Raw genomic sequence first — 52,428 nt, 5'->3', positions numbered from 1 at the left:
GATTCAGTGGTTTTATTTTTTTATGATCAACTTCTGTCAGAAACTCATGCTCCGCAACGCCGCATCGGTCCTTTGCACCCGCAAAGAATGGGCAGAAACATAATAGTTGTTTGGTCAAAAATCTTAGTTTCGTTGCACTCACTTTTCCGCGACCGCATCTTTACTGGTATGTTTCAGCATAATGTCAATGATTTCACGATCTGTTTCCCGCATCCCTTTTTTAGCCAGAATACCGACGTTATGAATCGTGTTGTCCACCCCCTTCGTAACGATCCCGTCACCACCGAAAAACTGCTGGTCATTCCTGTACATATGATAACCGAGAATGCCGGCATCGACTGCCGAGGCAATTTTAGCAGCGCAGGATGGTTTCGCACCGTCACAGATAATGCCAGACGTGATCGCTAAAGCGTTGACGATGGTGTGGGCAATATCCTCATACTCTCCGCCCTGCAGATAAGCAATCCCCGCACCCGCCCCGCAGCCGGCACTGACCACGCCGCAGTATGCAGAGAGCCGTCCGATGCCCGTCTTCTGGTAAATGGTAACCAAGTTAGACAGAACCAGGGCTCGGTAAAGTTTATCACGGGACACGCGCAGTTCCTTAGCATATTCAATCACAGGAAGAGAAGCGGTCATCCCCTGATTTCCGCTTCCTGAGACGATCACGACCGGCTTTTCACAACCGCCCATTCGCGCATCGGATCCGGCTGCGGCCACTGCCCGAGCGCGTGTCCTGACATCATTGCCATAGGCACGCAGCAGCACTTTTCCTATATTGGCGCCCCAGTCGTGGGTCAGCCCCTCTTCGGAGACGGCGGTATTACAGGCGACCTGCCTTTCAATCATTTCTGAAATATCGTCAAGGCGCACACTGTTTGCAAAATCGAGAATGTCTCGAACATTGAGACAGCCCCGATCCGTCAGCTCACTGCCTTGATCCGAATCGCTGACCGATTCATACAGAACATTTTCGTTTCGAGCCACGCGGACAATATTAGTATGGTAATGTTCAATGACAACCGTTGCTTCATCGTTCCCCTTCTGAACAGTCACCGCAATATAGAAGACAATCTCATTTTCAACAGGAACAACAGTGATCGGATGCCCATCGATGTATCCCTGTATGGATGCCTTCGCTTGTTCTTCAATGCCGGACAGCACTTCCAGTTTTTTCGATGCGTCCCCTGCAACAATACCGGCCGCGGCTGCGGCTTCAATGCCTTTCAAACCATTTGTATTGGGAACAACGACACTTTTTACATTCTTGATGATATTTCCGCTCGCCGCAATAACGCAGCTTTCCGGCTCCACCCCCAGCACCTCGCGAGCCTTCGCCGCCGCATAAGCAACAGAAATTGGCTCAGTGCAGCCAGTAGCGGGGACTAATTCTTCTTTTAAAATGTTCACGTAATTTTGATAGATTTGATCTTCTGCATTCATTCGAAACATAAGCCTCCTGAAAAGAACAGTGATTCACAAGCTACGCAGCATTTATTTTTCTTTTTATTCATATGCTTCGAACCGTGTGGCATTTTGTTCAATTACATACATTTTTACGCCGTATGGATACTTTTTCAAGAGACAAATATGTCAAACGGTTGACAAAATGATGTGAAAATACCTTCTAAAGAACCGGCAATCTGCTTTGACCCGATTAAAAAATGAAACATCCCTCCCTAAAAGGAGGGATGTTTCATTTCATTGAGAACTACCTTTATGCTGTCACAAATACGCCAACGATGACAAAAAATAATATAATTAAAGCATAGATGGATATACTGATGATACTTGTCACTAAACCAGTGATGGCCAAGCCTCTGCCCTGCTGCCCATATTGCTCAATCTCATTCATTGCTTTTATGGAAAAAATAATGCCTAAAATCCCTAAAATAAATCCTGCGTAGGGAATGATTATTGCCGTAATCCCCAAGACCATTCCTGCAATAGCTTTGCCGTTCACTTGGTTTTGCTGCGATTCCACTAATCGTCACCTGCTCAATTTAATCTGGTGCACGGTACGTGATGTGATCATTAATTAAATTATAACGAAACGCATCGTCACTGTAACTATTTATTTTTTCTAGTATTATTATACTATACGGCTTAATCCATCTTCGCTATATCTTTCACAGGCTTGTCACAAATTGGTTTTTTCCCGCCACAATACAATATATAGTACTTTTCATGCGATTTTTAGAGTTTTATTCCCCATATCTTGATTGAAACATTTCAAGCGATCCCCTATTATAGATTGAGTACTTGTTCAAAAGGGGGCACTCATGATGCTAGAGACAAAACAAAAACAGGCAACCAACCAACTGGCAATCAGCGTACTGAAGCGTGATGGCCGCATTATAGATTTTAACACCGAGAAGATCACAACGGCTCTGCTAAAAGCAGCGAAACATGTTCTCGGCGAATTAGATCCGTTGACCTATCAATTAATCAACGAGATTACAGATGATGTCGTCGCTGAAATCGAATCACGTTTCCACAAAGACGTTAAAATTTACGAGATTCAGAATATCGTCGAACAGACGCTGCTGACGCATCACCAGTATGACATTGCCCAGGAATACATTAATTATCGGACGCAGCGTGATTTTTCGCGCAATCAGGCAACCGATATCAACTTCACGATTCGCAAATTGCTGCATAAAGACAAAACCATTGTGAACGAAAATGCGAATAAGGACAGCCAAGTATTTAACACGCAAAGAGATTTGACGGCAGGTACTGTCGCCAAGGCGATTGGATTGAAGATGCTGCCGCCGAAGGTAGCGAATGCTCAACTAAAAGGCGAGATTCACTGGCATGATTTAGATTATCAACCCTATAGTCCGATGACCAATTGCTGCTTGATCGACTTTAATGAAATGCTCAATCACGGTTTTAAAATTGGTAATGCCGATGTCGAACCGCCACACTCGATCCAGACAGCAACAGCCCAAATGGCGCAAATCATCGCCAACGTTGCCTCCAGCCAATACGGCGGATGCTCTGCCGACCGCGTGGACGAGCTTCTCGCTCCTTTCGCGAAAAAAAATTATGACAAGCACTTGGCTGATGCCAAAGAGTGGGTCGAGGGTGAAGAGCGTCAGCAAGCTTTTGCTCGTAAGAAAACAAAAAAAGACATCTATGACGCCATGCAAGCGTTGGAGTATGAAATTAATACGCTGTACTCCTCTCAGGGACAGACTCCTTTTACGACTTTAGGATTCGGACTGGGGACGAATTGGATTGAACGCGCCATTCAAAAAGCGATTCTGCGCATTCGCATTGACGGTTTAGGAAAAGAGCACCGCACCGCAATTTTTCCTAAACTGGTGTTCAGCTTAAAACGAGGGCTCAACCTTAATCCTGAAGATTCCAATTACGATATTAAGCAGCTCGCCATAGAATGTGCAACCAAACGGATGTATCCGGATGTGCTGATGTATGACAAACTGATTGAGTTGACGGGAAGCTTTAAAGCACCGATGGGCTGCCGTTCCTTCCTTCAAGGCTGGTGGGATGAAAATGGCAGGGAAGTCAACTCCGGACGCATGAATCTGGGCGTTGTCACCGTTAATTTGCCCCGCATTGCCATGGAATCAAAGGGAAACAAGGAAACCTTCTGGAAAATTCTCGAGGAACGACTGCAGATCTGCAAAGAAGCTTTGGTCTTTAAAGTGGAGCGTGCCAAGCAGGCAACACCGGAAAATGCGCCGATCCTTTACCAGTACGGAGCTTTCGGTAAACGATTAAAGCGAACAGACTCCGTCGATGAGCTATTCAAAAATTCCCGGGCCACCGTATCACTTGGTTACATCGGACTTTATGAAGTAGGCACTGTTTTTTACGGCAGCGCATGGGAAACCAATCCGGAAGCGAAGGATTTCGCGGTCAGCGTCGTAAAAGAGCTTTGGGAGCACTGCCAGAACTGGGAAGATGAGTATGGCTATCATTTCAGCGTGTACAGTACGCCAAGCGAGAGTCTGACAGACAAGTTCTGCCGTAAAGATACCGAAAAGTTCGGCAAGGTAAAGGATATTACCGATAAAGAGTACTATACAAACAGTTTTCACTATGATGTTCGAAAAGCACCGACACCGTTTGAAAAATTAGATTTTGAAAAAGATTTTCCGCCTTACTGCGCCGGCGGGTTCATTCATTACTGCGAGTATCCGAATCTGAAACAAAATCCGAAGGCGCTTGAGGCCGTTTGGGATTATGCTTATGATCGTGTTGGTTATTTAGGCACCAATACACCAATCGATCAATGCTTTAAATGCGGGTTCAAGGGTGAATTCAAACCGACGGAACGCGGTTTTGAGTGTCCGGAATGCGGCAACAACGATCCACAAACTTGCGACGTTGTGAAACGCACATGCGGCTACTTAGGAAATCCGCAGCAGCGTCCGATGATTCACGGCCGCCACGTCGAAATCGCATCGCGGGTGAAACATATAGCGTTTGGCAATGACAGCAACACAATCGCTCGACAATAAAGGATGGAGTCTGATGGTCAAAAATACAGAAAGAACAAGACCGCGAAATCCGAATCCGAAGACATGGCTGGCCGAAAAATTAAGTCAGAACTATATTGCCAGCTATAAACCGTTCAATTTTGTCGATGGCGAAGGCGTGCGCTGCAGTCTCTATGTCAGCGGCTGTCCCTTTGACTGTCCCGGATGCTACAATAAAGCAGCTCAGAATTTCCGCTACGGCCAGCCGTACACCAAGGATTTAGAAGATCGGATTGTTGAGGATATCGGTCAACCCTACGTTCAGGGACTGACACTTCTCGGCGGAGAACCATTTTTAAACACGGGAGTATGTCTCTCTCTGGTGAATCGAGTTCGCCGCGAATATGGCCGTACCAAAGACATTTGGTCTTGGACCGGCTATACGTGGGACGAGCTGCAGCGGGACTCGGACGACAAACGCGAACTTCTTTCAAAAATCGACATTTTGGTTGACGGCCGCTTCGAACTTTCTCAGAAAGATTTGACCTTGCAATTTCGCGGCAGCGCCAACCAGCGCATCATTGATGTTCAAAAAACGCTGAAAAGCGGACAAGTCGTAATCTGGGATCGGCTTGTAAAATAAATAGTCTACTTCCAAGCGGTCCGTACCCTTCAGAAGGTACGGACTGCTTCGTTATTTTCTCTATTCTTCAACAGGAACCATAAAATCAGATTCGGATACTCCATACTTCGCACACACTTTTTTCTTGTAGTCTTCAAAGGACAAGTAAAAATTTTCAGGTGGATTGCCGCCTAAAACGGTAAATATTCCGTCTCTACTATAAGAAACTAAGTAGCTGTTATTCCGGTCGATCGTATCATCGAATAACGCCTTATGCTCTTCTAAAAGATCATGCCTCATTCAGCAGCATACTTTTATGACTTCCGTCTTTATTAACCAGAACAAAGACACCGTTCCCATCATACTTTTCTTCCTGATCGTCAATACTCTTTGTCTCTCGTTCAATGATTTTGCTGTAATTATAACCGCAACGCAGGCAATAGATATATCGCTCGTCCGCTTTGTAATAATTAAATTTAATCGCAGAACGTCCGCAGCAAAGGTATTTTCACATAAATTAGTAAAGCCAAGGTAAGCTCACTCCTTTGTTCATTTGGAATTTAAATAGACGATGAAAAAAGATGAACATCTGAGCATTAAGAAAATGATTGAAAAATGAATGGCAAGCATAGAAGATTAATTAAAGCGGGAAAATCAGGTTCGGAAAAACAATAAAAATGGGTCATCTGGAGATATTCGTTGTTTCCATTATAGATCGTATGTTCTCATCCGTCTACTTCTTGATTTATATAAATCTGAGTATCAAATCAAACAAAACAGCAGCGACAAAATAATTCATGGGATGGTAAACTAGAAAATAGGACAAGTTGATAGCAAGCGAGGCGGAATTACAGGTGAATATACGAGATCTCAATTATTTTAAACAGCTGTTTCGAGAAAAAAATTTCACAAAGGTCGCTCAGTTGTTTAAAGTCAGTCAGCCCACCATCACGGCAGCCGTTCAGCGACTTGAAAAAGAGCTGGATGTGCAGCTGATCATTCGTGATCAATCGCATAAAGAGTTGATTTTTACAGAAAGCGGCAGACAATTCGAAAAGCATGTCACTCAAATCTTGCGGGAACTTAGAGCGGCTCAATTGGAAATCACGGCAATCAAACAAGAACGTGTTCGCTTGGGACTTCCCCCCATTATCGGCAGTTCATTTTTTCCTGCTCTCTCAGCAAAACTTTCAGAAAAGAATTGGCTTTCTCATCTAGATACTTGCGAAGATGGCTCAAAGTCACTTTTAAACCAATTAAAAAATGGGAAACTGGATTTAGCTCTTTTAAGCTCTACCCAGCCTATTAAAGACGCACAACTCACCGTCCATTTACTGGCAAGAAAAGAATTTAAAATAATTGTCAGTTCAAGCCATCCCTTAGCGCAAGCAGGCTCAGTTGCGTTTCAAGATCTGAAGAACGAATCCTTTATCCAACTCAATGAACGGTTCGTGCATTCGATTGCCTTCCGCCAGTTCAGCGAGCAGGCACAAATCAAACCGGCTATCATCTATCAAACGAATGATGTGCAAATTATTAAGGGCATGGTTTCCAGTGGTGTCGGTATCAGTCTGCTCAGTGAAACTGCGCTTCTGCCTCAGGACCCGGTCGCCGTATTAACGTTAAAAAATCAGCCGCAGCCTGAATTTTTAATCCAGCTTGTTTATCGCTCCAACCACCTCCTGACTTCATTGCAGCAGCAAATCATACATCTGCTTACTCAGGGAAACTTTTAATCGGTTTAAAGTTGCAGGAAGCTGGGTCTTGTTTTAATTCACATTTAACTTGTAGTATTAATTCAATTTTTTTCCGGAAAATCACCAAGTGAAACAAATCATGAAAGTTCTCTTCCTATTTTGACAGTATAAATAAACTACTGTATCTTTAAATTATGACGAAACTGGAGGTGAGCGCAATTTGAACACCGCAAATGAAGGCGGCGAAAGTCATCAAATCACTAATCATGTGACTCCGGAAGACGAAGACCCTCCTGAGGCGAGTGACCATAAGAACTTTTTTCCTCAAACAGAGGCTTCTTTCGTTCGTACACCATTATATTCCCTACGCGAGTAAACAGGTTTGCTTAGTACATTCTAGGTTAAAGCTGTCTTTTTGTCGTTGGTCAAAAATGGACGAAGAAAGAAGGAATCATCTTATGGAAAAAATGAAAAAAACGCTCCAAACTGAGCAATTCTTTATGATGGGTGAGAAAGAAATAAAGAAATATTTTAAAACCGAACCATTTCCCAATGGTCTGGATGACAAAGAAGTACAAGAACGGCTAAATAAATACGGTCCAAACCGTTTACGAGCAGAACAAACACCTAAATGGAAATTATTTGCCCGTCAATTCAACAATATGATCATTTATATTTTGATCGTCGCTGCCTTACTCACGTTGTACATGGGCCATTACTCAGACGCAGTCATTATCGGATTAGTCGTCGTGATTAATGCCTACATCGGCTATTATCAAGAAGCAAACGCCTCGGATTCGCTGGAAAAAATCAAAAGTATGTTATCCGTTAACGCCACAGCGATACGCGAAGGGCACAGAATCGATATTCCTGCCGAAGAACTTGTACCCGGGGATCTTGTTTATTTAGAAGCCGGAGACCATGTGCCTGCGGATTTGCGAATCATCGACAGTGACAATTTACGAGTCGAAGAGTCTTCGTTAACGGGGGAGGCCGACTCTGTTCACAAAAGAGCAATCGAGATTTCCAATCAAGCGACCCCACTGGCTGAACGATTAAATATGGCTTACGCCTCAACAGCTGTAACCAATGGAAGCGGGACAGGAATCGTTGTCGCAACGGCAGAACAAACAGAAATTGGAAAAATATCAGAAGAAGTAAACAAGGTAGCCGCCTCCAAAACACCGTTGATGCGGGAAATTGATCGACTAGGCAAGAACCTGTCTCTAGTAATCATCTTTGTCGCAGTCGGATTGTTTTTCTTCGGAATGTGGCTGGACATCTATTCGCTATCGGTACTCGCACTGGCAATCGTTACGATGATTGTCGGCTCAATCCCTGAAGGACTTCCGGCCACAACGTCAGTGATTTTAGCAATGGGTGTCAGCGATATGTCCAAGAAAAAAAACACCATAGTAAAAAGCCTACCGGCTGTCGAAACATTAGGAGCCGTAGATATTATCGCTACAGATAAAACAGGCACACTGACCAAAAATGAAATGACTGTCCAAGATATTTTCACGCGCAATCATGACTACACCGTTACGGGAACCGGCTATGCCCCTTACGGAAAGCTTTTAAAAGCGGGACAAAATGCGGATATGGCCCAAGATCAGGATCTCTTTTGGCTGCTGACGTCCGGATATGAGGCAAACGACACCGAGTTGTTTGAAGAAGAAGGACGCTGGACGATAAACGGCGAACCGACAGACGGTTCGTTTCTGACGCTGTATCATAAAGCTTTCGGAAAAAAGCAGATTTCGGCGTTTCATGAAATCGACAGAATTCCTTTTGATTCAGATTACCGTTACATCGCCAAGTTGGCTCAAGCTGAAAATGGCAAGCGATATATCTTCGTCAAGGGATCTCCGGACAAACTTTTTCAAATGGCAGAACAAAGGAACCCTGAATTCTCAGCAATATGGTGGCAGAACCGAATTGATAAATTAACCAAACAGGGAAAACGCGTTGTGGCTGTCGGCTACAAAGAAGTGCCGGGAAACCAGCGCACAGTAAATCATGAAGATTTGTTCGACGGAATTGAATTTCTTGGCATGGCAGGTATTATTGATCCGCCACGCACAGAAGTTATCGAGGCATTGAAACAAATGCGCCGCTCCGGAGTTCAAGTAAAAATGATTACCGGAGATCACCCGATGACAGCCAAGGCGATTGGACAGCAGCTTGGACTAGCTGATGAGATCAAAACAATTACCGGACCTGAATTGGATAAACTCTCTAAAGAAGACTTAGCAAAAACAGTCCCTGATTATCAGGTCTTTGCCCGGACAACTCCGGAAAACAAACTGGACATTGTCCAAGCCTTTCAGGCAAACAATAAGGTAACCGCAATGACCGGTGACGGGGTCAACGACGCGCCGGCCCTAAAGAAAGCTGAAATTGGCGTGGCAATGGGCATTAAAGGGACAGATGTCGCAAAGGACTCAGCCGATATGATTCTGGCTGATGATAATTTCGCCACAATGTCCGTAGCCATAAAAGAAGGACGGAGAATTTATGAGAATATCAAGAAGAGTATTCTGTTTTTATTACCGACTTCTTTTGCGGAAGGCCTGATTATCGCTTTTACGATTATCGCGCAGAGAGAAATGCCGCTCCAGGCTACACAGTTACTGTGGATCAACATGGTCTCTGCCATCACAATCCAGTTTGCCTTCATCTTTGAACCGGCTGAAGACGGGATTATGCGGCGCCCGCCGAGGAAGACGGGGTCCGGACTCATGGACCGGCACGATATCTTTCAAATGACCTATGTTTCTGTGCTGATGGCAGTGATCAGCATGTGGTCTTATGATTGGCTCTTGATTCAAGGAGCCGATCAAATGACAGCAAGTACAATGATGATCAATATTATTATTTTCAGCAAGATTTTTTACCTGTTTAACATTCGCACTTCCTCATTGGCGCTATCAAAAGACTTTTTCAGTAATAAAAAAGCCTTTTTGATCATTGGCATTATGATTGTCTTGCAAATGATTTTGATCTACGTGCCTTTTATGCAGACAGCCTTTCAAACAGAGCCTTTGACATTGCTCGAATGGGGAATTGCCGCTGTTGCGGGTATCGCCATCCTGCTCATCGCTGAATTGGACAAATGGATTCGCCTTCGCTTGTGGCAAAGAAGCGAAGCGCTTAACCCTTAATTCATCGCTGAAGGGAATTATCTTAGCTATAAGCTTCGAGAAACCTTGATATGAGCAGTACAGAAATTAACAAAACAAAGGGCAAACAGCTCTAATCATAAAATGTGCCATGAACTTTTTAAGGTTCATGGCACATTTCGTATAGATGCAGCCGCAGAACATGCGGATTGTCCGCAATTGACCGATAAATCCAGGGAACCGACCGATATTTTTTCAAAAGAGACCGATAAAACAGATCACATAAAAATACATCTTGTCTTTAATTCACATTTAACTTATAGTATTAATTATATTTAATCTATCAGCTTAGATAATTACTTACAACGGAGGGAAGTGTAGTGAAAAGAGTTTATTTGACGGGACTAATTGTTTTGATCATTTTTGCTCTGGCTGGTTGCAGCAGCAATTCCGGCACATTAAGCGAAAAAGAAATCACGGTTGGCGTAACCGGCGGACCGCATCAGCAAATCATGGAACAGGTTTCCAAGCTTGCTAAGAAAGATGGACTGACCATCCACCTGAAAGTTTTTAATGATTACAACCAGCCAAATACGGCACTGGACAACGGGAATCTGGATGCCAGCAGTTATCAAACGTTGCCCTTTTTAAAGGCACAAATTAAGGACAGGGGTTATAAAATTACCGATGTTTTCAAAACGGTCGCATTGCCAATGGGTATTTACTCAAATAAGATTAAAAACTTAAAGGATCTGAAAAAGGGCGATAAAATTGCGATACCGAATGATCCGTCCAGCCAGCCACGCAGCCTGACCTTGCTGGAGAAAGCGGGTGTAATTAAAATGAAGAAAGGGACACAAAGAACCGGCTCAACCCGCGATATTGTCAGCAATCCGAAGCATCTTGAATTTATATCTATGGATCCTGCCCAGATTACCTCTCATCTCGATGAAGTAACCGCGGCAGCAATTAATTCCAATTTTGCCATGGGTGCCGATTTGACCATTCTAAACGACTCTGTCTATCATGAATCGCTCACACATAACAGTTATCCAAACTATTTTGTCGTTCGTACAAAAAATAAAAATGACAAGGTCATTAAACAAATAAAGAGCTATTATCATTCAGCGCACATCAAAGCGTACATCAATAAAACATTTCATGGCTCTGTAGTGCCTGCCTGGTAAAAGAATCCTAATTATAGAAAAACGATCCGGTTATTTTCTTTGTAAAAGAGATATCCGAATCGTTTTATTTTGTTTTAAAAGCAATCTGTTTGGCTCGTCCAAAACGGCGGGAACAGGAGAAACGATAATACTAGGACAAGTGACACCTATCCTGTTCTCTTTTTTGTTCATTGACGGATACTCATGTATTTCTCAACAAAGCGAAAAATCGTTGAAAAATACAGATCCGGATCAACAAGAGAAGCAGCAGCATGTGTCGCCCCTTTTACAAGCAGCAGCTCTTTATCCCCTGCGGCTGCTTCATAGACTTTATGCACCATACTCGTTGGAACAAACGTGTCCTTATCGCCATGAATAAATAAAATCGGTATCTTTGCTTTTTTTAATTGTTCAACGGCCGACGCTTCAAAAATGCCATAACCGGCACGAGACCGCGTGACTCGATCGGCAAAGTGAAGGATGGGGAATGAAGGGAGTCGAAATAGATTATGTAATTCATAAGCGAATTCATCCGCCACCGACGTATAGCCGCAATCCTCAATAACGCAAACTACATGTTCGGGAAGCTTCTCGCCCGCCGTCATCATCGCAGTCGCAGCTCCCATCGAAACACCGAAAATGACAATCTGTGCCTGCGGATCCCATTTAATGATCTCTTGAATCCAGCCGACCACATCGAACCGATCATTCCAGCCCATGCCGATATATTCACCCTCGCTCTGCCCCGCTCCACGCAAATCAGGAACAAGTGCGTTAAAACCATGATCCGCAAAAACAGATGCATAATAGAACATAAAAGAAGCTTCATTCATATATCCGTGCAAAAGAACGATCCAACGATGGCCTTCCGGATGCGCATTAAACCGACAGGCATGGAGCTTCAGACCATCGGATGCGTTAAAAGAAACATCGACCGGCGGACACTCCCGGAGAAAACGTTCTTTCACAGCCTTCCGTTCATCAATCCGAGCTTTTATTGCGGGAGAGAGATGTTCCTTCGATACTGCCGGATCAAGATTTTTTCGATGAGGCGAATCCTCCCGCGCAATCGCCAGACGGTAGAAATAAGAACCAATCATACTTTCCGTGACTTTGAATACGGCGGCAGCTGCCGTCAAAATTCCGGATACTAAAAGAATCTTTGTTTTCAACCGCCCCCGATTATTCTTTCCTTTATCTTTTTGATCCCCTTGATTGCTTATTAATCGCATAGATTACCACCCTCTTCTTATTATCCTGCTCTATTATTAGAATAAACGATCGTGACATAAACCGAAACTAATAAAAAAGCGGCTGAAAAGTAAAAGTGATAATTAATTGAGAAAAAGATTTTGTTAAACTTTTATTGCTGATCTCGTTCCATTTACTGCATTGGAACGTGAAATCGCACTTTCACACCTAAGTTCTCCCTATGTTTGGTGATCTAAGATCCTTCGTACATTCCGTCTCGGGAAGCGCAATTGTTTGGCTTGACGAAAAATTGCGTTTAAGTGTTATGAGAGATCTATTTGACCACCGAATTTTTTCCTAGGCGGTAGGGCTACTGAAACAACCGAATTACTTATTGGAACGGTTAAAAAAGCATTAGCTCCACACACTGATTCCATTCTCGTACACACAGATCTGGAAAGCGCGTATTCATCGTGTAAGTATAGAAATTACTTGACTAGCCACGGGTTAATCCATAGCATCCTGGATTCCCGATAAATTATACCAAGGCAGGCGGCTCAACCCCAAGAGCCTGATAAAGGCTCATCTGTCTCTTGGTCAGCTCGCCAATATGCTTGTGACCCCCGGGTTGCTTGTATTGCTCACCTACGTCCAGTTCATCCAAAAGTTCCTGAATGGTGTACTGCTTGAATAGCTGATGATCGCCCATTGCCTTTTTTATGTAGGAAAGATAGAACAGCGCAATGAATTGGACAAAAAGTTTGCCTTCCAAGTTTTCTTCGGAGGAAACGGAAGTCCGGCGAAGATTCAACCGTTCCTTTAAATTTCCGAAGGCTTTCTCGATCAGATCCTTGGTCTGATAGATCTCCAGCGCCTCGATGGGATCTTTGATCCCATTAGAAATGAGGGCGAAGTAGCCAAAATCCTTTTCTGCTTGGGCAATGGCCTTTTCTTTGGGTGTCAGGGAAAGCCCCCGGACAGGCGTTTCCTTCCATGCATAGTAACGTTCATAAAGCTTTTCATGTTCCGGTTTTCTCTTGCCCAATTGAAGCTCTTCCTCTAGATGATCCAGCAGTTTATTGAAGGCTATCTTATCGTCAGTTGCCTTTTGATCATTATAGTAGAGATGGAGATACAGTCTTTTTTTATCGGTTATGATCTCCCCGGTTCGTTTCTTGACTTCTGAATAGTCCCAGTCCGTCAGAAAGGATTCATAGTAGAGATTGCAGCAGGATCATTTGATCCGATAAAAGAGAACTGTTTTCGGGTACCTTATAGGTATGCAAGACATGGATAACGGCATTCTTTTTTAAACGGGAAGCAAAGAACATCCCCTCTTCTGAAAAGCGATCAAAGGCCCGATAGTCCACGTATCCTCGATCAAAGACATACATGGCTTCTTTCTCGTCAACAAGTACATCGAGTTGCGAGCGGTCATTGACTTGAGCGGATGTCAGGACTGCTTTTTCCGGAAACACTTGCCCTTTTCCCATAAAGACAAGACGAAGGTGCAGTTTGACACCGGCTTTGGTTTTACGAAAGTGAGCCCATGGATAGCGCTGAGCATTCAAGGGTATCGTCGTCGAATCCACAACCCTAAGCTGCTCATCAATTTTAGGCACCTGTTTGCCTTTAATCTTGGCGACCAGATCAAGAAAGATCATCATCAACAGTTGCGGGTCAACGGAGTTATTTTTTCTTGAAAGTTGTGAGGCACTGATCGACGAAAGACCCGCTGCTTTCTGAAGTTCTTCACTCAAGACGCAGTCCGAAATCGAATGCAGACTGTCTTCTTTCTGGAGATGAGCATACAGAAAAAGGGTCATATAAGCCTTTGTCATCAGCTTTTTCACGTACTTGTCGCTGCCGGTTTGTCCGAGGGTTTCGTCAAGCTGTTTAAAATTAATCTGATTTAGCCATTGCGAAAATGAAGAGAGATGTGTATTCTTATCCACATGTCGATCCTTTTCTTTGAATTTGGATCGAATCACCGATCCTTCCATTGTAAAGAATTTTTTTGTTGGCTAACCACCTTAAATTTGATTATTCCTAGTATTTTGAATCATCAGTTTTAATTACTGCAACGCTAGTCCTTGGTGGGTATACATTTAGAATAAGGAGCCTTCTCCTTTTCGTCCAGTCAAGGGAATAAAAAGAGCCTGATTCGTAAAGAAAGAGCTGCACGCCGCCCTATTTTCATACCCCAAGTCAAATTTATTCCCCCGAGAAACATTTTACACATAGGAGGCATGACTTGCCTGTTTATTTACTCAACATCCAGCCACCATCCTCATAAAAAAAGATGATCTCTGTTCAAAGCAGAAATCATCTTCTCAATACATAAGTCTTTTTTTAATTGTCTTTGACAAAGGATACAGTCCAAAAACAGACTTTTTTGTCACTTCATAAACAGCCTTTCCCATTTTGACCCTGCAAAGTGTATCCCGACAATACAATCACCAGTGTCAGGAGAAACTCTTACTCATCTGATTGATCCAGCCCTCCTGTTTCGGCACAACGTAATCGGGTGAGAATTGCACATATAGTAGCGCACCAGCTAGACCGAGAACAAGCAGCACCGACACTATTGTCACGATTTTCTTCATTGCTCTCCCTCCCGCTCACCGGCCGTAATGAATCTTTGGTAGGTAGGACTGGTCGCCAACAATTCTTGGTGGGTACCTTCTGCTTCGACCTGGCCATCAGTTAGGACAATAATATGATCCGCAGTCGCCACTCCATCCGGATCGTGAGTAACCTGAATGATTGTCCGTTCATTTTTGGAGCCGTCAAGTGATCGGATGATCGCATTCGACGTTTCCTGGTCGACGGCAGACGTGGACTCATCGAGCAGGACAAATTCCGGATTGACTACAAGAGCCCGTGCCAAGGTTATGCGCTGCGCCTCGCCCCCTGAGAGATTGGTGCCAGCTTCATTCAATTCGGTGTCAAAGGAACTGGTGAGACTCGTGACGAATTCAGTGGCATGAGCGCTGTCCGACGCACGCTGCAGGCTCGCCTCGTCAATCGTTTCGACGCCATAGCCAATGTTGTCCCGCACGGTTCCAGCAAAGATATACGGGTATTGGGGAACATAGCCGAAGTGGGCACGATAGTCCTTAAGGGAGAATTCGTCAATCTCTGTGACCTTATCCGCTCGTTTGAGGGTGATCGAACCTTCGGAAGGGTCATAGAGGCGAAGCAACAGCTTGAGTAGCGTTGACTTGCCCGAACCATTGCCTCCGATAATAGCCGTGCGTTTCCCACTGGGAATAGTGCACGAGACATCATGCAGAGCGGAACGGCCATCGCTGTATGTGAACGATACGCCGCTCAGGACAATGTCACTGATTTGAATGTCCTTGGCTAAGCCACTGTCCAATTGTTCCGTTTCGAGCTGAAGTATAGCGTTGGAATGCTTCAGATTACCCTGCGCGCCCTTGATCGCCTCATATTGAACGACCATCTGCAGCAACTGTGTATTAACGTTGCCCGTATAGGTGGAGAACGTGTTAATACCCGTCTTCTCCAACTGTCCTTTACGGACCATCCCGCTGCCGATCAGAGCGATGAATATAGAAGCCACTGTGTTGTACAGTGTGTTTAGTGGGACGATAATTGCATAAATGAATCCCATGAACAATCCCGCTTTATATTTAACGTCGATAGCCACGTTCCCCTGAACCACCTCGTCTTGTTCGGCAACCTGCGACTTGACATACACGACGTTCGGCAGATGTTCGGAAAAAAATTCGGTCGTGACCTTGGTACCGTTGTAGTAGCGCTTTGAAGCGGCGAAGAACAGACGGCCTCCAAAGAAAAAGAGAAACACGACGAACGGAATCAGCAACAGCAGAAAAGTAGTCAACGTCTTATTGTACTGATATAGGACGATGAACGCCTTGATGAAGGCATAGAGGGCGGAACACAGTGTGATCAGCGAGGTTATGGCATAGCCCGCCTGTGTAACTGAGGTCGTCACACCTGCTACATATGACGACGGCCCCTTCCGATCAATGGTGTTGATCGGAAGATGCAGAATCTTGTTCCAGAGAAGATTTCTGGCGCGTAGTGTCGTTCGTTGGTCGGCATATTGACTCGTCATTCCTTGTGCCAGCATAATGATCGAGTTAAGAACCGTTAACAGCACATACCCGATAATGGTGGAATTGTACAGCTCGCCGTTGTTAACCCTGACGGTGTACGCGGATATTCTCACGGTCAGGTCTCCGTAAAGGAAACCAATCAGGGCACTAACGATATACAACCACCACGGAATGCGCAGGTGGGTATATAAAGACAGGAATTCCTTCCATACCCCCAATTTTTTATCACTAGAAATTCCGCCTTTTCCTGTGGTGGATGGGATTGTTTGTGGAACGCTCATGATTTTTCCTCCTCTTCTCCAATCAATCGACGATATCGTTCGCTTCGCGCAAACAATTCTTTCGGCGTACCAGAATCAATCAGGTTTCCACCCTCAATAAGAAGAAGCCGATTGGCATGAGCAATCGTTTGGCGGTCGTGTCCTACCACAATAACCGCTGCACGTGCGGCAATCTTCCGGATACTCTCCCATACTACAGTCTTTCGATCAGCGTCCAGTTGGGAGAAAGATTCATCAAGTATAAGGTATCTGGGTTTTTTAAGAATCGCACGAGCCAGCACGAGAATTTGTCGTTCACCACCCGACAGACCCGAGCCATTCTCACCTAGCTCGTAGTCGAGCTGTCCGGGAAGAGCACGGACAAAATCATATGCACCGGCTAGTCTGAGCGCATCGTTAAGTTCATCTTCAGGTACTGATTCGCGTCGCACCCCGTACAGAAAGTTCTGACGTAACGTACCCGCAAAGAACACGCTATTCTGCGGTATGTAAACCACCGCTTCGCGATAACCCGCTACTGCGTAGTCAGCGACATCAATCCCGCCTACCGTGATTCGCCCGGAATCTGGTGTTTGGAGCCTGTCGATCAAGTTGAGTAAAGTGGTTTTCCCACTTCCCGATGGACCGGCTATGGCAGTGATACCAGATGCCGAGATTGACGCACGGAATTTTGAGAGCACTTGATGTTCACCATAGAAGAATGACACATCCTCGAAAACGATATTCCCATGCAAACTGTCAGACGCAATGCCATCGGTACGCTCCTCCGTCTGCGCCACAATGTGGGAAACACGGTTGACCGAACCCTGTGCAGCTTTGAACGAACTCCAATACCCGGCGGAGAATACGCCGACAATGTTGGCTGAGAAGGCGAAAAATGCAATCCACTCCTGCAATGATATAACACCTGATGACAGGAAATGCCTCCCCACTAACGCTATGACGATGAACTCAATGGCTGTTGTAATAGCGAACACCGGTCCGCTTAGCTGTCCTATCCAGCTGTTGCGAATGCTATATCGGTAAAGCTCCGCAATCCTGCGTTGACTGCGTTTCGCCTCATGTTCCTCACGTCCATATGCCTTAACGACCTCTGCGTGACCAACGGTTTCAGACAGGTTTCGGGTGAATTCTGCATTCTTAGTGTTGACGGTGTCCGCAATGCCATAGTTCAGCTTACCGAGGACAACGGAAATGACAATGAACAGTGGAAAGAGTGCGATCAGTGACCAAACGAGACGCCCATCATAACTGCTGATCTGAGTCAGTACCGCCCACAACGAGTAGATCTGGATCGCGACCTCAAGAAAGACGAAGATGATCAACTGACTGATCTGCTCAGCATCAGATACAATTCTCGATATGAGTTCTTTCGGTTTGTTGCGCTCGAAAAAGGATAAAGGCAGGCTAATTACTTTCCGCCACACCATTCGTTTCATATTTCGGTCAATTCTAGCAATGCATACCCAGCTGATGAATGTGGACACGGCGCTAAGTCCTGCGTTCGCCAGTGTATACAGTACAAATGGCACAATGATCGACGCGAAATTGACATCACCGGAAAACATCTTCGCGGTATATTGCGTTACGTCGATATAAAACTTGACAAGCACGATCCTAATAATAATGTAAACTGCCAACCACACGAACGGCAGCTTAGTTTTACGAATCATACCAAAAAAGCGACGGTATATGCCCTTGTCACTCTTTAAAAAACCATCATACAATCGGGATAAACCCGAATTCGGACGTTGGACCCTATCCCCCATATCTGTTTCCCCCCTCATTTTGAACTAAAACAGTAAAATAGCTGTGTTTTTTTGTCATTAAAAAGATTGGACCTCAACTGATAAATCGGTATCGCACGCACACCAGTTGCCATATCCAGGTTTTCCTTTCCACCACAAATTCGCATTATTCCAAGCCCAAGTTTTCTTTCTTCGTCCATGCCCATCTCTCCCTTGATCATAATTTTTAATTAAATAAAAGTTCGGTTGGAAAAAAATTACAATAAAAAGACCGTTTTCCACAGAGTTAAAAGGAAAACAGCCTTTTTGCCGAATCATTTCTTATCTGCCAGAATTTAATCTGCTGGAATTAACACCATGCATGACATAGAAAAACATCATGCTGGTTGTCGGGTTTCACAGGGCCAGTCCCTCCGCCACTCTTGATAAGATTTATTTAATTGTGATAAGTTTAAATGCGTTAAAGTGTTTTGTCAATACTTATATACAAGTAATCTTCTTTGTTTAATGCCTTTTGTAAATTTTCCAACGGAGGCCCACTTGTCATTGGCTTTTCCTAGAACATGACAACGGAGCACGTTCTGATTTTAAGTCGTTGGGGAAGACAATAAATGAATCACTTCTGTGTGATCAACCAACTGATCGCATAATGCGATCTTGCGGTAAACAGCTGGAGCACTTGATTTCATTTTAACAAAGCAGGACAACAGGCGGAGTTTGCAGTTATCAAGGCATAAGAATATTCGTCATCACTGGTGATTGCCCGATTTTTTGAAAACCGTCTCCACGGAACTTACTCAATTTCTACCTTGATCGAATGTCTGAGAAAAGCATCCTGAAGTCACCTTCAGGGAAATTCTTACTGTACTCGCCGACATTCGCAAACATTTAACATCGATTACAGTAAGAAATGCCTGCTGCTCAAAGAAATCAATTAAATTTTTTTTAGGTGAAACAGGGCTGAATACACAACAACTTTGTGACAAATTGCAACAGACATAAACTGCTTATCCATAAGGGTTTATGGCTGTTTTTCAGTCCATTTAGCTGCAAAAGTCAGGGAAAGTGCAATTGTTTGGCTTGATGAATCATTTCACCTATAATGATTTATAAAACGTAATTATTGCGATTTATAAATCATTGAGGTGATCACTAAATGCAGAATATCGTCATTGTCGGCGCGGGGGCAGCAGGCATCGGTCTCGGCGTACTGCTTCAAAAGGCGGGCATAAAACATTTCTCCATTTTAGAAAAAGATAAAATCGGCTCCTCTTTTCGTCAGTGGCCGAAAGAAATGCGTATGGACACACCATCGTTTCCAAGGCAGGGCTTTGGTGCTCTGGATCTGAATGCCCTATCGCTTTTTAGTGCCGCCCATCATGTTTGGCTGTTTCTGCCTTACATCGTACTTCTTATGCTCGGTGGCGTGCTTCACACACGTATTTGGCATAAACATAAAGCCGCCGCTCTTTCCGAGGCTCCGTTCATTCGCCGCTCCTTTCTGCAGACGCCAACATGGAGAGATCCCTTGTTTCGTTTGCGAAGCGTTATTCGGCAGTTTCTGCTGCATGCGATGCCTATTTTTAGGATCATTTGTTTACTTGCCTCATTTCTGGACATTTTCAATCTGATTCATTATGTGGCTCATCTATTTTATCCATTATTAGCGCTTCTTAATCTACCAACCGAAGCCGGCATCGGCATCGCTTTCTCAATGATTCGCAAAGACGGCATGCTGATTTTCAATGAAGGCAGCGGTACCTTGCTGGCACAGCTTTCGATTGGTCAGCTGTTTCTCTTAGTCTTCCTCGCCTCGACGGTCAGCGCCTGTGCCGTCACCATATGGACCGTAGGGCGTGAACTGGGAATCAAGGAGGCGGCAAAGCTGATCAGTCGGCAGCTGATTACCTCGATCATTTGCTCGACTGCGCTGTTCCTGGCACTGTTTCAATTGCCGCGTTTGTTCTGAGGAGATCAATTCCTATTCATTTAAGGGAGGCTTTTTAGCATGACACGCGTACCTGTAACTATTTTCTCCGGTTTTCTTGGATCAGGTAAAACAACCCTGCTGCTGCATTTGCTTCAGCATAGATCGCCCAATAAACGTATCGGTCTCATTATCAATGACATGGCCGAGGTCAATATTGATGAAAAAACCATTCGCCGCAGCCCATTCTTTACGGCTGATGACCGACTGATCGCGCTGACAGGCGGAAGCATAAGTACGGATTTGGTCAGCGCCCTGCAGCGTGCGGTCTATGAACTCGCGTCATCGAAAAAGGTAGACTTGATTCTTATCGAAACCTCGGGTATTTCACGACCGCAACTTGTCGTCAAGAAGCTTGTGCGTGGAAAAAATCAGAATGGAAAAATGATTCGTGATGTTGCCCGCGTAGACACGACGATCACCGTTGTTGACGCCGCGCGGCTAGCAAGCCTGCTCACTCCTGAACAAGGAACATTCGATGCCGCTTACGTGGACACCAATCAATTGATCATGAATCAAATCGATTTTTGCAATGTGCTGATCATTAATAAAACGGATCAGTTATCTGCCGATTCGCTCGCCTATCTTCAAAACGCCGCCCAAGCACTCCAGCCGGAAGCGCATCTGATTATGACCACATTTGGCCGCGTCGCGCCGGAAGCACTGATCAACACACATCGATTCGATGAGCGGCAAACGATTCCAGATGCCGATGATACAGAAGAACTCAGCGTCCTTCAGCAAAACGAAGCAGCACAGATCGGCATTCGTTCTTTTGTCTACCGCAGGCGGCATCCGTTCCACCCGCTCCGTCTCGATGCCTGGCTTGACCAATGGCCAAAAGAGATTATCCGCTGCAAGGGAGTCATGTGGCTGGCGACACAGCCGACAACGGTCTTCAAAGTTTCTCAATCCGGCCGCGCCATGGATATCGTTCCAGTCGGTTACTGGATCGCTATGCTAAAGCCTGATGAAATTCAGAAAATGTTCCAAATTCGCAAGGGACTGAGCGACATCTGGGATCCGCGATTCGGCGACCGAATGATTGAGCTCGTTTTTATCGGAAAAGGAATGGATCGCGACAAAATCATTAAAGATCTCGATTATTGTTTGTATCAGGATGGTGAAGCTGTCGCTTTTCAGCAAGATCCGTTTCGGCAATCAAATATGCCCGATTGAAAATAAAAAGAGGATGCCTCATAAATCTTTTTTGACTCTGAGACATCCTCTGTTTATCTTCATTAAGCGTCAATCCATTATTTTGATGTATCCAGATAAACCACATGCGTCTGCAAGTATTCTTCAAGTCCATGCTTGCCGTCGGCACTGCCGATACTGGACTTTTTACATCCGGCATGAAAGCCTTGCATCGCTTCAAAGTGTTCACGATTAATATAGGTTTCTCCGAATTGAAGTCGTCGAACCGCATAGAATGCATGATCCAAGCTTTTTGTGAAAATAGAAGAGGTCAATCCAAACTCGAAATCATTCGCCAGCTCAATCGCTTCGTCCAGGGTCGCAAATGTTCGTGCCTCCTCATCTGATAAGATAGCATGCATAAACGTTTTCTCTTATAGTGAAAACGATCGCAAACAGCAATAAGTTGAAAGCGTAGCACAGACACGGACAGGATACAAATACTGCTCTGAATAGATTATCGAAACACATGTATTTTCCTTTTTCATGGGTGCTGTGATGCTGTTAGGATTGCTCAAGCATTCGCTTCAGTGCAAAAACAGCGTCCTTCGCAACCGCATCGGGGACCGAGATAATAGTATCCGGTGCATCACCCGCCTCAAGCTGGGCCAATGACCACACAAGGTGCGGAAGGTCGATTCGATTCATGGTCAGACACGAACACATCATTGGATTCAGCGAACGGATCTTCAAATCCGGATGATTGTGTTTCAAACGATTCACCAGGTTCATCTCTGTGCCAATCGCCCAATGCGACCCTGCCGGCGCATGATCGATCACATCAATTATATATTTTGTCGATCCGGAGAAATCCGCCTGACGCACGACCTCATAATTACATTCCGGATGAACAAGAATGCGTACATCCGAATCTTCTTTACGGCAATCCGCAACGTTTTTTTCTGTAAACAATTCATGAACCGTGCAGTAGCCTTTCCATAGAATGACTTGAGTACGCGTACCGGCGTCCCCCTCAAAGGTTTCCCGGATCGGATCCCAAACCACCATATGTTCCAATGGAATGCCCAATCCAACACCGGTATTACGCCCAAGATGTTGATCGGGCAGAAAAAGAATCCGTTCTTTTTGTGAAAACGCCCATTGCATCATTTTTCCCGCATTGGACGACGTCAATGTCGCTCCGCCGTGTCTGCCGCAAAACGCTTTAATTTCTGCTGTCGAGTTTATATAAGTCATTGGAATGATCGTATCGCCAAACTGATTCTGCAAACGTTTCCACCCACGTTCAAGCTGATGAATAGTCGCCATATCGGCCATCGCGCAGCCTGCCCGGTGATCCGGCAAAATTACTTTTTGCCTTTTATCCGTGAGTATATCGGCGGTTTCCGCCATGAAATGGACGCCGCAGAAAATAATATATTCAGCTTCTTTTTTTGCAGCCGCAAGCTGCGCCAAACGGAGCGAATCTCCTCGATCGTCGGCAAATTGAATGACCTCGTCACGCTGATAATGATGCCCGGGAATATAAACGCGAGATCCGAGCTTCTTTTTAAGCAGCCATCCTTCCTCAGTCAAAGCCTCCTTGGACGCATGTCGATAGTAATCGGGAATTTGCGTTTGTAAAAGTTCCGATAAACTCATGATTTACTCATGCCTCCCTTTTGGGTCGTCAATCTGCAAATTAAAACTGATGTCGAGTGCTTTAACCGAGTGGGTTAAACAGCCGAGTGAAATATAATCCGCACCGCATCCGGCATAGTCTTTTAACGTTTCTAAATTAATGCCGCCGGATATTTCCGTAACAATGCCATCCGGAACTTCTCGGACAAACGTGCGAATTTCGTCGGGTGAACTGTTGTCAAACATAATAATATCCGCCTTTGCCCGAACAGCCTCTTTAACGGTTTCAAGCGAAGTCGTCTCTACTTCGATTTTCACGGTATGACCGAGCACACCACGAACTTTCTGCACCGCATGGCTGATCGAACCGGCACGTGCAATGTGATTATCCTTAATCATGACCGCATCATAAAGGCCGAAGCGGTGATTAAATCCACCGCCAATTCTAACCGCATATTTCTCAAACAGACGCAGACCCGGTGTCGTCTTCCTCGTATCGCAGATCCGCGTTCCGCTGTCGCCCACGATCTCCACCGCCCCATGCGTCATGGTCGCAATTCCGCTCATGTGCTGCAGCAGATTAAGCAGTACACGTTCAGCACTGAGCAACGTACGCACCGGACCTCTGACTGTCACCAGATCTTGTCCGGCTTGTACGGTTTCCCCCTCTGAAACATGGTACTGAATCGTTACCTCCGAATCAAACAGCTTGTATCCTTCAGTCAAAATCGGCAGACCGCAGATGATGCCTGACGTTTTTGCGGTAAATATGCCGACCGCCGTATCTTCTGATGCAAAAACCGCATCAGTGGTCAGATCCTGATGACCCATATCTTCATTGTAAAAAATTTCAAGTGCTTGTCTCAGTTTAATTCTGTTCAATCTTTGTCACCTCGCGAATAATGCTTTTGGTCCGCCATTGCTCGATTTCCTCCGGATAGTCAATACGTGTGTGTCCGCCGCGGCTTTCTGTGCGTTCCAGTGCCGAAGAGGCAATCAGCCAGGCGGTTGTCAGCATATTCAGTCGTTCCAGTTCATCCTTTGTCCCGTCAAACCGCTCTGCGCGATTAAAGTCAATTCCCCAGGAAAGACACCAGTCAACGGCCGTGGTCAGCGACTGCTGCGTGCGCCAGATACCGACATACTCAAACATCGTCTTCTGAATCTCTTTCTTGGACGGAGGCGGAGGAACATTCCGAAACCCGGATTCATCAGTGATTTTCTCAATTGGCTGTTCTGTATGCGTGTTCATACTGGCTGCCGCAGTTCCCGCATAGGTCACCGCTTCCAGCAGTGAATGACTGGCGATTCGGTTGGCGCCATGAACCCCGGTACATGCGCATTCACCAATAGCATACAGGCCCGGAAGTGTCGTTTTCCCCTCATGGTCTGTCTCAATCCCGCCCATAAGAAAATGAGCACCGGGTGAAACCGGAATTCGCCCTTTTGCCAAATCTACACCAGCTTGTCGACAGAGTTGAGTGATGGTCGGAAAATGCTCGGCAAAATGGTCAAGCATAGATATATCAAGATAGATTTGTTCTGCCTCGCCCGTTTTCTGTGCCTTGAAAAGAACGCGCGACACCACATCACGAGGAGCCAAATCTTCGAGCGGATGCTTGCCCTCCAGAAGCCGCTTTCCATCCTGATTAATCAACTTGGCTCCTTCGCCGCGAACTGCCTCTGAGACCAGTCCATAGGCTCTATGATTCTTAATCAGCAAAGTCGGATGGAATTGCACGAATTCCATATCTTTAAGTGCAGCGCCGGCCCAATAGGCAAGTGCCAGCCCGTCCCCTGTCACTGCCGGATCGGCAGAGGTCGGTGCGTAGATCTGTCCGCATCCTCCAGTTGCAAGCACCGTATTCCGTGCATAATAGACAACCGGCTCTTCTGATTGATCACTCGCCCGTACCCCAACACAATGCCCGTTTTGAACCAACAGCTCAGTCGCCTGAGTATGCTCGTGGATGATGACCTGCCGCTCCACGTACTTTTTTACAAATCCGGTCAGCTCCCGGCCGGTTGCGTCACCATGCGCGTGCAGCACACGAGCGGCCGAATGACCGCCCTCTCTGGCTAGTAAAATCTGTCCTTTCTGATCACGATCAAATTGCATGCCCATTCGAATCAGCGCATCAACTTGCCGTTTGCTCTCACGTGCAAGAAAGGCCGTTTCATCAACATTATTGTGATAACGCCCGGCACGCAATGCGTCTTCCATCTGCTGATGCCAATCATCATCAGGGGCATAGGCGGCCGCAATTCCCCCTTGAGCAAGATAAGAGTTACTTGCCTGCCATTTTTTTTTAGTCAGAATAATGACCCGCTTCTTGTTCATCAGCTTGGCCGCCGTATAGAGTGCGGCCAGCCCGCTTCCAACAATGACTATATCTGCATGATATGTTTTCAATAGTTTACACCTGTCTTTACATATGTCTTGACAACTATGTTGTCACATTATTAAACTTACGGCAAGTAGCTAAACAAAAATTATGGCAGATAACGAGTAAAAGTTACTTCCGCCGCAGGATGATTTTTATTTTTCTTACATTATTTTCTATATGCCGGATTTGCTGGCATTGTCATTTAAGCAACGCAAGAAATAAAAGCAAAGTAAATGAACTTTTATCGGTTACTGATCTCATGCAAAGTGCACCATCATCACCATCTCTTAAATCCATCGAAATTCATGAACGTATCAAAAAGGAGCACTTGAAAAATGATCTATCTCGATTACGCAGCGACAACACCGATGTCTCCGAAAGCGCTGAAAACCTATGCGGATGTCGCGCAGCATTGTTTTGGCAACACAAACAGTCTGCATGATTTCGGCGACACGGCAGCCCGGCTGCTGTCATCCGGCAGAAAACAAATGGCTCAGTATCTCAATGTTGAGGAAAACGGTGTTTTTTTTACATCCGGAGGTTCGGAAAGCAATCGACTGGCTATTGAGGGATTGGCACATACGCAAAAGAAAAGAGGGCATCATCTCATTTATGTGCAGGGGCAACATTCATCAGTTGTCCTTGCCTTTGAAAAGCTGCGCAAAGAGGGCTACCTGGTTACCCAACTGACGCGGAATGAAAGTGGTGAAGTGACGCCCGCCATGATTGAAAACGCGATTAGAGAGGACACGATTCTGGTGAGCGTTGATCACGTGAACAATGAAATCGGATCAATCACTAATATAAAAGCGATCGGCGACTTGCTGTATCGCAAACATATTGCCTTTCATTGTGATGCCGTACAATCCTTTGGAAAATTGCCGATTGATGCGGAAGCCGCACATATTACCGCCTTGTCGGCCTCGGCCCACAAAATCTTCGGGCCAAAAGGGGTCGCACTCTGCTTTGTGGATCCCCGCATCGCTCTGCGGATGAAGCTGCCACGGTCAGCGGAACCACATAGTATTCGGCCGGGAACTGTCAATTTGCCTGGCATTGCCGCCTTCGTCACAGCATCCAAGGAAGCCATTCAACAGGCAGAGGAGTGCCTTAACCGTGTACGTGACATGCGTAGGCGGTTTATCTCCGGCATTCGAGGTAAAGGTCTTTCATTTACAATAGAGGCGTCTGCGCAGCATCAACTACCGCACATTCTTGCAATTCGTATCCCCGGCATCGAAGGGCAACAAATAATGCTTTCCGCTAATCGTCGCGGCCTAGCCGTTGCAACCGGAAGTGCGTGCAGCGCCGCATCGCGCCAGCCTTCGCCGACCCTGTTGTCCATTGGTCGTTCGCCCCAGCAAGCAAGAGAACTTGTAAGACTGTCATTCGGGGAAACAACTACCGAAGAAGAACTGCGTCAGGCCATTCAGTTATTCTCCGAAGCCGCTTTGGAGGTGCAGTCATCCGCACAGATATAATTTTGCTATCGCTACGCTCTTTATCAATGTAAAATGAAGGATTGGAAAAGTTCAACCAAAACTGTGAAAACTCGTTAGAAAAACCTGATGGACTGTTGATGTTTCCACATAACCAAAAATCATCCGGTGCTTTTCGGTTAGAAGAGATTCTTTATTCTCTTTTCCATGACAGGTCAAACAGATGAATTGAATGGAGGATCGAAGAAAATACGTCACATAAGTTTTTTATCCATAAACAGAAGGTACCACAGAACGTGTGGTACCTTCATCTTTTATACTTTTTCATCTACTGGCATTGCATGAAAATTCGATCCTTTACTACGGGAATAGTCAAAATTAGTTTAGATCCTCCCAAGCCAAAACTGAATGAATACCATCAAACAGTGACAAATCAGCGCAAGATAGATTATTTTTAATCAATTGGAGTAAATGACTGGGCAACATTAAATCATTCAATTAACAGCGCGCACAATAAATAGCTGCGAACTGAAATCGGCAGACTCTTCAACCCCTTCAATTTTTTGAAGAACTTGAGGCACAAAATAACCTGCGTTCATTAATTCGTCACCGTAGAATTCTTCATCACCATCATTGACTTTATATTTTCGCTCTGGATCTAATCCTTCAAAGTACAAACGACTATACGGGGGATTGGGTCGATTTAACACTTGATAATAAGCCACTATTGCTTGACTTTGATCATCCTTAACCACTTCCCAGCTAATAACATTGCTATTATTATTCGTATCGTATGGACTTACTAACCGATAAAAGCGACCAAATTGGAATAGTTCCCGATTTTGTTTATAAAATTCAATTTGCCTTTTAACAGATCGCTGCTCGTGGTCTGGCATTTGGGTCACATCAAGCTCGTATCCAAGATTTCCAAAATAAGCAACATCAGCTCTAGTCTTTAACGGCGTTATTCTGCCCGTTTGATCATTTGGAACGGCAGAAACATGTGCCCCCATCATTGAAAGAGAATAGCCATAAGACGTACCATACTGAATGAACATTCGCTCCACTGCGTCAGTGTTATCACTCGTCCACGCCTGCGGCGCATAATACATCAAACCGAGATCAAATCTTCCTCCGCCTGAAGCACATGACTCAAACAGCACATTAGGAAAATCAGCAGTCAAGCGTTCGTAAAGATTGTATACCCCCAGAATATATCTATGAGAAAGTTCTTTTTGCCTGTCTGCCGATAATTTGCCACCAAAAGCTTCAGTGATATTTCTATTCATATCCCATTTAATATAATCAAGCTTATTTTGTTTGATCATCTCTGATACCGAGTCATAAAGAAAGTCAACAACTTCAGGCCGTGACATATCAAGCACAAATTGTGTTCGTTGCGGGGTCCGTTGACGGTTCGGCGCACAGATCAACCAGTCAGGATGTTTTGTGTACAGCTTACTATCAATTGAAATCATCTCAGGTTCAAACCAAAGGCCAAATTTCATACCTAACGCGTGAATTTTGTTGACCATGTTACTGAATCCACCTGGGAACTTGGCTTCATTTACAAACCAATCCCCCAAAGAACTCTTGTCATCATTTCGGTGCCCAAACCAGCCATCATCCAAAACAAACATTTCGACACCAAGTTCATGAGCATTCTTGGCGATTTCAAATAACTTGTTGTCATCAAAATCAAAATAGGTACCTTCCCAATTATTAATCAGAATCGGCCGATTTTCCCTCGCAAAGTTAGGGTTCACCAAATGATTAAGGTAGCAGTTACCCATCTGTTGACTCAATTGATTCATCCCTTTATCAGTATAACTAATGACAGCTTCAGGTGTTTGAAATTCAGTCCCTGGTTCCAAAGTCCAAGAAAATTCTTCTGGATTTATTCCGGTCAGTACTCTCGTTGTTTCAAACTGATCCACTTCAACTTGATCAAGAAAATTGCCTGAATAGATTAGATTAATTCCAAATACGTCTCCATCCTGATCCGTTGTAGTAGGACGAGCCAGCATAAAGAATGGATTCTGTTGATGACTTGACGCTGTGCGTAAACTACTAATACTTTGAACTCCAGAATGAATTCGGTTCCTATACAAATGACGCTCCCGTGCCCATGTGCCCGAGAATTGAATCAAATCATACATTGAGTCCGGAAGATCAAGCTGCAGACTCAGCGCCCGATTTAACATTAAGTCTTGATTGCCATCATTCACGAACTTTGAACTACGAACAATGACATCTTGATGAGGGAAAATGGTGTACGCCAAATTTAATTTTAAATGCAACAGACTATCTTTTAGGACAATGGTCAATGTCTCGGCATCATCGTTGCTATCATCGAACATTGAAGGCAATCCCGTTAAACGTTTCTTACCATCCGTCAACTGGTAACTGTCAAAAGCGAACTCAGAAACCCGACTTCCATCTTTGGCTTCAATTTGGTACGCTGGATAACGAAAATCTCCTTTGCCAAAGCCAGCGTATTCTTGCTTGAGCAATTCCGGTTGAACATTGGGAACATCACTTTTCCATGACGGAGTGTCATTGTGCCACTCTTTAGTTGTTAAACGATCATAGGAATCTTTCACATGAATTTTTTTGCCATAATAGACTTGCCCCAGCTCACCATTTTCCAATACCTGAAAAATGTAACTCGTGTTATCTGTTTGTAAGTGAAAGATTAATTGGTCTTCACCAATTTTTATCGTCATTGTAGTGACCCCCTTCAAAATTTTATTTTATTCGTGTTTCATCCAAGACTTAGCGTTTTGGAGCGGACAGCTCCAAAATGGCATCCCCATGCTTAACATTACCGAATTTTTTAATATATTGAAATTCTTCAACGTCTTTATAATTGGTAATAACTACCATTACGGTATCATCCAAATCAGCTTTATTGATTAGTTCACTAGAAAATTCAATAAGCTTATCACCTTGTTTTACGCGCTCACCCTTGTCAACATATTGCGTAAAACCATTACCATTCAGTGAAACAGTATCAATTCCAATGTGAATCAACGCCAGAATACCACTATCTGATCTGAGACCAATGGCATGTCTGGTTGGGAAAGTAGCCTCAATAGTCCCATCAAACGGTGCATATACACCATCACCGCTTGGCTTAACTGCAAACCCTTTGCCCATTATTCCCGAAGAAAATTTCGCATCAGATACCTTTTCAAGGAGTTCAAGCGTTCCATCAACTGGTGAGATATACGTAATGGTCTTGAATAAATGGTTAATACCTTCCTTGAGATCAGATGTTGACTCGTTACCATTTTCCAAATGTTTATGCCACGTTCTTTCAAGTTCATTGACAATTTCTTCATGTTGCTTCTCATCTAGCGTAATTTTCTTGTAGAAGACGAATGTTCCAATAAGAATGAGAACGGCTGGAATACCAAACATCATAATTTTGAAAATTAGCTGACCATGTGACGTAACATCATGAGCAGTCACACCGGCAGTCATTCCTGCCAATACGGCGGTCAATCCTGCAACCCCATTAGAAACCGCGCCACCGAGTTTATCCAATAATGGACGAACCGACAAAGTCAGTGATTCATCACGATGTCCGAACTTAAGTTGTCCGTATTCTACAGAATCACTGATAATCATCAAAACAACAAGGAAGATCAGTGGCTGTGGAATGTAGAAAAGAACGGCTGCAGTCAAAACGAGCGGAAGCGACTGCCCTGAGAAAGCAAAGAGAACCGTAGCAATAATTAAGATACCGATCGAAAGGAAAAAAACATTTTTCCGGCTAAATTTTTGTGCCAAAGGCGGGAAAGCAAGAACAGCAAAGACACCAATAATTGTATTTAAAGTGGCCAAACTAGTAAACTCTGCCGGTTTACCAAGAATATAAGTGAAATAGTAAAGTTCCAGAGAGTTCGTAATCTGAATGGCAGCTGTATAAAGACCATAAGTCAAAGAAAGCCACATTAATTGATCGTTTCGACCAAGAACTTTAAAAACATCTTTAAAACTGGTTTTTTCAACATTTTTACGCAAATCGGTTTTTGATTCCTTGGTTCCCAGACCAACAACAACCGTGGAAATCCAAGAAATTAGTGCAATGGTTAATCCGAATACAAACCAGCCTCGTAAATCGCCTTGCCCATGATTCTTATTAATAGAGAACATTAAAACAAGCGGCATAACGAAGACTCCGACAATGTTGGCACCAATTGTTGAACCCACACGTGCAAAAGTAGCCGTCTTTTCACGTTCTCTGGTATCAAATGAGATCGCGGGAATCATTGACCAAAAGCCAACATCTTTAAACGAATAAAAGATGTCCATACAGATATATAAAACAGCAAAAATAATCAAGTAAAGCAGCGGATTGGAAGCATTTAATCCTCCCATATTCGTAAATAAAATGGCGATTGTGATTGAACCAATCGTGCCGCCAATAAGAATCCATGGCTTAAAATGTCCCCATCTCGTATTTGTGGTATCAATTGTATTTCCGATAAAAGGATCAATTGCCAGTTCAACAAACCTAAGCAGGAAAATGATTGTTGTGATATAGAAAATCATTCGATTATTTTCTCCACCGCCGGCTTTATCAAATAAATGCGCGGTTACAAACATAATGAAGTAAACAGACAGTGTGTTGTAAAACATATCATGACCGAACGCACCAAAAGCGTATGACAAACGAGAAGTCAGTTTTCTTGTATTACTTGCCATTGTAACGAAACCTCCTTGAAATAAATTAGTATTCGATTACAGCTCTTATCGTAACCGTTTACAATATTAAATGTAACCGGATATTTAAACGATGTCAACTGTTGTTTAATTAAATATGAATTTGTTTAATTAAACATTTAATCCAAAACCCATTGACTGCTGTTACTAAAGTAAAAATTGTTGATGAACGCTAATTATGATAATGTGTAATTAAATGAAAGGGGGAAGTTTAATGCCTACAATCAGAGATATTTCAAAGTTAGCAAAGGTCTCTCCTGGTACAGTCTCTCGGGCATTGAATCCCACCCAGCAGAAAAATGTATCCGAAGAAACCAGAATAAAGGTTCAACAAATTGCTAAGAACCTTGGCTACCAACATTTTGTGAAAAAGAATAAAGAAGACAAACGTATGACGCCTCCTCTTTTACACTTTGCCTTGCTAACTACTCACACTATTGAAGAAGAAACAAAAGACGAGTATTGGCGTTTTGTTAGATTAGGCATTTATCAGGCCGCCAAAGCTGAAAATATTTCGATTGAAAAAGTGATTGATATGCATAATGGCATTGATCCAAAGCAGGTTGCTAACTATGATGCTGTACTCATCATTGGAACAGTTTCATTAAATGTCATTAAAAGTTTAAAAGAAGTGAACACAAACCTTGTCGTCATTGACGGCGGAGTCGACTATGATGGGCTCGTTGACACGGTTGATCCGAACTTCAAAAAATTAACCATTGAAACTCTGGATAAGATGAGCGCATACACGGATAAAGAAATTGCCATTATTAGTGGCAATCGAAGAGAAATCCATATGGATGGAACAGTTGGAAATGTAATTGAGGATCCGCGTGTCAAAGCATATAAAGCATGGACGAAGACACATGGTAAAAAAGAACTGTTCAAAAAAACCGAGTGGTCGAATAACGCTGCTATGAAGGCTACAGATAGCTTGATAAATGATTATGGTAACGTGTTAAGTGCAATTATTGTTACATCCGATTCGCTACTTCTAGTAGGGGTAATGAAGAGTCTAGCCAAGCACGGTATAGTTCCTGGAAAGCAAATTATGTTGGTGAGTTTTGATGACATGGAATTTGTGTCTTTTCTTACACCAGCCCCTTCAAGTATTTGGATTCCAAAAGCCGAATTGGGCTATGCTGCCATTTTGCATGCAGTAACGTTAACAAAAAAAAGCTCCAAAAATTGGATCACTCAAATTGTAATTCCTGGAAAGATAAGATATAGAGATACTTTTCGTCCGGCATCTATGTCATAAAAGCCTGAAGCCGGAATTACAGCACCTATGATGGATCAATTAAAAAGTCATTTAATCAATATGAAAAAAAGATAGATTACACTAATAAATGAGCCACCTCGACGTCCGGCAGCATCACTGGGTTTGTTCCTGCAACCTAAGTGCATATTTTCAAATTCTGATAAAACCAATGAGTCATCTAGCCTAATTGTACAATGATGTCCATTGCACATGTAAATTTATTTAAACGCCTGCTTGTTTATATCGAGTAGATGATTCCTATACCCCTTCTTGCCTCTCCTTTAACTGTGTTTACGCACTTTCCAGCTGCTGAATACGGCCGTCCGTAATCTCATAAATTTGATCCGTAAACTGAGCCAATCGGCGATCATGCGTCACGACAATGATGGCTTTATTTGTTGTATGTGCTAACTCTTTAAAGAGACGCATCACTTCAAACGCGCGGTCTGAATCCAGTGAAGCCGTGGGTTCATCGGCCAAAATAACTTTTGGATCGGCATATAAGGCACGCGCAACTGCAACCCGCTGCCTTTGACCGCCGGATAATTCATCCGGATACTTTTTTCGCAAATCATCAATGCCTAACTGTTTTTCAATCTGCTGCACGTGTTCGGGATTTAAATTAGGGGTCCTTTTAACCTTGTCAACTAATCGAAACTGTTCTTCCACCGTTAAATAGGGAATTAAATTATAGGACTGTAGAATAAAGCCAATTTTATTTAGCCGGACTTGCTCACGATCCTTCGCCGAACTATTGTGGTAGGTTTGGTTTTCAATCATCATTTCACCGGAGCTTGGGGTTAACAGACCACCGGCAATCGCCAGAAAGGTACTTTTACCGGATCCTGATGGACCAACAATAGCGATCAATTGTCCATAGTCGGCATGAAAATTAATATCATTCAAGGCACTGACCTTGCCGATTCCTTTACCAAAAGACTTAATAATATGCTTCATCTCAATGGCGTGCATTTAATTACCTCCAATCATGGACACAGGGTCAACTTTGACAATTGTTCTTGCCGGAATCAGGGCACCAATGACGGACATGACAACGAGGAGACAAGCAGCACCAGCAAGCAACGGATAATTGAACGTGATGGGCACAGCCGGAGGCAACCCGATCGCGGTAAGAACGGTTATCCCGCCGCCAACTAAGACGCCTGAGACCGTCACTAAAATGGACTGCCCAACTGTATTTTTCACTAAATACTTCGTAGAAATCCCCTGCGCTTTTAGGACGGCAAAGTAGGGCAGCTTCTGCATGGTTAAAATGTACAGAAAAATAGCGATAATGATTAACGTGATCAACATAAGGAAGGCAATCATAAACCCAAAAGTAAGGTTTTGTGCACGATACCCTGGCAGTTTATTGATAAATTCTTCCGTAGTCAATTGATCCAGATCGTCCGCCTTTTGGTTAAGCTGATTTTTTTTGAGGAGAACCGCACTCACCTGTCCATCACTTGTGGCACCAAACTTAATGTCGCGCCAATCGGACAAAGACGTATAAATCACAGGGGCAACACTTAATTTAGCATCCTTGGTAAAACCTACAATTTTATAAGCCGGTGAATCACTGCTTAGGTAAATTTCGTCGCCAAGCCGGTAACCACTGTCATACATACTTTTATCAACGACAGCTTCATGTTGGCTATTAAATTTGCGCCCGCTAATCGTTGTAAGCTGCTGATAGATAAATTGATTTTTAGAAATTCCCAGAAGCTCAGACGAAACCTTTTTATGCCCCTTTGGATCTCTGGCTGTAACACCCAATTCACCTAATTGAGCCAACCTGTCGTCAGACTTTAATTTAGCAAGTTGATTTTTTGTAATCACAGATTGACTTAAATGACTGTCCGCGTCACTATTTAAAACAATGGCATCAGCCTGCCAAGAATCAATAGCCTGTCGGTTTGACTCAGACAATCCATAGGCCAATCCGGTTAATACAAAAATTAAGTAACTGATTAAGACAATCATAAACATAATCAGACTATAGCGTAACTTAGCGTGTTTCATTTCTTTAATCGCCAGATACATGGTTTTCCCCCTTAACCAAGCCATCTTTAATAACTGTTATCAACACGTTAAACTTTGCCAGACTCGCTTCGACCTCTTGGCCGGCCAACACATTCTGGATAGTATGATGGCTGACATTCATCAGAAATTCCACAATAGGCACCACTTTTTGCTGATCACTGATTGTTAACCGACCGATCGTCAAATTCATTTGGGGCAAAAAGCGATTAAAATTATCATCGGATTGATTCCTACGTTTCAAATAATATTGATTAATCTGCCAATGCAATGCATAAAAATCGCGATAATCGGATTCTGCCAACTGACGGGTAAAATCCGCTGTATACTTATAAAAAGCAAGCAGCGTATCTTGGGGATTCTTGTACAGTTCTTCAATTAACCCCCCATGAATTCCACTTAAAACTTCCCGATAAACATACTGATAACTGTCAATCATGTCGTCAAAATACTTGTAAAAAGCACCACGAGAAATGCCGGCCGATTTAATAATACGAGCGACCTGCGCTTCAGAAATCGGATGCTGAGAAAATTCCTGCACTAGGGCACTAAAAATGATCGATTTCTTTGCTGAATTTAAATGATTAAATGTATCACTTGGCAATATAGTCCCCCCCTTCAAAAAAGTGACACGGTGTCACTCACGCAATTATCATATCGCAGGTGGTGACACTGTGTCAACATTTTTCGTTTAAGACCCGAAAAAACTGATTTGCATTGGTGACATCATTCAGATTACAGGAGCCCCATGACCATCAAAAAGGTATGATCGCTCTGAACAGGTTTATTATACTCAGCAGATCCTCGAACTAAAAGTATGCGCATCGAAACGACAGGGACCTAAGACGTGTTGTCTCCGGGTTACGATCCTTCTCTTTTTGTTTTTACAGATACGCTTAACTATGTTTATCACCCGGTATCATTGTTTTGTACAAAAACGTATCATCTAACTGACCTGGTATGTCAACACTAAATCAAACAAATTTTTAAAGGTGTTGTAACTTGTATTCAATCGGTGTTAGATAGTCTAGTGATCCATGGATGCGAAGATTATTGAACCAATGGACATAATCAAATAATTCAAGATCAAGAACGTGTTGGTTAGGGAAAACACGTCTGCTAATAAACTCTGTTTTGATTGTCTTAAATGTCGCCTCGCGGGCGGCATTATCGTAAGGAGTGCCTTTGTGACTCAATGATTGTTTGATTTGAAACGCTTCCAATGCATCATCAGGGAACTTATTTTTAAACTCATTCCCTCGATCAGTATGGAATAATTCGAGGCGATTTAAGTCGCTTTTGACGGTGGAGAAGGCACGATAGACCAGCTGAGCATCTTTATTGGGGCCAGAGCTGTAGCCGATAATTTCACGATTATACAAGTCAACGAGTACGCAGATATAATGCCACTTTTGCTGCACGCAAACATAAGTCAGGTCACCGACAACCACTTTCAGTTCTTCCTCCTGGCGGAATTGACGATTCAACGTATTTCCAATAGGAGACTCATTACAGCTCGTCTTATGCGGCTTAAACTGAGCGATGGTGTATTTTAAAATTAGGCCTTGTTGGCGGATAATTCATCCAATTCGTCGTCTTGAAACCTGTTTTCCTTGCTTCCCCAATTCTTTTTTGATCTTTCGCTGTCTATAAATTGATCGGCTCGCTTTAAAAATTTGAACCGCTTGGCGTATCAATTCCTGCTCGGCCTGCCGGTTTTCACGAAATTTAGCTTCGTAATAGTAGGTACTGCGAGAAAGTTGTAGGACATCGCACATTGCTGATACCGAGTATTTGTGCCGGTTCTGACGAATCACATCTACTTTCGTCCCATGATAGCGCTGCCTGTTTTAAAATGTCATTTTCCATCCTTAGTTGTTGATTTTCTTTTCTTAGATGAATAAGTTCTTCTTGTTCAGGTGTTCGATTATCTTTCTCTTTGAAGGAACCACTGGTTTCATGTTGACGAATCCATTTATCAAAGGCTGATGGCGTGAGATCGTACTCTTTGACGATTTCATGTCTCGGTTTTCCTGAAGCATGTAAACTGACAATCTGTTCCTTAAACTCTTTTGAGAAGCTTCTCCGTTCCCGTTTCATTTTTCCGGTCTCCCTTGGTAGCGTTGAACCCAAGTGTACATGACCTTAACCGATCGTCCAATTAAGTGTAACCTATCCAGTATCGAGCTATACTGTGCTCTGGTTGCTCGCATCAACAGGAGCGCTCCGTAAAGGTCTCTCCCCTTCCGCGCTAATCCTAAAACGGGCGTTTTAAAGGGTGTCTCATAATCAATAGATTTTTGAGACACCCTCTGTTTCATTATTGCTTTATTCTATTCTGTTCTTTTCCGGCATTACGTTTTGATTTCATTCATGAACGCAGTAAATTTTCTTTTGCAGGCAAGACCGCTCACTGTCTTTTATGCTTTTAATGCTCGCTCTTTCAACTTTTAAAGATGTGAAAGATAGGCCATGATTACCTGACTGCTTTAATTTCAATAACTGTATCACCAGACAGTTTTTTTAACGATAATGTCATTTTTTGACCATTGGCAGTTATTTCTTTAACTTTTCGGTTGCCTGCGAAAACGTCATACTTACCAACGGGTAGGTTGCGAAGCGTAATTTCCGGGGAATACTTTCCACCCATCACGTCCTCAAGATCAATTCGGATGTCTTTCAAATTTTTGGAGATAACTGTTTTGGTATACTTTGCCTTGTCAAGTTCAACAGCGAATTTATTCTTGTTGTAGAGAACGAGACGTGTGCGTACGCCGTCCTTCGGTGTGATTACATATACACCTTTTCCAACACGCACATTACCGCCATACGCATACAGACCTATGATTCTGTCATTGACGACATCGACCGAGGCCGTCTTTAAGCCACCCCAGAAACCAAGAGCGGATTCACCGGAGAATGCCCACCAACCATTAAGCATTGGCATAAAACCCCAAGCGCCTTCACCTGCCCCCTTTTCACTTTGATAAATCCACGAAGCCGCTCCATAATTGGCCGGGTCGCTGCTGATCTGCCCAACGTTAATATTCGCCCATCCTGCCAGATAGGCACCGTACGTGGAGCGCATGATCTCATCAAATTCTTTGTCATTCGTGGACACATAGTTGTACAAATAATCCTGTTGCTGCCATGCACCAAGTTGGGTTTCATAGCCCAGGTTCCACCACGACTCGCCCATATGCCGGTTATCCGATCCATAAAAATACCACAACGGCTGCATGCCACGAGCAGACAACGAGGCTTTCGTAACCTTATCTGCCATAGTATCGTCACCATATTTCTTAGCAAGCGTGTACACGGTCTCAAATGCCGTGGTGTCAATGCTCATCTCAGATGAAAAGGGGTATTGGCGCGAAAGCATCGACATGGCTTTTGCCCTGATGTGAGCTTCAATTTCATCTGCCTGTGCGGTATGCCCCTCCTTTTTGAGTGCACTGACTATATCCGGCATTGTCATCTCACCCATTGAACCCATTTTGCGCGATGCGTCATCAAGCGTGCCCACATTCGGATGCAGGAAATATGCTTCCATTGTGTTGTATGCTTTCATAAGATACTGGTCGGCACTTAGCTCCGTCTTGATCTGAGGATACTTCTCTGCAATTCGATACATATTGTAGTACGTATTCCATACATGCGGATAGTTCATGACGCGCCACGTCGCTAGGCCATCATTCGTGCGGGGCGCAGAGCCATCCGTGCCATCATACCAGTGGTATACCCTATACGTGCGATTTCCGGATGCATCTGTTTGTGTCTGCAGATAGCTCCAAATAAAGTGTTTTAGATAATAATCGAGCGAGTCAATCTGTTTTTGGTCAGGCTCTTCTACATTCTTCTCAGAAAGGAATACCGCAGGCGATAATCCAAGATCATCCGAGCCGCCTGTCATCCAATTCAAATTGGATATCTTGGGGTAATCTTGACGAGTTACTTGTCTCTTCTGCGACATATCCCACTGTAAGAATGCCCCCTCGTACCCACGGTCTGTATTTCTTGACTGCTGGTTGTTAACAATGAATTGGGTATTTGCCTCGATCAGTTTTTCAATTGGCTTAGTCGAGTAATACTGCAAGACGGACTTTTTCCCTTTCCCGTAATCTACGGTGATGTAGTTAACACCGGGCGTCGTAAACGTGAGCTCGTAGATTTGATAACCGTTGCGCTTGCCTTTCCTTTTGACTTTAATCTTCTTGCCCTGTTCACGTTCACCGACAACCCTGTTAATTCCGCCTTTTGCCCGTACTGCAAGTGTGGCTTTCTGGTCATTTGGAATGACCATGCCCGGGTAGGAGACAGTATCAACGATACCAGCGTCGTAGAGAATGTTCCGGAGATCACTATAGTTCTTTGCCCACCGGAATTGGAAACGATACGTCTTTTCTTTCCCGGCAGGAAGGGTTAACGACGTTGAGGGCAAGTATGCGCCCGCTTTATTTTGGCTCGTGCGTGCAGGCGCAACGTTATTGGAATGAATGTAATATTCGACCACGCCTTCCCATGAAGGATCTTTCTCACCGAATGGCCCCTCACCAGTCCGCGCTTTGTCTTTAAATTCGAGAGAGGTACCATTCTGTGGGATCATCACCAAATACGGACCGACCCCATTTGGCCGCTGCCAGTAGATATAGGAACCATCCTCGGCAACAAATGAATGACGGGCAACATTTTGCTCATAGATACCGGTCTGATTACCGCCGTCCCACCAAGAGTTCATGAGTAGAGGAAAGCCAATATCCTGGAATTCAAGCGGTTCCGCCGATGTATTTTTGATATTGATCGTCCAATTAAACTGGTTACTATTCGACCCGGCTAATGAATAGGTTTCAGTCAGTGCGAATCCCTTGATTCCGTTGACATTGCCGGAATTGCCATTGTAAGACACTCGGACGTCGCCATCATCAGTCGTACTTACCTTCCGAGAATCATCGGAAAGCGACGTCGTTATACTGGTGGCAGATCCGGACGCCTTCTTCACATTGAAAACCATATCTCCGACCCAGCGGGAATCATTGATGTTGAACTGTGGTCGATTATCGGGATTCATTACGTAGTTTGTGCCGTAGCTATCGCTGGGATTAGATAGCTGGAATACGCCGCCGGTATTCTCATCAATATTTATTTTGAAGTAATCAGACTTAAGAGCATACTGATGTGAAGCAAGGCTGGTATTGTTGTCACCCGTTTCTAATATTTTCTGATTAGATGCAGCAACACCGGTAGCAGCAGGATTCAATAATACTAAACCAGCGACTGCCACTGCTAATGGTGGTTTCAACAGTTTGTTCAATGTGTTTCCCCCTCGCGTTTCTTCCTTGTATTACTATACTGTTCCAACACTGGTGAATAAAATAGAAACTGCAGGATAGGAACGAGCGGCTCAGTTTTGATTCGTTTAAAGCCGTTCCGGCTAGGAAACGTCAGCTGAACGTAAAACTATCAATGAATCATAGATTTGATTTGTGGACGAAACAGCTAAAATTCGGCTTTTAGCCAATCTGCGAGCGTCAAGTGCCCGTTTATTAGGATGCAATCATCCCGTTCATCATTACCAATAGCAGACTATGGTTGCGCTTACATTTAAAGGCAAAATTAGGACAGCCTTAACAAAAGGCTGCTCCTGCAAGACCCCGTTGAATAGGGTTGATGCAGCATATCCCAATTAGATTTTTAATTCTCGTGACGTTCTGCAAGTTCTGCTTTAATCTGTGGCTCCATTTTTTCATACTTGAAATAGAACAGCATGATAAAGGCAACGATAGCATAAATGATGATGGGCAGCCAAATGAAACAGAACTTAATCGAATTCAGTGCGGCGGCGCTTTGATTGGCATTAGCAACGAATCCGGCAGCCGCCATGATTTTCGATGGAATATAGCTGCCGAATCCAGAACCCAGTTGAATACAGAATGCCGAACCAACCGCCGTTAAAAATCCTGAAGCACGGATGCCGGTCTTCCACTCACCATAATCAACGGTATCAGCCAGCATGGCGAACGGCATGGCAATGGCTAGGGAAGCACCTAGAATACCGATGATCCATGCAGTGATGACAAGGGCAAAGTTGTTACCGACAAAAGCCATCATCGCCTGACCAATAGCACCAATTGTCAGACCAATGAGCATGGCAGCAGTCTTATTAGTGGTCTTGACAACAAAAGGAACAGAAATTGTTGCAATAATACCGAGAATTTGAAGACCATTAAATACGGAGGTCAATTGTTCGTTACCCAAGTTATACTTTGCGTAGTAAACAGAAATACCATTACGGGTCGATTGGGCAATCCAGTAAATAGCAAATGAGACAACCAATAAGTACCACGGAGAGTTGCCAACAGTGGCTTTCAAGCTATCCTTAAAAGGAATTGGTTTGGCAACTGCTACAGTCCGTTCCTTAATATTTTTGAATGCCGTGAAAAGTAAGATAACTGCCACAATACCAAAGATCAGCATGGTCCACATGAATCCATTTTTGTCGTTTCCTTGACCTAATAAAGCAACTAATGGTAAACAGAAAGTACTTGTGATAAAGGCACCAATTGCACCACCGACCATTCGGTATGTGTTGGCACTGATACGTTCACTTGCATCACTCGTCATACTTGGCAAAATAGCAGTAATTGGGGTCTGAATACCCGTATAGATGACTCCGGCTGCTAAAATATAAGTGAATCCTGCGTAGAACAATTTCGCAGTGCCATGCAAATTCGGCGCCGTGAAGGCTAGAAAAGTAGCAATCGCGAACGGAATGGCCAACCATAAAAAGTAAGGGCGGCTTTGCCCCCATTTTGAATGGGTATGGTCAACAATAGATCCCCAAATGGGCGCACTCAACGCGTCAACAAAACGAGCAACCAAGAGAATTAATCCAGCACCAGCAACTGAAATTGAGAACACATCAGTGTAAAAATACAAAATATAACTAGAAATTGTCACGTACAGCAAGTTACCGGCCATATCCGTGAATGAATAGGAAATTTTCTCCGAAACTGGCAATTTAGCACTTGCATCGGCAGCATTATTGACTGCAGAAACCTTCTCCATTTTAATATCCCCTATCTGTTAAATTTTTTGTTGAAAACCCGTTAAATTCCCATCACCTCCTTAAAAGGGCGAAAAGTTAGTCAAACCTTTTATTGGCGGGATTAAAAATTACTTTTTTTTGATTGGTTTCAAACGATTCCTGAGTATCCAAATAAATGTATTTACTCAAGTAAGGAGCAAAGCTCTCGATTTCATAACGACCGTTCGATAATTTTTTGACTCGGCCATTTACGGCGGTCAGGACCGCATCTTTATCCGCATAGATATAAGTCGTTTGACCAAAGCCATTGAGATAGGCCACAAGCTCTTCCCCCATATCCCAATCATCCTCACCGGTGTAGCCATTCGGGAACAAGCGGGTGAAGATACCGCCGTCAGAAGCAAAGATCGACTGTCCAAACCGGTTTCTTGATAAATCAGGCCGATTCAGGTTAGGACCTGCAATACTGTAGGTCGAGGCTGCTTCACCAGGCGCTAACATCCGATTTGTGGCCGTGGCATTCGAATCATACATGTAAAGGATGGCGCCAGTGGCTCTGTACGCGGCCTCAACCAGTTCAGGATCAGCAAGCTGCTCACCGGTAATCTGGGCTGCCGCAGCAGTAACACCGCCCCATAAAGAATGGATCATATAGGATAAGGCTTCCCACCAACGATCCGGACTTTGCGAACGGAAATCGTTACTGAACCCAATGTTCGCTTTAAGCAGTTCGCCATACGTCCTAGCAGCCTTTACATTTTTTGTTAAGGCAAGCGCACTCGCCGCGGGACCAAAGCCGGCATTGTCAAAGAAATGTTCTGTCATCGCAGCCTGAAGGGTGTCGCTGCTTGCGGCCATTCGGTCTGTAACGGACTTCCAGGATTTAAAAATCTCCGCATACTCTTTGACCAACCCATTTTTTTTAAGATCAGCCAGCAAGTCTTCAATGTAAAGGAAGTAAGTGCCCAGCATCTGGGCTTCCGTTTTACCACGTTCATCCTCATGAAGATCGGGGTTTACCCGAACATCGAAAACCTGCGCAGCCCATGACAGATAGACTTTTGGTGAATTAAGGTTAAGCGTTGAAGCAGGACATTGAGACAGCAGGTAGAACATATGCGCAATGTATTCGAGATCCATGACCCGGTAAAAGTCACCGTACAATTTACGAGGTTGCTTAAAATCGCCGTCAACAAACCACTTGGGCCGGACATACTTAACGGCGCTCTCTTCAACCTGAGCAATTTTTCCTGCCGGATCGCTAATCTTGCCGTCCAATAAACAAGCCTGCAGAAGAAACGTCATTTTACCAATTGATTCACCCTGATTGGAAACCGGTCCAAAACTGTATGGCACTTTGCCGTCCTTACCAGCATAAGAATGATTAGAGATATAATCCGCCCGGTTTCTCAGTAATTGATTGGTCGAACTCATGACATTAAAAACTCCCATATCGCGGGTTCCATCGGCAAATTTCAAAATCACCTGGTGTTCGCCAAGACTTTCTGGTTGATAAATTAACCGGCCGCCCTTAAGTTGATCCGTAAGGTCCTGTTCAATCAAATCATTGCCGGACTTGTAACGAACGACAGCGCGTTTTAATTCTTGACCATCTGCAGTCCTGATAGTGAAAATTTGGTCTTGACCCTGTGAAATCATCGGTTCAAAAGCAAATCTCGGATGTCCATAATTCATGGCCACTTCATAGAAATTCTTTTTATCAGTGAACGGTTTAAGAAAGAAACTCCATTCTTTCGTTTCACCGGATTGAACAGTCAATTTTTCCTGTGAATAAATCCAGTCATGATGCGGCCGTCTATCGTCGTCATAGCCGCCAGCCAGGATAATTTCATGAAACAACATTCCGTCCAGCGAGGGGGAGACATTTTCAAAAAAACGATTTGTATATTCGTTAAAGGTTCCGACCGACAAGACCTTTCCCTTGGTCTGATAGACCCCGAGATTAGGATTCGTGTTGTCCCTTCTGATTGCTGCCAATTTCATGTAGTTATCGGAAATATGTGGAAATACGGCAACTGATTGGTTGGCATTGCGTTCAACGTTTTTATCCCTGAACATGACATAGGCCAGACTGATCCAAAGACCGAGGTTATTAATGGTAATATCCTCTGAGCTGTCATTTCTAACAGTGAAGTTCCATTTTAAAGATTCATCAACCAAGGTAAATTTTTGGATTAATTTCAAATCATTAATAGTAAAAGTAGCCGTGCTTTCCGTCTCATTACCGATTAGATTTGGCTTCTCATTAATGCTGAAATATTTTTTCCCGTTGATTGTGATAGTGAACTCACCAAAAAGTTTATCAAGGTCTTGATACCCCAACTCATCAAGATAATCAGGATCGATTACCCAATTCATGTTGCTTGGATCAGAATTTAACTGGAACTTGGTAATTGCTCCGTGTTCGTTTTGCAGAATTTCGAGAAAATCAGATTTCATTTAATGTACCTCCTGACGATCACGCCCGAACTAAAGCTTACTTAATAAGCTGTGGGTTACTCACGTCTTATTGTTTATTGGGCAACCAACACTTCAATCTTATTTACATTTGCGCTATCAAAGTTGAGGCCTTCATAGTCGAGTGGCTTAATTTTAATGTTGATCTTTGTACGATTCTGAGTGACATCGAGCGGCAATGGATAAATATAATAGGAATCCTCAGGCCACTCTTCCTTTGTGATGGTTTGTGTGAACAGAACCTTATCATCGTTTTCAATCTGGAAACTGTAACTATCATCATCCACTACATCGTAAGTAATCTTTAAATAATTCTTTTTTTCAGGTTCCACAGCCAACGTCCATTGATGATCTAACTCAGCACCGTCATTTTGAGTATCGATTGCCTTTACAATTGGCTCTTCTGAGACCTTAACGAAAACGTTGTAAGGGATTTCGCCTGGAATCTCTGGAAGTGACTTGAAGATGATATCGGTTTCTTTCAAACGGAACTGGTTTTTACCCTCAATTTTTTCAAGATCTTTCAAATAATCCTTAGCAGATTTATTTGAAGCAGAAAGGTCCTTCGTTTGGGCTGCTAACAGGATTGGTCCATAGTAAATAGCAATTCGATTGAAACGATCAGCAAGAACTTGGTAACGCAATTCAAAATTAAAATTAATTCTGATTTCATTTTTTTTGCCCCATTCGTGAGTTAAGGCAACAAAACCATTTACAGGGGTAACATAAACAGGTTGGCCCTCAACTAGGATCTCTGTGTTAGCACTCCACTTTGGAACTCTGACATAAACGGTGAACGCTTTATTTTTTTGTGACTCCACAGTGATGTGAGCAAAATGGTTCTCGGGATAGTGAGAATCCTGAGTAATTGTAATTCCGTCATCCTTTAAATCAAGAATCGAATCAAAATATTGGGCCACATAAATATTCTTGTCGTCTTTATAATAAATTCCGTCAACAAGTGTTGCATGCCGTTCAGTGCCACTGCCTACACAGCACCAGAAACCACCGCGTTCAAAATGCTTGACAGAATTAGGGCTAACACTCAAGTTGTATAGATATTCTGCGATCGCGCTATCATTATTTTGTTGCGCCATAATCGCGTTGATGAAGCGAATTTCGTAGTCATCCATCAACGTTACATTTTTGGTATCCGCAAATAATTGTGAACTTAAGTAATTCAAATCGTGACTGCAGCAACTTTCTCCATTTAATTTGGAAAGATGCTTAAAAAACATTTCCGGATAATCAAATAATTCGGATCCGTAATCAGCAGGTGCCGGATAAGCGGAACGTCCCGAGATCCCTTTAGTTGGTAGTTCGTGACCGCTGTGCATCCAATTCATGAAGTTAACGACACCCTGCTTGTACTTTTCATCCCCTGTTACATGGTAATGTTCGAGCATCCCTTCAGCACAAACTAATTCAGTATTGGAGTGGCATGAGTAATAGCCCAATTTGTCATCATTGTCAATCAGCATGTTTCTGAACCATTCACGATCAAATTTTTTCGCAAAATTAAAAATATCTTGTTTTTTTGTCATTTTGTATAATCTCAACAGTGTTCGATGCATGGCACCAAACTCTTGATGGAAAATATAATGACCAATGCCTTGATACCAACGCGTATCGATCATAGCGTTAATTTGTTCCGGGGTTAACCGCTCCATTCGTTTTTCAACGTATCCTGTTAGATTTTCAACCAACTGTAACGCGATCGTGTTTCCGAGGTACTCGTATGCGTCCATCAATCCATCCATTAACTTTTGGATTGCGTAATAGGGAACATAGTGGTTGCCATTGAATCTAAGATTCTCGACATTATCAAAGCGTTTGGAAGGTTCAGCAGCCAAATAGCCGGAAAATTTCTCAAAGGTGTCGAATTTCTCTTGGCATTCTTTCAAACCCTCAACAATAATGTCCACCCGGTTTTTAAGTTCTATAGCCTTGGAATTGTCAGGGGCCGAATTTGTTAACTCAACGTAACTCTTGGAAGCACCGGATAAATAGTGACCTGTAAAATGACCTCTAAAGAAAAAGTCTGGAGATTCCCAAACAGTTAGAGGGATTGCCCCTTTGGTATCCAATCCCGCATTTTTTCGATAATTGTACAATAATTGATCCGGAGTAAGGGAAAGCATCCAATTAATGTTTCGCTCAAATTTTTCTTTCAAAGTTGAATTCGGTAAATATTTGGCATTACAAAATGGTATCGGTTTCATTTTAATTTATATCCCTCCTATTTTTTTCAGTCTAAATAATTCATTCATTTTTGTAACCGCCTACATAAATAAGAATACAGTATTTACACACTTTTAAAATCTATAAATCCACTATTTTTTTATAATAAACAACATAATTGTTATCTACTTCACGTATTGATATAATGAGTGCATAATATCATTAAAACCAAGGTTTTTTGCCGTTTTTTACTAGAAGTTTATATTATTTTCTTTGTTTAATCTTTTTGATCCGGCTTATTTTTATACTATTACAAGGCTAATTTATATTAATTAATAAAGCGGTTACAATAAATTTCCTTTTCAGAAGGTGAAGCCTCAATGTCTGGTCAGTATTTATCAATTTCCTGTCTGCCTTTACCGACATATGTTCAAGGCGGTCACATCATATTTAATCCGGGGGAACGACATCCCAACCGAAATTATTTTCAATTTTTTGTCATGATGTTTATGCTGAGAGGTAAATTATATATAGCTGAAGATGAGCAAAAATACACAGTTTGTCCTGGAGATATGTTTATTCTTCAACCCAAACACCATCATTATTCCTGGAAGGCCATGGACGAAACGACAGAATACTATTGGATCCATTTTGCGGTTACTGGTGACTACATCCAAACGAAAGAGCCAAAGCATATTAAATCCGTTATTAATGTTCCTTCGCTTCACTATTACACGCCTGACGTAACGTTATTCCTAAATAAACATACAAAAATTCCCGATAGCGATGCGATATTTTCAACGATTAAGAAAATATTTTCCAGCAGTAAAACTCAAAATACAGTAGGTTTTTGGCAGGCTCAGCAACTCTTCATTGACCTTTTACAACATGTTCAAATTCAAAATCCAGCTAAATCTTCAACTTCAATATTAGCTACTAAAATCCAGCGCTATCTCCGTGATCACTATGATGAAAAAATAACCAATGAAAAATTAGGTAAAATATTCCATGTTCATCCTAATTCCGTTGTTTTAAGCATGAAAAAGAGGTTTGGCCTTACTCCAAACCTCTTTCTAACAAAATATCGTTTAGAGGAAGCAGTCAAACGTCTCCTATCAACATCAGCTCAGATTAGCAAAATTGCTACTGACGTTGGTTATCAAAATGTTTATTACTTTTCAATGGCTTTTAAAAAACATTATGGGATTTCACCGTCACAATACCGAGAACGTTATATTAGTTTGAACCAAACTATAGATAAAAATAGCAAAGGAAATCATTTGTCATAAAAATGCTCAACACTAATGGGTAAAACAAAATACCTTGTTTTATCTTTATCTTCTTGACTTGGATCAATAACTCCTTGAGGATGCATTAGATAAGAATCGCGGTTTTAAAAACTTCACAAGAATAAACCATCGAGGCGTTTAAACTGCCGATCTGGCAGAAGTTCATTGGAGTTGGCTGATTCTTGGTGTCCAGTGTAACAACAATGAAGCATTCACGACTTACACGCTTCGCACCTATAGATTCATTTTCTAGAGATACTACCCTTTGTCTATAAGAATTGATCATAAAGCCTTTCATCCACTTTCCTAAAATAAAAGAGTCTTGGATATCCATAAAGGGTACCCAAGACTCTTTTTCAAGATAATAATATATGTTCTTTTTGTGTTTCAATACAGAAAGATGCTGATTTCGGACAATAACTTATATTTTGTGGACATCCCCAGTTAAAAACACATTAATCATTCAGGCGGTTTTTCTTTGCATCTTCACTCTCTAATTCTAATTCCGACGTCAACATTTTCATTTGCTCTTTTAAAATCATAATAGCTCTCATATGAACTCCATAGTTTTTCTAATGAAGTTACGTTCTTTTTCATGCTAAAAATGGTCAAATCATAGACAGGAATATCAATTTCCGACACCACTTCGCCGAACGCGTTAATCTCATCGCACAGATTAAACGATTAACGCATGTTTTTTATTCATTGGCCCTTCAATTTATGAACGGATCTAATTACATTTTTAATGCAAACAGAACAACATCGCCTTTTAGGCATATGACTGCCCGGAAGCGATGTTGTTCCGATTTTGATATTCACAGAGGAACTTTTCCGCTGGCAGAACAAGTTCTGTGAATTGGGTATCACCGAACTTGCTGCATTCCCGTTCAGTGACATGGCAATCAATTCAATTAACGGGAACATGTATCAGTGTCACCAACCAGTGGACTGACCGCCTATCCTTGTTTCGCTTTAAAGGACTTGTTGTCTTACTGGACCTTTGTCCCTGTGACAGGCCGTCACCTGCACCCGTTTTGGCAGAACTTTGGCATGTTGTACGTTTCGCCTGAATCACTGCCTGGCGAAAAATCTGAGTTTGAGATGCGAAAACCCAGAAATTGATTGTTTTAAGCATTGACGGTACGAATTCAGCGACAACACAACGCTTATTGGATGAAGGAGCATCCAAATATTAAATGTTTTTTGAGCACAGAGCTTCACGTCGGGATCTGAGCATGCTAGTCGCTCACCCGACCATTACCCCGCCATGCTGGACAACTCTGACTACCGGCACATACCCCGGGACACGTGGAATTACCTGTTACTTGCATTAACCCTCTGAAAATTTGAATGCGGTAACCTACAACATCGACTCTGTCCCAGGCGCAAACGGACTCGAATGCAGCGACATCTTTTTTACGGTTAATGAAGGAGTTAATCGTCTGGGAATGGGTTGACCACGGTCAAAGGCTTATTTCAGCACCCCAGTCACGCCCCTATTTATCGCGACTGGAGAAAGAGCCAAACATGAATTTACAACTGATCGCGCCATCTGGCAAGTTGATGTAGCACCAACAGTTTCATTTTTGCTGGGAAACGGATACCCAATCAATGTGAAGGTGCCCCTACTTACCAGATATTTGAGGAAAACATATAAAGCTTTATTCCTTTTTTGAATCAACAGCGCGGTATGAATCTAAAAAATACGCGGATCCTATTTCTTCAGTAGCAGCCAAAAAACAAGGTGAATGATGATCCGTTTTTTTCTTTTTTCAGATGAACATTTCGATTTCACTTTCTGTGGATTCGGTTCCAATGCATAAAGTCGGTCATTGTGATGCGCGCTCCTTTATGTGGTCGATCCACTTTACTCAAACAGTTTGTTCTTTGAGAAAAGATCACAATACTTTAGTTGTTGTTTATAAAATGCGTCATGATCCCCATTGATGAATTCCGCTTTTATATCATCGTTTAATGTATCATCCTGCTCTATGATTTTCGGATACGTATACGCATAAAAATACGCCCGCTGCTTCCATACGCTCTCCACACGATCGGGATAGTCAAAGGTTTTGCCGCTGTTGTCAAAATAGGCCGATTTATGTTCCATTTTTTGATCTTTAAATCCGGCACGTGAAAACCGTGAAGCTTGTTCATAAAAATGACCGGCCCCGCACACCACTAATACTCTCGCACCGTCTTTCAGTTCTGCCAGTTGTTTATTGATGTTCTTAAATAGCATATCGTCGCGTTTCTCATCCGTCTTGCCTGACTGATATTGATTATCCACGATCCACCAATCTATCATTTTTACTGGAATATTGTTTTCTATGCAGTAACTGTAAACGACAGCCATATCTACAGGTCCGTCTACCACGCCGTAATCGTTAAAAAATCGTTCTCTCGCCTCAATAAAACCACGTCCGGCCGAACATTCTCAACAACACTTAAAACATCTTCCATAGAATAATTCACCCATTTATTAAAATGGGTTTCATGAAACGTTCCCAATAAATACACATCTTGATTCTGTGAAGCTTCAAATCTTTGAAGAAAAGTGTTTTTATTTAAATATTTATTCCATAGTAGGCCAAGCACCACAACCACTGTCATCGACATAATGATCAGCCCTATTATCAGGATTCTTTGTCTTTTTTTGTTTTTATGGACATGCTTAACCATTTTTATCACCCGTTATCGATGCTCGTATACTTTAGAAAATTAACTTGACATTTAATAAGTTAAACGGCCGAATCCAATTTCTTTTTCGCTGTAAAAATGAGTAACAAACCAAGACCATAATAAAGGATACTTGCCACTGTAATGCTGTAAAAAAGTACCGTGATTGATGTTGGCCCCCATACGTTGATAAAATCCCGGGACATCCACTTAGATAAAAGCTTCGGAAAAAGAATCATGACGAAGATGGCCACAACAATCAACGTATGGATGATCAATAGCGAAAGCCTCTTTGTGCTTAATGTTACGCCCATTCGTTGTTTTCTAACCAGTTTTCTCATGATTTTGAATGAGAGTAGAAGAAAGAGCATGCTGAAACAACCAATAGCAACAGTCAAGAAGGTTACGATCTGATCCAGCATCTGATAGCTATCCGAATAATGATGGGTAACATTGCTTCCTTGCCACAGATCCATCACGCCTTTGCCGATGTAAGACGTACTATCCGAATTCATGTTGGATAGAATAGCCACTCCCAATTGATCATCCGGCCGTATAATGAGATAAGAGCTGAATGTCGGGTTATTTCCGGAATGGGCTATATATTTTTCCCCTTTTTTTCTCATCACATCCCATCCACCGGCATAATATGTGTCCTTATCGAAGGGTTTCACGGTTTGATCCGGAATGTGTGATTCCTGAATAATCTGTTTGTCGATCCCATGACCTGAGCTTCTTCCCAGCTGCAGGTTCAGCCACTTTGCCAGATCGGTCGCATTGCTGATCACGTATCCGGCTGGCACATTTCCTCTATAAACGGGCGGTGTGTACGCCTGCGCCCGCATAAATCCTATTTTATATCCGGATGCCATCTCAAAAAGTGAATGCTGATGAAGCCCAACTTTTGATTCGTTCATACCGGCTTGCTCTAATACCTGCCGTTTCACATATACATCGTAGGGTTGCTTTGTGATGACTTCAATAACTCGCCCTAATACATCATAGTTGATGGTCGCGTATTCAAACGAGCTGCCCGGCTTTCGATCCAACGGCTGGTTCAGCAACGTTTTGACGGTTAACTCAAGAGCGTTAGATGCCTGACTTTCAGGAATTTGAGTAATCGAGCTGGAAGCAATTCCACTGGTATGATGAAGCAGTTGATTTAAAGTAATCTTCTGCTGCTTGCCCTTATATTTTAACTTCAGCCAAGGAATATACTTTCGAACATCCTCAGATCGCTTAAGCAGTCCCTCTTTTTCCAATTGCAAAATGGCCAGACCCGTAAATGCCTTTGTCGTTGATCCAATCTCAAATAATGTATGGGCGGTGACAGGGGATTTCTTCTTCACATCAGCATACCCAAATCCTTTTTGATAAACTACTTTTCCCCGCTCAACAATAACTAACGCTATTCCCGGAATTTTACTTTTGTTTTTTTGCTCTTCAACAAACCGTTCAATCTTGCGAATTTTTTCATTTGATTGAGCTTTAGCCGTATTAGCTGTAAAACCGCTTATCGTTATCATCACAGCCGTGATGAGCAGCCACATTTCAATGGATTCATACCCGTTCTCCTTGGTCGGATGATTCAATTTTGCAATGACGGAGCTATATGGAGAAAGTAAGAGGTAAATAGATAACACCACGATCTGTAAACACGCACTTTCTTAACACTATTCAAGATTTTTAGCTATACTTCAATTCGTTCAAAAACCTCATTTACTTATGATATGGTTCTCCGTAATGAGT

36 protein-coding genes, 3 pseudogenes and 1 riboswitch are annotated in these 52,428 nt (G+C 43.2%); of the genes and pseudogenes, 11 read left to right on the top strand and 28 right to left on the bottom strand.

Annotation, left to right across the window (positions count from 1 at the left end):
* Positions 1 to 138 precede the first annotated feature (138 nt).
* Complete coding sequence (locus NIE88_RS19220; RefSeq protein WP_253064866.1) at positions 139 to 1,443, bottom strand: L-cysteine desulfidase family protein; 1,305 nt, start codon at positions 1,441 to 1,443, stop codon at positions 139 to 141.
* A 274-nt stretch (positions 1,444 to 1,717) separates the two neighbouring features.
* Positions 1,718 to 1,984, bottom strand: coding sequence for a DUF4190 domain-containing protein (locus tag NIE88_RS19215; RefSeq protein WP_253064864.1), 267 nt, complete (start codon positions 1,982 to 1,984; stop codon positions 1,718 to 1,720).
* Positions 1,985 to 2,285: 301 nt separating this feature from the next.
* Between NIE88_RS19215 and nrdD the strand changes: the two genes are divergently transcribed.
* Positions 2,286 to 4,493, top strand: coding sequence for an anaerobic ribonucleoside-triphosphate reductase (nrdD, locus tag NIE88_RS19210; RefSeq protein WP_253064862.1), 2,208 nt, complete (start codon positions 2,286 to 2,288; stop codon positions 4,491 to 4,493).
* A 13-nt stretch (positions 4,494 to 4,506) separates the two neighbouring features.
* A complete protein-coding gene (gene nrdG / locus NIE88_RS19205) occupies positions 4,507 to 5,094 on the top strand; it encodes an anaerobic ribonucleoside-triphosphate reductase activating protein (protein ID WP_253064860.1) in 588 nt (195 codons plus the stop codon).
* 60 nt (positions 5,095 to 5,154) lie between these two features.
* Here the strand turns inward: nrdG and NIE88_RS19200 are convergent, their stop codons facing one another.
* Positions 5,155 to 5,373, bottom strand: coding sequence for a hypothetical protein (locus NIE88_RS19200; RefSeq protein WP_253064858.1), 219 nt, complete (start codon positions 5,371 to 5,373; stop codon positions 5,155 to 5,157).
* Positions 5,374 to 5,927: 554 nt separating this feature from the next.
* On the opposite strand from NIE88_RS19200, the gene NIE88_RS19195 reads away from it, so the two are divergent.
* The 3 genes from NIE88_RS19195 to NIE88_RS19185 all read left to right on the top strand — a co-directional run bounded on the left by NIE88_RS19195 (position 5,928) and on the right by NIE88_RS19185 (position 11,079).
* Positions 5,928 to 6,809 (top strand): LysR family transcriptional regulator, encoded by an 882-nt coding sequence (locus NIE88_RS19195; RefSeq protein WP_253064856.1) that lies wholly within the window; start codon positions 5,928 to 5,930, stop codon positions 6,807 to 6,809.
* A 419-nt stretch (positions 6,810 to 7,228) separates the two neighbouring features.
* The gene (locus NIE88_RS19190) at positions 7,229 to 9,934 is read left to right on the top strand and encodes an HAD-IC family P-type ATPase (protein ID WP_253064854.1); all 2,706 of its coding nucleotides are present in this window, start codon (positions 7,229 to 7,231) and stop codon (positions 9,932 to 9,934) included.
* A gap of 338 nt (positions 9,935 to 10,272) precedes the next feature.
* A complete protein-coding gene (locus NIE88_RS19185) occupies positions 10,273 to 11,079 on the top strand; it encodes a MetQ/NlpA family ABC transporter substrate-binding protein (RefSeq protein ID WP_373689463.1) in 807 nt (268 codons plus the stop codon).
* Between the two features lie 167 nt (positions 11,080 to 11,246).
* Here the strand turns inward: NIE88_RS19185 and NIE88_RS19180 are convergent, their stop codons facing one another.
* The 7 genes and pseudogenes from NIE88_RS19180 to NIE88_RS19150 form a co-directional block, all read right to left on the bottom strand.
* On the bottom strand, positions 11,247 to 12,290 hold the full coding sequence (locus NIE88_RS19180; RefSeq protein WP_253064852.1) for an alpha/beta hydrolase: 1,044 nt from the start codon (positions 12,288 to 12,290) through the stop codon (positions 11,247 to 11,249).
* Positions 12,291 to 12,787: 497 nt separating this feature from the next.
* Positions 12,788 to 13,483 (bottom strand): annotated as a pseudogene (locus tag NIE88_RS19175) (IS1634 family transposase); the annotation flags it as partial.
* Complete coding sequence (locus tag NIE88_RS19170) at positions 13,461 to 14,252, bottom strand: IS4 family transposase (protein WP_290446597.1); 792 nt, start codon at positions 14,250 to 14,252, stop codon at positions 13,461 to 13,463. The pseudogene NIE88_RS19175 and the gene NIE88_RS19170, both read right to left, overlap by 23 nt.
* Before the next feature lie 462 nt (positions 14,253 to 14,714).
* Positions 14,715 to 14,855, bottom strand: a complete 141-nt coding sequence (locus NIE88_RS19165) for a hypothetical protein (protein ID WP_253064846.1) — start codon at positions 14,853 to 14,855, stop codon at positions 14,715 to 14,717.
* Positions 14,852 to 16,468, bottom strand: coding sequence for an ABC transporter ATP-binding protein (locus NIE88_RS19160; RefSeq protein WP_253064844.1), 1,617 nt, complete (start codon positions 16,466 to 16,468; stop codon positions 14,852 to 14,854). The genes NIE88_RS19165 and NIE88_RS19160 overlap by 4 nt, the downstream gene beginning before the upstream one ends.
* Positions 16,469 to 16,632: 164 nt before the next feature.
* Positions 16,633 to 18,405, bottom strand: coding sequence for an ABC transporter ATP-binding protein (locus tag NIE88_RS19155; protein ID WP_253064842.1), 1,773 nt, complete (start codon positions 18,403 to 18,405; stop codon positions 16,633 to 16,635).
* Between the two features lie 14 nt (positions 18,406 to 18,419).
* On the bottom strand, positions 18,420 to 18,584 hold the full coding sequence (locus tag NIE88_RS19150) for a hypothetical protein (protein ID WP_253064840.1): 165 nt from the start codon (positions 18,582 to 18,584) through the stop codon (positions 18,420 to 18,422).
* A gap of 118 nt (positions 18,585 to 18,702) precedes the next feature.
* A riboswitch (SAM riboswitch) is annotated at positions 18,703 to 18,816 on the bottom strand.
* Positions 18,817 to 19,540: 724 nt separating this feature from the next.
* On the opposite strand from NIE88_RS19150, the gene NIE88_RS19145 reads away from it, so the two are divergent.
* Together NIE88_RS19145 and NIE88_RS19140 are read left to right on the top strand one after the other, a co-directional pair.
* On the top strand, positions 19,541 to 20,353 hold the full coding sequence (locus NIE88_RS19145; RefSeq protein WP_253064838.1) for an NAD(P)-binding domain-containing protein: 813 nt from the start codon (positions 19,541 to 19,543) through the stop codon (positions 20,351 to 20,353).
* 39 nt (positions 20,354 to 20,392) lie between these two features.
* Positions 20,393 to 21,550: a CobW family GTP-binding protein gene (locus tag NIE88_RS19140; RefSeq protein ID WP_253064836.1), complete on the top strand. Its 1,158-nt coding sequence runs from the start codon at positions 20,393 to 20,395 to the stop codon at positions 21,548 to 21,550.
* Between the two features lie 77 nt (positions 21,551 to 21,627).
* Here NIE88_RS19140 and NIE88_RS19135 read toward each other — a convergent pair.
* From NIE88_RS19135 to nadB, 4 genes and pseudogenes are all read right to left on the bottom strand, one after another.
* Positions 21,628 to 21,897 (bottom strand): annotated as a pseudogene (locus NIE88_RS19135) (aldehyde dehydrogenase family protein); the annotation flags it as partial.
* 175 nt (positions 21,898 to 22,072) lie between these two features.
* Entirely contained in the window at positions 22,073 to 23,170 is a 1,098-nt protein-coding gene (nadA, locus tag NIE88_RS19130; protein ID WP_253064834.1) for a quinolinate synthase NadA, read from the bottom strand.
* A gap of 3 nt (positions 23,171 to 23,173) precedes the next feature.
* Entirely contained in the window at positions 23,174 to 24,031 is an 858-nt protein-coding gene (gene nadC / locus NIE88_RS19125) for a carboxylating nicotinate-nucleotide diphosphorylase (protein ID WP_253064832.1), read from the bottom strand.
* Positions 24,018 to 25,562 carry an L-aspartate oxidase gene (gene nadB / locus NIE88_RS19120; RefSeq protein ID WP_253064830.1) on the bottom strand — a complete coding sequence of 515 codons (1,545 nt, stop codon included), beginning with the start codon at positions 25,560 to 25,562 and terminating at the stop codon, positions 24,018 to 24,020. The genes nadC and nadB overlap by 14 nt, the downstream gene beginning before the upstream one ends.
* A gap of 309 nt (positions 25,563 to 25,871) precedes the next feature.
* Here nadB and NIE88_RS19115 point away from each other — a divergent pair, with 309 nt between their 5' ends.
* The gene (locus tag NIE88_RS19115; protein WP_253064828.1) at positions 25,872 to 27,017 is read left to right on the top strand and encodes an IscS subfamily cysteine desulfurase; all 1,146 of its coding nucleotides are present in this window, start codon (positions 25,872 to 25,874) and stop codon (positions 27,015 to 27,017) included.
* A gap of 452 nt (positions 27,018 to 27,469) precedes the next feature.
* On the opposite strand, the gene NIE88_RS19110 is transcribed toward NIE88_RS19115, so the two are convergent.
* Together NIE88_RS19110 and NIE88_RS19105 are read right to left on the bottom strand one after the other, a co-directional pair.
* Entirely contained in the window at positions 27,470 to 29,701 is a 2,232-nt protein-coding gene (locus NIE88_RS19110; protein ID WP_253064818.1) for an alpha-galactosidase, read from the bottom strand.
* A 49-nt stretch (positions 29,702 to 29,750) separates the two neighbouring features.
* On the bottom strand, positions 29,751 to 31,688 hold the full coding sequence (locus NIE88_RS19105; protein ID WP_253064816.1) for a sugar MFS transporter: 1,938 nt from the start codon (positions 31,686 to 31,688) through the stop codon (positions 29,751 to 29,753).
* Positions 31,689 to 31,920: 232 nt separating this feature from the next.
* On the opposite strand from NIE88_RS19105, the gene NIE88_RS19100 reads away from it, so the two are divergent.
* Entirely contained in the window at positions 31,921 to 32,967 is a 1,047-nt protein-coding gene (locus NIE88_RS19100; protein ID WP_253064814.1) for a LacI family DNA-binding transcriptional regulator, read from the top strand.
* Positions 32,968 to 33,258: 291 nt separating this feature from the next.
* On the opposite strand, the gene NIE88_RS19095 is transcribed toward NIE88_RS19100, so the two are convergent.
* The 8 genes and pseudogenes from NIE88_RS19095 to NIE88_RS19060 form a co-directional block, all read right to left on the bottom strand.
* Positions 33,259 to 33,939 (bottom strand): ABC transporter ATP-binding protein, encoded by a 681-nt coding sequence (locus NIE88_RS19095; protein WP_253064812.1) that lies wholly within the window; start codon positions 33,937 to 33,939, stop codon positions 33,259 to 33,261.
* On the bottom strand, positions 33,940 to 35,010 hold the full coding sequence (locus tag NIE88_RS19090; protein ID WP_253064810.1) for an ABC transporter permease: 1,071 nt from the start codon (positions 35,008 to 35,010) through the stop codon (positions 33,940 to 33,942).
* Entirely contained in the window at positions 34,994 to 35,611 is a 618-nt protein-coding gene (locus NIE88_RS19085) for a TetR/AcrR family transcriptional regulator (RefSeq protein WP_253064808.1), read from the bottom strand. Before NIE88_RS19085 ends, NIE88_RS19090 begins: the two co-directional genes overlap by 17 nt.
* Before the next feature lie 382 nt (positions 35,612 to 35,993).
* Positions 35,994 to 37,107: pseudogene (locus NIE88_RS19080) on the bottom strand (IS3 family transposase).
* Positions 37,108 to 37,483: 376 nt separating this feature from the next.
* Positions 37,484 to 40,318 (bottom strand): DUF5695 domain-containing protein, encoded by a 2,835-nt coding sequence (locus tag NIE88_RS19075; protein ID WP_253064806.1) that lies wholly within the window; start codon positions 40,316 to 40,318, stop codon positions 37,484 to 37,486.
* A 380-nt stretch (positions 40,319 to 40,698) separates the two neighbouring features.
* Positions 40,699 to 42,072 (bottom strand): glycoside-pentoside-hexuronide (GPH):cation symporter, encoded by a 1,374-nt coding sequence (locus NIE88_RS19070; RefSeq protein WP_253064804.1) that lies wholly within the window; start codon positions 42,070 to 42,072, stop codon positions 40,699 to 40,701.
* Positions 42,073 to 42,148: 76 nt separating this feature from the next.
* Positions 42,149 to 44,512, bottom strand: a complete 2,364-nt coding sequence (locus tag NIE88_RS19065) for a hypothetical protein (protein WP_253064802.1) — start codon at positions 44,510 to 44,512, stop codon at positions 42,149 to 42,151.
* Between the two features lie 74 nt (positions 44,513 to 44,586).
* Entirely contained in the window at positions 44,587 to 46,752 is a 2,166-nt protein-coding gene (locus NIE88_RS19060; RefSeq protein ID WP_253064800.1) for a beta-L-arabinofuranosidase domain-containing protein, read from the bottom strand.
* 339 nt (positions 46,753 to 47,091) lie between these two features.
* Between NIE88_RS19060 and NIE88_RS19055 the strand changes: the two genes are divergently transcribed.
* Positions 47,092 to 48,000 carry a helix-turn-helix domain-containing protein gene (locus NIE88_RS19055; protein WP_253064791.1) on the top strand — a complete coding sequence of 303 codons (909 nt, stop codon included), beginning with the start codon at positions 47,092 to 47,094 and terminating at the stop codon, positions 47,998 to 48,000.
* An 85-nt stretch (positions 48,001 to 48,085) separates the two neighbouring features.
* Here NIE88_RS19055 and NIE88_RS22500 read toward each other — a convergent pair whose 3' ends face one another.
* Positions 48,086 to 48,286, bottom strand: a complete 201-nt coding sequence (locus tag NIE88_RS22500; RefSeq protein WP_309247060.1) for a JAB domain-containing protein — start codon at positions 48,284 to 48,286, stop codon at positions 48,086 to 48,088.
* Positions 48,287 to 49,196: 910 nt separating this feature from the next.
* On the opposite strand from NIE88_RS22500, the gene NIE88_RS22890 reads away from it, so the two are divergent.
* Positions 49,197 to 49,334: an alkaline phosphatase family protein gene (locus NIE88_RS22890; RefSeq protein ID WP_373689462.1), complete on the top strand. Its 138-nt coding sequence runs from the start codon at positions 49,197 to 49,199 to the stop codon at positions 49,332 to 49,334.
* Between the two features lie 533 nt (positions 49,335 to 49,867).
* On the opposite strand, the gene NIE88_RS19045 is transcribed toward NIE88_RS22890, so the two are convergent.
* The 3 genes from NIE88_RS19045 to NIE88_RS19035 form a co-directional block, all read right to left on the bottom strand.
* Positions 49,868 to 50,290 (bottom strand): hypothetical protein, encoded by a 423-nt coding sequence (locus NIE88_RS19045; protein WP_253064789.1) that lies wholly within the window; start codon positions 50,288 to 50,290, stop codon positions 49,868 to 49,870.
* A gap of 80 nt (positions 50,291 to 50,370) precedes the next feature.
* Positions 50,371 to 50,619, bottom strand: coding sequence for a hypothetical protein (locus NIE88_RS19040; RefSeq protein ID WP_253064787.1), 249 nt, complete (start codon positions 50,617 to 50,619; stop codon positions 50,371 to 50,373).
* A gap of 122 nt (positions 50,620 to 50,741) precedes the next feature.
* On the bottom strand, positions 50,742 to 52,325 hold the full coding sequence (locus NIE88_RS19035; RefSeq protein WP_253064785.1) for a serine hydrolase domain-containing protein: 1,584 nt from the start codon (positions 52,323 to 52,325) through the stop codon (positions 50,742 to 50,744).
* Between the last annotated feature and the right edge of the window lie 103 nt (positions 52,326 to 52,428).

Origin of the sequence: Sporolactobacillus shoreicorticis, assembly GCF_024125445.1 — a bacterium.
GTDB classification, from domain to species: Bacteria; Bacillota; Bacilli; order Bacillales; family Sporolactobacillaceae; genus Sporolactobacillus; species Sporolactobacillus shoreicorticis.
This window is presented reverse-complemented; position numbering and strand designations above follow the sequence as displayed.

Coding starts and splice junctions, on each gene's coding strand:
- NIE88_RS19220 (WP_253064866.1), bottom strand. CDS start 1,443: ATGAATGCAGAAGATCAAATCTATCAAAATTACGTGAACATTTTAAAA.
- nrdD (WP_253064862.1), top strand. CDS start 2,286: ATGCTAGAGACAAAACAAAAACAGGCAACCAACCAACTGGCAATCAGC.
- nrdG (WP_253064860.1), top strand. CDS start 4,507: ATGGTCAAAAATACAGAAAGAACAAGACCGCGAAATCCGAATCCGAAG.
- NIE88_RS19200 (WP_253064858.1), bottom strand. CDS start 5,373: ATGAGGCATGATCTTTTAGAAGAGCATAAGGCGTTATTCGATGATACG.
- NIE88_RS19190 (WP_253064854.1), top strand. CDS start 7,229: ATGGAAAAAATGAAAAAAACGCTCCAAACTGAGCAATTCTTTATGATG.
- NIE88_RS19180 (WP_253064852.1), bottom strand. CDS start 12,290: ATGCGATTAATAAGCAATCAAGGGGATCAAAAAGATAAAGGAAAGAAT.
- NIE88_RS19170 (WP_290446597.1), bottom strand. CDS start 14,252: ATGGAAGGATCGGTGATTCGATCCAAATTCAAAGAAAAGGATCGACAT.
- NIE88_RS19165 (WP_253064846.1), bottom strand. CDS start 14,855: ATGAAGAAAATCGTGACAATAGTGTCGGTGCTGCTTGTTCTCGGTCTA.
- NIE88_RS19155 (WP_253064842.1), bottom strand. CDS start 18,405: ATGGGGGATAGGGTCCAACGTCCGAATTCGGGTTTATCCCGATTGTAT.
- NIE88_RS19150 (WP_253064840.1), bottom strand. CDS start 18,584: ATGGACGAAGAAAGAAAACTTGGGCTTGGAATAATGCGAATTTGTGGT.
- NIE88_RS19145 (WP_253064838.1), top strand. CDS start 19,541: ATGCAGAATATCGTCATTGTCGGCGCGGGGGCAGCAGGCATCGGTCTC.
- NIE88_RS19140 (WP_253064836.1), top strand. CDS start 20,393: ATGACACGCGTACCTGTAACTATTTTCTCCGGTTTTCTTGGATCAGGT.
- nadA (WP_253064834.1), bottom strand. CDS start 23,170: ATGAGTTTATCGGAACTTTTACAAACGCAAATTCCCGATTACTATCGA.
- NIE88_RS19115 (WP_253064828.1), top strand. CDS start 25,872: ATGATCTATCTCGATTACGCAGCGACAACACCGATGTCTCCGAAAGCG.
- NIE88_RS19110 (WP_253064818.1), bottom strand. CDS start 29,701: ATGACGATAAAAATTGGTGAAGACCAATTAATCTTTCACTTACAAACA.
- NIE88_RS19105 (WP_253064816.1), bottom strand. CDS start 31,688: ATGGCAAGTAATACAAGAAAACTGACTTCTCGTTTGTCATACGCTTTT.
- NIE88_RS19100 (WP_253064814.1), top strand. CDS start 31,921: ATGCCTACAATCAGAGATATTTCAAAGTTAGCAAAGGTCTCTCCTGGT.
- NIE88_RS19095 (WP_253064812.1), bottom strand. CDS start 33,939: ATGCACGCCATTGAGATGAAGCATATTATTAAGTCTTTTGGTAAAGGA.
- NIE88_RS19090 (WP_253064810.1), bottom strand. CDS start 35,010: ATGTATCTGGCGATTAAAGAAATGAAACACGCTAAGTTACGCTATAGT.
- NIE88_RS19070 (WP_253064804.1), bottom strand. CDS start 42,072: ATGGAGAAGGTTTCTGCAGTCAATAATGCTGCCGATGCAAGTGCTAAA.
- NIE88_RS19065 (WP_253064802.1), bottom strand. CDS start 44,512: ATGAAATCTGATTTTCTCGAAATTCTGCAAAACGAACACGGAGCAATT.
- NIE88_RS19060 (WP_253064800.1), bottom strand. CDS start 46,752: ATGAAACCGATACCATTTTGTAATGCCAAATATTTACCGAATTCAACT.
- NIE88_RS19055 (WP_253064791.1), top strand. CDS start 47,092: ATGTCTGGTCAGTATTTATCAATTTCCTGTCTGCCTTTACCGACATAT.
- NIE88_RS22500 (WP_309247060.1), bottom strand. CDS start 48,286: ATGATCAATTCTTATAGACAAAGGGTAGTATCTCTAGAAAATGAATCT.
- NIE88_RS22890 (WP_373689462.1), top strand. CDS start 49,197: ATGTTTTTTGAGCACAGAGCTTCACGTCGGGATCTGAGCATGCTAGTC.
- NIE88_RS19040 (WP_253064787.1), bottom strand. CDS start 50,619: ATGTCGATGACAGTGGTTGTGGTGCTTGGCCTACTATGGAATAAATAT.